The following is a 56,402-nucleotide window of genomic DNA, read 5'->3' as shown; positions in this document are numbered from 1 at the left end:
AATCAGCCCCGTCCAACCGTCCCGCAAAATCGGCAACCCCGGAATAAATAAGGCCAAGGTGGCGATCGCCCAATGGACACCCATCAAATGAAGCAGAGGAATTTTGAGGCCCGTCAGATGATGCAAATGGCCCAGGCTCGACGCGAGGAGCAAGACAATCGCCGCCCCCAAACGCCAATATTGTTCTCGCTGGGATTGGGCGCGTTTTTCTTGGTATTGGTTAAAGGTTTCGACTTTCGCTATGCGGGGTTCGCTCGGAAAGCCAGCTTGGGATAAACGGTTGGCGATCGCCTCTGGTTGAATTTTCTCTGGTTCATAGGTGACCACCGCTACCTCCGTAATCAGATTCACCACCGCCGAGAGCACCCCAGGCTGTTGTGTTAACTGGCGTTCTACAGCTTTGACACAACCCGCACAGCGCATCCCCTGGACATCAAAGGTCGTCGTGGTTTGCGGCGCAAGGCGCGATTCGGGAGAAAGAGAACGGGAAGTCATATCAAAGGCCCCAACTGCAACAGGCTGTCCTCTGAGTATGACAAAAATTTTTTATCCCAGGGTCGATTATTACCGTTGTTTGCAACCCAGGGCCGCCATAATCGCCTGAAATCGCTCAGAATTGAGCCTTTGTTTATAGAGCCTCAGATGCAGCATTAATAGTTGTCGCTGGTTCGCCGGAAAATCAGGAGCAAAATAGTCTGCCAAAGCACTTCCCCACAGCAGTCCCTGGAGCGCACTGGTCAGGTTTTGGGGGCGACGGTTCAGGCTGGCGCCACTAAAATCCAAGAGCACGGGCTGGCCTTGTTCGTTAACAATCACATCCTGGGTCAAACGGCCCATGTCGCCACGATCTAACCCCAACTGATCGAGGGCAAAGGCTTGGGAGAGGATATTTTCCATCACCGTCCGTCTCAAAATTTGGTGTTCTTGACCTTGGTGAGTCTGTAACCAAGTCAGGAGCGATCGCCCCGGCACAAATTCCATTAAGAGAAAATCCGCTGATCCCTTGAGCAAACGGGGGCCAATGCCGATCTGATTGGCCTTTGCTAAACAATCAATTTCTGGCAACAAGCTATCGTGATTACTATCTAAGCGGCGAATTTTTAGGGCACAGGGCCGCCCTTCCCAAAGCACCAGCACAACCGCGCCAACATAACCAAGGCCGAGAATGGGTAAGGCCCCTAGATTTTTCGGCCCCACCGCAACCATGGCCTCAATGCCCCACTCTGCCAAATGCGATCGCCGCCGTGCGATCTCCGTTGTTGTCGCCTGGGGATAACCTAAAATCTCTGGAGACAGTGGCAGTAAAGAACCAGTCAAGACCATTCCAAAAAATTTCCTATAGCAGAAGGGAACCAATGTGGGAGAATATAGCCCTATCCCTTGCCCCCAGGAGTCGAGATTATGCAAGAAGCCGTGGGAGTCATTGAAACCCTAGGTTTTCCCGCCGTCCTTGCCGCCGCTGATGCCATGGTCAAAGCGGGCCGTGTCACCATTGTGTTTTTTGACAAAGCCGAAAGAGGTAATTTTATCGTTGTCATTCGGGGTCGTACCTCAGAAGTGCGCCCTGCCATGGAAGCCGGTTTACGGGCCGCCGAAGAAACTGTCGGTGGTCAAGTGATGAGCCATTACACCGTCCCCAACCCCCCCGATAATGTTGTCGGGATTTTACCCCTGGAATATACCCAGGCTTCCCTCGAATTTCGCTCTTAGTGCCGCGAAGATCTTGGTGTTTTGCCCAGTTTAGAGAATAATATGTGCTTGGGTGAAGAACCAAATATAAATAAGTTTTACTAATCACAAAGATAAAGGAGACCCCCTATGCCCGCTCAATCTGCGGTTGGATCACTTGAAACAAAAGGCTTTCCCGGAGTACTTGCCGCTGCAGATGCGATGGTGAAAGCCGGTCGTGTAACCCTAGTGGGCTACATTCGGGTGGGTAGTGCCCGCTTCAATATCAACATTCGTGGCGACGTCTCGGAAGTTAAAACCGCCATGGCTGCCGGGATCGAAGCCGTCGAGAAAGCCCATGGTGGTGTTTTAGAATCCTGGGTGATTATTCCCCGGCCCCACCCCAACGTTTGTGCGGTACTCCCCATCGACTACGGCGAAGATGTTGAACCCTACCGGGCTGCCGTAGAAGGTACTCGCGTTTAAATTAACCTTGTTAAAATCCGCAGATTCATCACAGAAAAGCCTATTTTGATGGGCTTTTTTCGTTGTTGGGTCAGGGCGATAGGTGATGTTAAATAGAACATAGGACTGAATAAATTTGGAGGGAATCATGGCGAATCTGATTGACTTGGCACAGCAAACTCGGGCCGCGGCCCAAAAACTCGGCACGTTAAGCTTGGCTCAGCGTAATGATGCTTTAGAAAAAGTGGCCCAAGCCCTCGCGGCAAATCAGGCGAAAATCGTCGCGGCAAACCAAGCAGATTGTGAAGCAGCCCAGCGAGATGGGATTGCACCAGCCCTCTATGCCCGTCTGAAGTTGGGAGAGAGCAAATTGCAAGGGGCGATCGCCGGTATCTATGATGTAATTAACCTCCCTGATCCCATTGGCCATCTCCAGTTACACCGAGAGTTAGATCAAGATTTAGTCCTCAAGCGAGTCACCTGTCCCCTGGGGGTTTTAGGGATTATTTTTGAAGCCCGCCCAGAAGCGCTGATTCAGATCACCAGCCTCGCAATTAAATCGGGTAATGGTGTGATTCTCAAAGGGGGTAAAGAAGCAATTCAATCCTGCACTGTGTTGACAGAAATTATCCAAACCGCCCTCCAGGACACTGCCGTTTCGCCCCAGGCTGTCACCCTTCTGACCACCCGCGAAGAAATTAAAACCCTCCTGTCCCTCGATGAATATGTGGATCTGATCATCCCGCGTGGTTCTAATGCCTTTGTGCAGTATGTGCAACAAAACACAAATATCCCCGTGCTGGGCCACGCCGACGGTATTTGTCACCTATACGTTGATATGGCGGCAGATTTAAGCAAAACCATTCCGATTGTTGTCGATGCGAAAACCCAGTATCCGGCGGCTTGTAATGCGGTTGAAACGCTGTTGATTCACGAAAAAATTGCCCCAGAATTTCTCCCCCAGATCGCCGCAGCTTTAACGGCGAAACAAGTGACTCTCATTGGCGATGAGACAACCCAAAAGATTATTCCTGTCCAACCCGCGACGACAGAAGATTGGCGCACAGAATATAGCGATTTAGTTCTGGCAATTAAAGTTGTAACCGATGTCGAAGCGGCGATCGCCCACATCAATACCTATGGCTCCAAACACACCGACGGGATCATCACAGAAGATGCAGCCACGGCCCAGATTTTCCTCAATGAAGTGAAGGCAGCGGGCGTTTACCATAATTGCTCGACCCGTTTTGCCGATGGTTTCCGCTACGGCTTTGGCGCAGAGGTGGGCATCAGCACCCAAACCTTACCGCCCCGTGGCCCCGTGGGTTTAGAAGGGCTTGTGACCTACAAATATCATCTGGTCGGCAATGGTCAAATTGCCGCAACCTACAGTGGTCCCGATGCCAAGCCTTTTACCCACCGAGATCTGTAGTGGCGATCGCCGGATAGATTCAATCCCCAAAATCCTCAGAATTAACTGACATTTCCATTCGTGTGGATTAAAAAACCGTTACTGACCTTCTTCTAGGCGTCGTTCCCAATCTTTGGCGAGGTCATCGCGCCCTTGCAGTTGTTGATCCAGGAGATCTTGGTCGGTGCCATAGGTGATGGTTTCGGCGGTGAGAATTTTCTGGGTCGCAAATTGCTGGGCATAGCTTAGTTTTTGTTGCAACTCAGGTTCGCCAGTGTTGAGTAAGACTACCCGTTCTTGTCGCTGGGCGTTGCGATTTTCGATGGTTTGGTTGCGGCGCTGGAGCCAAAAGTAGCGGCCGAGGGGAACGGCCAAAAAGGCGATCGCATAAGCAAAGAGAAGCGGATAAAGGGCCTGGGCAAGACCCACTAAGCCACCGAGTTCGGCCACCAGGGCTGAATCTTGCAATAAAACGCCTAGCATCAGGGCCAAGACTAAGTTGACACCCCCAAGGGCGATCGCCAAAAATTTTTGTCCCGTAGGAGCAAGGGTAAAGGTCCAGCGCTGTTCTTCTAAATATTCAGGAACAGATTTCTGGCGGCGTTCCTGGGCTTTGACCTGTAGTTCTGGAAAGTAATAAACCAAGTCTCCCGTGGGGGACACTTCCGGGTAGCCATTGAACCGGGCCAAGACCGGTAACATGTAACTTTCTTCCGTCTGTTCCGTGGGCGATAACTTGTCGAAATAGGGCGCAAGTTGCTCGGCGATCACAGCCCCATCGTTATTTTGGATCACTTGACCGATGGTTTGCCAGCGGCGTTCCTCCAGGTTCGGATTAGGATCACCATCACCAAACAAGAAAGAAAAAACGGCTTCGAGGAAATTCATTCCCCCTTTCTCTGTTTTGCCCGTCGTGTTCTTGCGGGGCGCAATTGAAGTGCCGTCGCGTCGGGAGCCGTAGTAATTGGGGCTAAAGACGCGGAACAGATCAGGGCCCCACCAAATAAGCCAGGGCATATTAAAAGAACTACGGCGACGAGAGGAGTTGTTATTATCCTGACTGCTGGCGGCGGCAACTAGAGCCAAGATAGCGATCGTCATCAAGAGAATCGACAGGATCAGGGCAATACCAAAAGAGATCCGAATGAGGAAAAAGACCACTTGCCAGGTTTTATCGAGCCATTCCTGGAGCCGAATTTTGAAATACTTATTACGGAGGATTGTTTGGAAATTTTTGGGAAATTCAAAGACAACATCACCCGTTTCTGCCACCTGGAGGTGCCCGCCGGCATCAGCAGCCAGATTATAAAGACCATTTTGGGCCACACTGAGTTCTAGGCCGGCCTGGGTCGCCACTTCCCCGACAGTCGCTCGATATTGGAGGGTTTCGACGGCGCGCATTAGTTGGGGCGAAAAGGTCATGGCTATACGGGTCGCTAGAAATAATCTGGGGGGCTTCTTCTACCAGTATAGAATTGGGTTGAAATTCTGGGGGAGAGAGACATGCTGGGAACGGGATTATTGATCACTTTGGTGGCGATCGCCTTAGGAGTGGGTCTAAATCGAGCGATTCGCGCGGATCAACGCTGGTTTTTCCAATTGCGCCGTCCTGCCTGGCTCACCTTTGAGGGCATTATCCCGGTGGTGTGGACGAGTATTTTTATCTGCGGCATTATTTCGGCGAATTATGTTTGGCATGCGGATCCCCAAGGATTTCGTACCTGGCTGTTGATGGCAGGTTATGGCCTGTTGGAGTTGGTAATCTTGGCCTATACCCCTGTGATGTGCAAAACCCGCAGCCTAACGGTGGGAACCATTATTGGGGCAGCGGGTTTTTTGGTGGGTTTATTGTTGGCGATCGCCGTTTTTCCCGTCTCGAAAATTAGTTTTTGGCTATTGTTTCCTTTTCTACTCTGGAGCCCAGTCGGCACCTACATTACCTGGGAAATGATCTGGCTCAATCCGGGCAAAGGTTAATTAGCGCACATACCACCAGTAAGTGGCCATAGGGATAATTGTCGCCAAGAGGAGCAGCACCACGACCCAAATCGTTGAACTGGTTGTTTTTGTGTCTTCGGCCTTGGTGAAAGTGCTTTCGATATTAATTTCGGCGATGTCTGGGGGGCCGGGATCTGCTTCACCGTTCAAAATGGTACCAATGCGGGCCTCAGCATCAAGGAAGGCTTGGTTATAGGAACTGCTGCGCAGGGGGTAACCGATGGTTTCCCCAGTAATACTCTCGGCTGTCTCCGGTGGGATCAAGTCCTGGACATTATCCCCCAGGGCGATCGCCACATTATTCGTCAGCACATCCATCGCCACGACCACCTCGTTAGCGCCGGCCTCCGGTGTCGGAAACCACTTCGCAAACACCTTATCGGTAAATTCTTCCATGGTCTGACCATAATCGAGACGACGAATCGCGATCAAATGAAGACCCTTGCCCGTTGTTTCCGCTAACTCACTGAGCTCTCGATTTAAACGCCCTTCATTGGCACGACTGATTGCTTCTGCTTGATCCACAATCCAGATCGGTTGATCCCCCGTGGCGTAGGGCACATCATAAACACCAGTGGCCTGGGCTGCCGAAACAAAACCCCCAAAGGTAAACAATACCGTTGCGAGCCACACCCCCAGTTTTTGCCACCATTGCAAGCTTTTGGGTTGAGATATCATTTTTAAAATTATTCCAAAAATTGTGCGTATCTTTTAGGCTCTAGGATAAACCAAGGGCGATCGCCACCGAAACTAACTTACCTTTAAACTGCGCCGATTAACCCCACCGAGCTTTTCCCTACAGCCCCCTAAATTTTAGGCACTGATTTCTCTTAGACACAAAAAAACCCAGTGAATTTTCACCGGGCTTTACAAACAACAAACTCAATTGACCAGATCTACCAATTTGTAATTTTTAAAGTCATATATTGTGGTGGCCGTCGGATAACTAAATCAAAACTCAGATCACCGCACAGAACACCCTGTATAAAAACTTATAAACCAATCCCTAGATGGTGTACATCATCGGTAAGGCAACACAAAGACCATAGGCAACCAGGGCACCACCACAGCCGCCAATTAAGAAGCCAGCCGCAAACTCGCTCCAGCCTTCCTTTGTCCCAAGATTCTCAGGAGGATTGGGCGTCGTCAAAGTTGCAGTGGGTGTGCTGACGCCGACGCTTCCATAAAGAGAAAGGGCAAGGGTCAATAGGGAAATCAAGCCAACGGTTCCTAATAGGCCAGCAACCCCAGCAAAGTCTGCATTCCGCAGTGGGCCGAGGAGAGCAAAGGGGCCATAGAGGAAATAACCATGGGCCATGCCAATTTCTAGACCACGCCGCTGTGCCGAAAGCCCTTGACGATAACCCGGTAGATTATTAATGAAAGCTTTACTAAATGCAGAAGCATTAATCGGAGTCGCGAGGTTTCCTACTTGAGGATCTCCACCATGTTGAATAATGTCCATTTAATGTTTAAGCTCCTCTCAAAACAAACTTACAATTTAAGTTCAGATAAACACTTGTTACGGATTATAAGAGATATTGCTAGATTTACTGGCTTTCTTAGTATTTGGCAACATTTAAGGCAAGTCCTGGGAATTTCGGTCATTTATGTTAAGAATCGTAATGTCTGTTCCCTCCCAAGACCTCTGGCAGTAATATCCAAGGTATTGTGAAAACCAGTTTGTTAATAGCATTTAGGAAAGATTTAATATGAACGGCGCCTACGCAGCTTCTTTTCTGCCTGTAATTCTTGTCCCCTTGGCGGGTGTTGTTTTCCCGGCTTTAGCGATGGGACTTTTGTTTAACTACATTGAATCTGACGCTTAAACAAAAAATTCGGGGCGATCGCCTCAGTAATTTACTTCACATTTAATGTGACTCTCAATTTCCCCATGCACCAAGATAGTGGTTGTGTGGGGAATTGTTTTTAGGGTATGGCACCCTGGGATCGGGGCAAGCTTGGCACGTTCTTGGCCGTTGTCGTTAAGAATAGACAAGAGCCGCTGGGCGTTCTCGCCCCGTCATCTCCTAGGAGGAAAAGCAATGGAATTATATTTTTTTCGCCACGGCATCGCCGCCGACCGGGCTGATTATGCAGAGGATGGCGATCGCCCTTTGACCGCCAAAGGTGAAGCCCGGACAAAACTGGTGGCCCAACGACTAAAGCAGCTTGGGCTGTACTTTGAGGGAATTTTAACGAGTCCCTTATTGCGGGCCAGACAAACCGCAGAAATTTTGGCCGCCGCAGAACTAGGCCCCCACCCCCAGGTCTTCCAGAGCCTAGCCCCCGGAGGTTCCCTGGGGTCATTTTTAGCTTGGCTAGAACGTTGGGAAGCAGCTCCGGATGCGAAATTAGTCCTTGTGGGCCATCAACCAGACTTGGGCGAATGGGCCGAGGCGATCGCCTTTGGTCAAACGGGGCACCACCTCAACCTCAAAAAAGCAGGCATCATTGGCCTTCGTTCGGGTGCCGCCCGGATCCAAGCCCACACCGATAATGAGCTATTTTTGTTGACCTCGCCAAAATGGCTACTGCCATAATCCCCGTGATAGGCTAAGTTAGCCACGGGCATCAAGAAAATTAGCCTCAATATTATTTTTAGGATCTAATCAAGGTACACAGTATGACGACTGGTTGCGAATTTAAACCCGGCTTAGAAGGAATTCCTGCAGCCCAATCCAGCATTAGCTTCGTCGATGGAAAAAATGGCATCCTCGAATACCGGGGGATTCCGATCCAAGAATTGGCCGAAAAAAGTTCTTTCCTCGAAGTTGCCTACCTCCTGATCTGGGGCGAACTGCCGACCTATCAGGAACTTGAAGATTTTAAAAACGATATTCTCTATCACCGTCGGATCAAATACCGCATCCGGGACATGATGAAATGTTTTCCCGAAACCGGTCACCCAATGGATGCTTTGCAAACCTCGGCAGCAGCCCTGGGGCTATTTTATTCCCGTCGTGCCTTGGATGATCCAGAGTACATTCGCCATGCCGTTGTCCGCTTGTTGGCCAAAATCCCTACCATGGTCGCGGCAGCCAATTCGATGCGCAAGGGGAATGATCCCGTCCAGCCCAACGATAGCCTTGATTACGCGGCGAACTTCCTCTATATGATGACTGAGCGTCGTCCCTACGATCTCCAGGCAAAGATTTTTGATATTTGCTTGATGCTCCACGCGGAACACACGATCAATGCTTCGACCTTCTCGGCGATGGTGACGGCTTCAACCTTGACAGATCCCTACGCGGTGATTGCGTCCGCTGTTGGCACCTTGGCTGGGCCGTTGCACGGGGGGGCGAACGAAGAAGTGCTCTTAATGCTCGAAGAAATTGGCTCCGTAGAAAATGTCCGTGGGTATGTCGAGACCTGTGTGGCGAATAAGCAAAAGATTATGGGCTTCGGCCACCGGGTTTATAAGGTTAAAGATCCCCGGGCGGTGATCCTCCAGGGGTTAGCAGAAGAACTCTTTGAACTCGAAGGGGAAGATCCCTACTACAAGATCGCCCTGGAATTAGAAAAAATTGTTGAGGAAAAATACGGCCACAAGGGTATTTTCGCCAATGTCGATTTCTATTCAGGTTTGGTCTATCGCAAGTTGGGGATTCCTAGTGACTTGTTTACACCTCTATTTGCGATCGCCAGGGTTGCGGGTTGGCTCGCCCACTGGAAAGAACAACTGGGTGTCAACCGGATTTTCCGGCCGACCCAGGTCTATACCGGTGTGCATCATCAAAGCTATATTCCAGTAGAAAAACGCGGCTAGAGGAACGGTGCTCACGATGAAATTACGCCGATGGTGCGGCTTGGGGCTTGGGATCTTGCTGCTCTTTCTTTGGGGGTGTGGGGCAAATCCCCCTGGGATGGAAACAGAAACGCTGACCCCCAGTGACCAGTGGCAAACCCTCACGACGGAACAGGTACAGTTGGCGATTCCGCCGGGCTATGTGGGAGGCAATCCAGGCTTGGATCTTCCCGCCATGGTAGCGACCTTGGAGGCCTGGGATAAAGGCGATCGCCTTGAGTGGCTTAATCAAAATGCCGAAACCCTAGAACTGCTCGCTTTTCAAGCAGAGGGCGATCGCCTAAACAGCATCACCATCGTCCAAGAAGAACGTCCAGAAACCCTGACCTTAGAAGATTATCTGCAACAACAGGTGGCCAAACTCCAGGCCGCTGGCATTACGGTGAACCTAACCCAAACGGCGGAGCAAGGGCGCTTAGAATTGAACCGTGGCGACCTCAAACAGGTGAGCTATGTGTATCCGCAAGCGACCACCTTTTGGGTAATTACCTATAGTAGTGATAGACCCACCGCTGCCTTTACGGCTGGGGTCGAGCAAAGCCAACAAAGTTTTCAGGTGCGCCCCGAGTCATCTTAGAAATGCCGTGAACCTTGATCAAGTCATCATTGCCTATAAAGCGGGCGATCCCTTTGCCAAGAAATGGGCCGAACGCTGTGCCCGCGAATTAGAAGCCCAGGGGAGTCGCATTCTGCTCGGCCCCAGCGGCTTTAAAGATAATCCCTATCCCGTATTTTTGGCCTCAGTTAGTGAGCCCATCGATCTCGCCATTGTCCTGGGGGGAGATGGCACCGTTTTGGCGGCAGCCCGCCACCTTTCCAAGGAAAATATTCCGATTCTGGCGGTGAATGTCGGCGGCCACCTGGGCTTTTTGACCGAACCCTTTGAGCAGCTTGAAAATAGCCAGGCCCTGTGGGAACGACTCCGTAACGACGCCTATGCAGTGGAAACCCGGATGATGTTAGAGGCCAAAATCTGTGAAGGCGATCGCCAAGATCCAGAAATTGTCAGCGAAACCTTCTATGCTCTCAATGAAATGTGCGTCAAACCCGCCGCCATTGACCGGATGCCCACCGCCGTCTTTGAAATGGAGGTCGATTGCACCATCGTGGATCAATACCATGGGGACGGATTATTGGTGGCCACTTCCACTGGGTCAACCTGTTACACCGCTTCTGCGAATGGGCCGATTATGCACCCTGGTTTAGAGGCGATCGTTGTGACGCCCATCTGTCCTTTGAGTCTGTCGAGTCGCCCGATTGTCTTGCCCGCTCGCTCTAATGTGGATATCTGGCCCCTCGGAGACTATGACCTGAATAACAAGCTCTGGATGGATGGGGCCTTGGCAACTTCCGTTTGGCCAGGCCAATGGGTCAATGTCCAAAAGGCCCATTGCGACTGCAAATTTATTATCCTGCGGGAAACCTATTCGTTTTATCAAACCATTCGCGATAAGCTCCAGTGGGCCGGATCACGGATCCGCTACCAGAATAACCACCGCAATTAAGCTTAGAGTCCATTTATGAAGCCCCCCTGCCCCCAATTTGGGGGAGATTTAGGGGACAAATTAAGAAATTCATTGACTTGATCATATAGCCGCTTGGGCCGAGGCAAAAAAGAGGCCAAAAGCTTTGGTAACGAAATAGCCTAGGGATTTTTAAAAGAAGAAACGCAACAGCACGGAGCTAATGGCGCTGAGGATGTTACCGGCAGTATTTCCAGAATCTTGTTTCGGGTTGAGGGCGAGGTCAATTTCGTCGAGTAACCTCTGGCTCGCATCCACACCAACGGTCGATCCTTGGCTGGTAAATAGGGTTTGGGCGAAGGTGGCATCCTGTTGGGCCTGGCCAAAGTCCCGCAGTTGATAGCGGGCGATCGCCCGGGAGAGATAAATGGCTCCATTGTCGGGTTCTCGGTTGGCGGCGGCATCATAGTAGGCGATCGCCATGCGGTGATTTTTATTTTCCCCTTCCACAAAGCCCCATTGATAAAGCTGCTCAGCCGAAACGGGAGCATCTAACAGGCCCACCGCCCGCGCAATGTAGAACGTCCGTAGGGAAGTATTGGTAAAATTTGCCCCGGCTAAATAGGCTTCCCGGAGATCGGCACCGTCTAAAATAGCTCCTTCGAGGTCAGCTCCAGCTAAATTGGCCCCCACCAGGGACGCCCCGGTTAAATTGGCCCCCCGCAAATCCGCAAGGCTCAGGTCGGCCCGGCTCAGGTTCGCTTGACGTAAATCCGCTCCCCGTAGGTCAGCCCCATCTAAACGGGCATTAGCGAGGCCGCTCCGGGTCAGTTGACAATTCTGACATTGACGACTCGAAAGCAGTTGGCTGAGGTGGGTCAGGTTTTCGGCTCGTACCTGGGGGGCGATCGCCAAAGGCAGCAAGCAACAGGCGGTAAAGAATAGCTTTTTCATCGGAAATGGGGGGGGAGAACTGGAACTGTAGACCATCAATCAGGGCAAAACGTTTCCGGCTACCACCGATTTTTCTGCGTCCATGGTAGCAGTCACTTCCTTGCGAGGTAACAGATCCATAAAATTCTTTGGGGTTGGGGAACGAAATAACGGGGATATGATGGGGATTAGTGTTTGTCGCCGACAGTCTATCCATGACGCCCCTAAAACTCACCCTGAAAAATTTCCTCAGTTACCGTGATGCCGTTTTAGATTTCACGGGCTTTCACACGGCCTGTATTTGTGGCCCAAATGGGGCCGGAAAATCATCCTTGTTAGAAGCAGTAACCTGGGTGATCTGGGGCAAAAGCCGCACCAGCAGTGCCGATGATGTGATCCACATGGGCGAAATGGATGTGCGGGTCGATTTTGAGTTGCTTTGTCACCAGCAGGTTTATCGAATTATTCGGATGCGATCACGGGGGCGAGGGGCGACTTTGCAATTCCAAGTGCGATCGCCGACGGGGGACTTTACCGCAATTACAGGTAAGGGGATCCGGGAAACCCAAGAACTCATCGATCAAGAGATCAAGCTAGACTACGACACCTTTATTAATTCCGCCTATCTACGTCAGGGCCATGCCGATGAATTTATGGTGGCCAAACCTGCGGATCGCAAAAAGATTTTGAGCGATCTCCTCAAGCTTGACCGCTACGAAAGCCTCGCCCAACTCGCGAAGGACAAAGCGAGATCTTTTAAACTCAAGGCCGATCTCCTCGAAGAAAGCCTCGCCCCCCAAACCGAGCAACTCCGGGCAAAACCCCAGCTAGAAGCAGACCTCGCTGCCATCGAACAGACCATTAGCGAGGGTAAGCAACAAGAAAATCAACTCCAGGATCAGCTCCAAAAAATTCAGGCGATCGCCCAACAACAGCAACTCCTGCAAAGCCAAGCTGAAACGCTCCAGCAACAGCACCAGCGCCGCCACCAAGACCTCACTCGCCTCAGTACCCAGGCCCAACAGCTCCAGCAAGAGTTAGCGCAAAATACAGCGATTCTGCACCAAGCCGACACCATCGAAGCCGAATACCAACGCTGGCAAACCCTCCAGCAGCAGGAAGAACAGCTCAACCAAAAATCCCAGCAATACCAAGACCTCCAGCAGGAGCAACAAACCATTCAGCAAAATATCCAAGCTGAAGAAAATGAGCAGCAACGGCAGATTCAGCAGCTAGAAGTGCAGATCCAGACCCTCATCCAGCAGCAAGCAGAAGTCCAAGAAACCTTGGCGATCGCCCCCGACCTGACCAGCGCCCTAGACCAATTAGAACGCACCCGTAACCAGATCAAGCACCTGGAAGCGGCCCACCACCAAGCCCAACCCCTACTCCAGCAACGGCAACAGTTAGAAAACCAAATCAGCCAGGCCGCCGAAAAACTAAAGTTGCAACTGGCCGCATCTCGACAACAACAGCAAAACCTCGCTGAAAAAATTGCCCAAATTCCCCAGCAGCGGGCGGAATTGCAGCGCCTCGATCAAACCATGGCCGATCTAGACCACCAGAAAAAACATCTAGACCAGATTCAGCAACAACACCTTGATATTTCCACCCAACAAGTCCGTCTCCAGGACGCCGAGCGCAACTGCCAAACACAACTCCAGGAGCTCCAACAAAAACTCGCCCTGCTGCAACAACCGGGGGCCACTTGTCCCCTCTGCGAACAAAACCTTGACCATGACCACCACCAAAATGTGATGGCCAAAACCCAGGCCCAGTACAGTGCCATTGAAGCAGAAATTCTGACGTTTCAAAATGAACTTAAGCGTTGTGGTCAATTGCTGCGTGACTACCACCAGGAACTGAAAGCTGTCGATCAAGTCCGGAGCCGCTATGAAAGCTATGACCAACAAATGATCCGCCTTGAGCAGGCCATTGAAACCAACCAAGCCCTCGAAAAAGAACTGAAACAGGTAGAGCAGGAATTATTAACCCTAGAGCGGGCCCTCCACCTAGAAGCCTACGCTGAGGATCTGCGGGCAGAATTGGCAGAAGTGCAACACCAGTTAGACACCCTGCAATACGATGAATCCCAGTTGGCGATCGCCAGAGAAACCGAAAAAAAATACCGTGGGGCAGAACTAAAAGAGGTGGAATTAAAACAAGCGCGCCAACGCCTGGAGGCCCTTCAACGGGAACTGCCCCAACGGGAAGCAGAACTGAAGGCCCAGCGCCATCAACTCGACCAAAATAGGCACACATCTCCCTGGCAAGTCCGTCTTGCGCAACTTCAGGAGCAGTTAAACGCCCTCAACTACGACCGCAGCACCCACCAACAACTCCGCCAGGCACTCCAACAGGGGCAAATTTGGCAACAACGTCACCTCGAACTGAGCCAAGCCCAACGGCAACAGACCAGCCTGGAAACTCAACTACAGGAGGTAAACCAGCGCCAAACGGTTGCCCAAACGGAACTAGCGCAACTCGAACAACAGATCGCGCAGTTACAAGAAAATTTAGATAATATCCACGCCGATCAAGGGGAGATCAACCACCTGGAAAGTCAATTGCAAACCTGTCGCCAAGCCTTGGAAACAGCAATCACCCAGCGCGGCCAACGACAGCAATCTTTAGAAAATCTCCGGGCGATCGCCCTTGCGCAAAAAAACAGCAAAACAGAACTCAAAGAACTACGGCGTCAATACCGCATCCACCACGAACTCGGTCAAGCCTTCGGGAAAAACGGCATTCAGGCCCTAATGATCGAAAATGCCCTGCCCCAACTAGAAGCCGAAACCAATCAAATCCTCGGTCGCCTCACCGAGCACCAATTCCATGTGCAATTTCTCACCCAAAAGGCTAAGAAAGGCAGCAAAAAAACTAGCGCCCAGATGATCGATACCCTCGATATTGTCATTGCCGATGCCCGGGGCACCCGCGCCTACGAAACCTATTCCGGGGGGGAAGCATTCCGGATCAACTTTTCAATCCGCCTCGCCCTCGCGAAACTCTTAGCCTACCGTTCCGGTACAACGCTCCAAATGCTGGTCATTGATGAAGGCTTTGGCACCCAGGATACCGAAGGCTGTAATCGCTTGATTGGAGCCATCAATGCGATCGCCGCTGACTTTGCCTGTATTCTCGCTGTGACTCACATTCCCCAGTTCAAGGAAGCCTTTCAAAGCCGCATCGAAGTCTATAAAGATCAGCAAGGCTCCCAACTCCAGGTCAACAACTAACCCCCCATATTTCCGACAACTGTGCCTAGAATAGAAACCGTAACAAATCGCAACAGTTGCCCCTGGTATGTCCTTTCACCTCTCTGCCTGGTCCATCAAAAATCCAGTGCCGACCCTCGTGGCCTTCATGATTATGACCATCGTGGGGATCTATTCATTTTTAAACCTTGGCATCGATAATACGCCAAACATCGATATTTCCGCCGTAACGGTGAGTGTGAGCCAGCCAGGGGCGGCCCCAGAAGAGATTGAAACGGAAATCACCAAAAAAATCGAAGATTCCGTCGCCAGCCTCGCCAATATTGACCAAATCACCTCCACCGTGACCGATGGCAATTCCCAGACGGTTGTGAATTTTGAGCTGGGCACCGACACCGACCAGGCGACCAATGATGTGCGCAATGCGATCGCCCAAATTCGCTCATCCTTGCCCCAGGACATCACCGATCCCATTGTCCAAAAACTCGATTTTGCTGGGGGAGCCGTGATGACCTATGCTCTCTCGTCTGGGGAGCGCACCGTCGAAGAACTCAGTGATCTCATTGACCGTCGCATTGGCCGAGAACTCACAAACGTAGAAGGGGTGGCCGAAATTCAGCGATTGGGGGGGGTTGACCGGGAGATTCGCGTCGATCTTGACCCTGATTTGTTACAAGGCTTGGGGATCACCGCAACCCAGGTGAATGACCAGATTGCCCAGTTTAATCTCAACCGTCCCGGGGGCCGCCTCGAACTGGGGGGCAATGAGCAAAATGTCCGCACCCTCGGCAGTGCAGAAAGTATTCAAGAGTTGCAACAATACCCGATCACCTTGCCCAATGGGGATCTCGTCCCCCTAGAAAATCTGGGCCGTGTAGAGGATAGCTTCCGGGAACCTCGGGTGGCAGCAACCCTCAATAATGAGCCGGTGGTGGCGTTCTCAGTACTCCGGAGTCCGGGTAGCACCGTCGTCGGGGTTGATCAAGGGATCCGAAAGGTGATCGCCGAGTTGCAAACCACCCTCCCAGAGGATCTCCGCTTTGATTTAATCTTTACCCGCGCCACAGAAATCCAAGCCTCCTATGACGGCACCATTATGGCTTTGTGGGCTGGCTGTATTTTAACCGTGATCACGGTGGGCTTTTTCCTCAAGGACTGGCGTGCTACCTTAATTACCGCCGCCGCCTTGCCCCTCTCCATTGTGCCGACTTTCTTTGTGATGCAGGCCCTCGACTATACCCTCAACGGGATGACCCTCCTCGCTTTGGCCCTGGCGATCGGGAACTTGGTCGATGATGCCATCTGCATGATTGAAAATATTGACCAACACCTGCAAATGGGCAAAAGACCTTTCCAGGCTGCCATTGACGGCGCCCGGGAAATTGGCCTCGCCGTGGTGGCAACAACTGCAACCATCGTGGCTGTCTTTCTGCCTGTAGCCTTTATGGGGGGCGTGCCGGGGCAATTTTTCCAGCCCTTTGGGGTCACCGTCGCCGTCTCAACGATGTTCTCGACCCTGGTGGCCACCACCATGACCCCGATGCTGAGTGCCTACCTATTGAAATCAAAATTGGGCGCTTTTAATGGCCAAAAACAACCGGGTTTTTATCGGAATCTGCTCGGTTGGGCGCTGCGTCATCGTCTAACAACTCTCCTCATTGCCCTGGTCTTTTTTATTTGCAGCCTCCAGTTGGTCCCTTTCATTCCGAAGGGCTTATTTGCCAGCGGCGATACGGGGATTAGTACGATCGCCTTTGATCTGCCCCCCGGTGCAACCCTGGCCGATAGTGAACAGGTAATGACTGAGGTGAGCGATCGCCTCCAGGCCAATGCCGCCGTGAGTAGTGTTTTGGCAACGGCGACTAGCGTCAACAGTGGCACCATTTATGTCAACCTTGTGCCCCAAGCAGAACGAGTTTCCCAGGCGGAGTTTGAACAAACCCTGCGGCGTGATTTCCAAACCATTCCGGGAGCAAGGGTGTCTTTCCGGAGTACGGGCGGGACAGGCAATTCTAAAGATCTCTCCATTGTGCTCAAAAGTGAAAATGCACCGCTACTCTTGGAAACAGCGACAACCTTAGAGCAACAAATGGGCAGTATACCTGGGTTAGTGGACATTTCCTCCAGTGCGAGCTTGGTTAAACCCGAACTGATTATTCAGCCTGATCCCCAACGGGCCGCCGATCTCGGTGTTTCTGTGGCGGCCATTTCCCGCACCGCTTCCCTGGCGTTAATTGGTGATAATGATTTCAATTTGCCCAAATTTAATTTGAGCGATCGCCAAATCCCGATCCGCGTTCAACTCGATCCCGATCAACGCAGCAACATTGAAACCCTCAAAAATCTCCAAGTACCAAGTAACACCGGTGAATTAGTTCCCCTAGCTGCCGTGGCTGAATTAAAACTTGGCAGTGGTTCGGCCCAGATCGACCGATTTAATCGCTTCCGTCAAGTGGAAGTGGGCGCCAACCTAGAAGGAACCTCTTTAGGAGATGCCTTTGCTGCCGTGAATGCCTTACCAGTGATGAGTCCTTTACCCCCTGGGGTAACCCTTGAACCCGCGGGCGACGCAGAAATTATGCGCGATATTTTTAGCCGTTTCCTCACAGCGTTGGGGGCGGCTGTCCTGTGCATCTATGCAATTCTGGTGCTGCTTTACAATAATTTTCTCTATCCCTTTGGCATTTTGACCGCCTTACCCCTCTCCATTGGGGGGGCTTTGTTGGGTCTGATGATTACCCAAAAGGAACTGGGGTTATTTGCCCTCATTGGCATTGTGCTGTTGATGGGTTTGGTGACAAAAAACGCCATTTTGTTGGTGGACTTTACCCTCTCTGGTCTGCGGGAAGGCAAAACTCTGAAAAAATCCCTCGTCGAAGCTGGGGTTTCTCGGTTACGGCCCATTTGTATGACCTCCCTCTCAACCATTGCCGGGATGTTGCCCATTGCCTTGGAGTTGGGGGCCGATGGTGCAACCCGGAGTCCGATGGCGATCGCCGTGATTGGGGGTTTTAGTACCTCCACCGTTTTAACTCTGATTGTGGTGCCTGTGATTTTTACCTACATTTATCGATTTGTCCGCTGGCTTGTTAAACCTTTTCAGAATGCTCAATCTGCGCCCCTGTGATTTCTTTCCACAAAATTACAGATTTTATCGGACTTGCTCGGATCACCGAAATTTTGTGTCACCATAGTACATCCGAGTAATTTTTTATCTATATTGCGGGCCTGACCCTTAAATCATTCCAGGCCAATCCGAATTAGCTCCTACAGAAGAAGAACACCCTATGACCACGACGACAACTCCCAAAACTTGGAAAGAGGTCCTTGGCGATCGCATTCCGCCCCAGATGGCCGAAGAAATTGACACCTTTGAAAACCAAATGGCCCTCCGCTGCCAGGACAAACTCGACGAAAAAGTTTTTGCCGAACTGCGTCTTCGTCGGGGAGCCTATGGTCAGCGTTACGATAACGGCTTCCGGAATGATGGGGTCAAAGCCAAAGCAATTCCTTTTCCAAAAACAGAACTCACCAAAGGCCCCGATACCAAATGGCAGGCCCCAGGGATGCAGCGGATCAAAATTCCCTACGGCGGGATGACTGCCGAACAGATGGATGTTCTCGCTGACATTTGCGAAGAATACTCCGACAACATTCTCCACATCACCACCCGCCAGGACATTCAACTCCACTTCATTTCCCTCGATAATGTCCCGGATATGCACCGTCGCTTAGCATCCGTAGGGATCACCGTACGGGAAGCCTGTGGTAACTCCGTGCGTAACGTTACCGCTTGTCCCCTTGCCGGTGTTTGCCACGACGAAGTCTTTGATGTCACCGGCCACGCCCAAGAACTCACGGATTTCTTCCTCGGCCACCGCGATATTCAAGATTTTGGCCGTAAATTAAAAATTGCCTTCTCTGGCTGCGAAGATCACCCCTGTGGTCTTACTTCCATGCATGACCTTGGCTTTATCGCTAAAACCAAAGAAATTAATGGTGAAATTGTCAAAGGATTCAAGGTTTATGTCGGTGGTGGCTTAGGTTCTGTACCGTTCCTCGCCAAGCTCTTTGAAGATTTTGTGCCCCTTGAGGAAATTTTTCCCCTCTCCCAGGCCATTTTCCGCGTCTTTGCCCGCCTTGGAGAAAAGAAAAACCGCAATAAAGCCCGGATTAAATTCCTTGTCCAAAAACTGGGCCTAGAAGAATTTAAGCGTCTGGTGACCGAAGAACGGGCCACCCTCGAACCCGATCCCGGTTGGACAGCTTGGGTTGATCGCCTGACGACCTACGAAGAAAAAGGCAAACCAGCCCCCGTCACTGCGGATCAAACCTTCGACCATGGTGAAGAATTCACCCAGTGGAAAACAACTAACCTCTATCCCCAACGGCAACCGGGCTTCTATACCGTTGCGGTTTCTTTGCCCCTAGGGGATGCCACTTCACCCCAGTTCCGGGGTTTGGCCGATATCGTCCGCAAATATACCAATGACACAGTACGGACGACCGTTGAGCAGAATATCTTGATCCGTTGGGTCCATGAAGCAGATTTGCCCGCCCTCTATGCGGATCTCAAGGCGATCAGCCTGCATGCTGGCGGTGCCCATTCGATCATTGACATCACTGCTTGCCCCGGTACAGATACCTGCAAACTAGGGATCGGGAGTTCCCGTGGTCTGGCTGGTGAGCTGCAACGGCGGATGGCGGTCAAGGGTTGGCAGTATGACCAAACCGTGAAAGATATCCGCATCAAAATTAGCGGCTGTTTCAACTCCTGCTCCCAACATATGGTGGCAGAAATCGGTTTCTATGGTTCAAGTCGTCAGGTACAGCGCCGCCGGGTGCCCCACTTTAACCTTGTGCTCGGTGGGGAATGGGCAAACAATGCGTCTACCTACGGTAAATCCATGGGCGTTTTGCCCTCGAAGCGAATTCCCGATGTGGTGGAATTTTTGATTGATACGTTCATGCAAGAGCGGCTCGAAAATGAGAAGTTTACGGACTTCTTTAACCGCATTGGCCGTAAGGAAATGAAAGACCGCCTGCAGCCCTTCACAGATGTTCCCAGCTACGAAGAAGATCCTTCTTTTTATTCTGACTGGGCGGATACCCGCGAATTTACCCTTGGGGATATTGGGGTCGGTGAATGTGCGGGGGAAGTAGTCACCCTCACGGACTTTAGTATGGCCGACGCGGAAAGTCTCCACTTTGATGCGACGGTGTTACTGGATAACCCGCAAAATGGGGACGTTCAACTGGCTGCGGATAAGGCGATCGCCGCCATGGTCAGTGCGGCCCAAGCCCTGTTGAAATTCCAAAATATCGACATTAGCGATGATCCCGAAGTGGTCAGTGCCGAATTCCGCAAGTATTTCTACGATACGGAACTGTTCTTTGATCCCTTTGCGAAGGGGAAATTTGCCCAGTTCTTCTTTTCGGCTCTGAAACACAAGGACAAAGCCGCAAGCCTTGAACAATCCCAACGCTTAGTGGAAGAATCTCGTCTCTTTATCGAAGCGGCCCATGCTTGCAACGGTCGAATGATCGAGGCGGGGATCACCAGTCCGGTGAGCTTTAAGCAATGGCTCCTGAAGCAAGGATTTGGAACCAACTAAACAGCAAAATGTTGCGTTAGGTTCTTCGGACAAAATCGGGTGGGCAGGGTTGCTCACCCCATTTATGTCAACCTTGATCTGTTTTAATGTTGCTCGAAACAGTTATTGTCTAAGTTTCTCAGTCGTCACTTAAAGTAAAAAAACTCGTGTATATTGAACGTTTTTGTGTAAAATTTCCGGCCCAAATGCCCTCTAGTTTTGATGAAGCATCGTTAATCGGGGTTTTTCAGGGATGGATCCGGGATGAAAAAATTGAAGGCACCCTGATCGATGTGGTGGACTATCGCCATGTGCCCGATGGCCCAGGAATTATGCTCGTCACCTACGAAATCAACTATATGATGGAGCACCAGGGGGGTTATGGTCTGTATGCCCAGCGCCGTTGGAGCAGTGTAGAAAATCAACCCCACCCTGAGGCGATCGCCGATTTAGTCCAGTCAGCAGCTAAATTTGGCAGCTTACTTGAACAAGAAACGGAGATCACCCTCAAGGGCAATGAATTTCTCTACATCAGCAATGATCGGCTCCATGGCCCGAATACCGACGAAGGGTTTGCCGCTGTAAAAGCAGATCTCAGCACTGCCTTAACTCAAATCTATGGTGGCAAAGCCTTCACCATTGAGCGGGTACAAAATAATCCCAAGGAGCGTTTAACCCTGGCTGTCAAGGTGGAAAGCCCAGTGGCGATCGCCGAACTTTGTGCAGTTGCGTAAACGCAAAATAATCCTTTAAGATAATTTTCAACAGGATCAAAGCCTACTGCGTTGGTGACTACCAATATTGTTTGTTGATCTATGCTTGAGCTAATTGGGAAGACTATTTAAGTTCTCGCGGTAGTAGACCGGGCTTGTACTCGGAAACGGAAGCTGAGTTCTGTCCTTCCCCCCTGGATTTTCCAGGTCATAAGCTGAGGTAAGACGGCGCGGCGGGTGTAAATCCTGTATTTTTTTGCCTATTTTTGGGGGTGTCAATGCTACGAGTTAGCATAACGGAGCTTCCAAATCAGGCTTGAGGTAAAGTTTGTGACAATGTGGGCAATCACGGGTACGAGTAAATTTCCCGTGGCGATCGCACTGTAGCCGAGAATAAAGCCGATTATCGTTGCCCAAACGGCATAGGGCCACTGCTGGGCGCCGCTGATGTGGAGTACCCCAAAAATTAGGCTCGATAAACAGAGGGCACCCCAACCTAGACCCAAGCCCGGTAACATGATCCCCCGAAATAAAAATTCTTCACTCAGTCCTGGTAATAATCCCAACCAAATGGAATCAGGTACTGCGAGGGGTTTGAGGACAAATTCGAGATAAGTATCGACACTGCGACGATATTCCGCCCAGACGGCATAGAGGACGCTGCTCGCGCCGATGATTCCCAAGGCGATCGCCACCCCCTGAATGAGAGCAAGACCAGAAAATTCCCAGGCCAAAAGTTCCACATTGCCAATTAACCGCCAGAGATTTCCCACAATAAAAAGTAAGAGCGCCGTAATCCCCATCAGGAGCAATACCTGTTGGCGGGATAGTGGTTCCATGGGCGGTTGGTTGGATTGATTCACAGTAATAAATAAAACCTAGATTGCATTGAGCGGCGGCACGGATGGGGTCAAGCTGGCAAACTCTAAACCCGCACGATGGGCAACCATCATCCCGACGGCCTCTAAATATGAGTCTACTCGACGGGCTTTAATCCCAACGGATTCTGGAAAAATGCTTAATGCAGTGTCATTTTCGTTTACAGCAATAATTAATGTTTCAGTTTGGGCCAGGCTCAAAACAGCACTCCCACCGCAGGCACTGGCGGGGATCACCAGGCTATCTACCTGATCGGCCCAGATTTCTCCGGATTGGCGATCGCCTTTGGTGACAAATTGGGGCGCATAGCTTAAACCCGCCAAAATACAGGGCAAGAATGTATAACCCAATTCCTCAGCGGCGGCCTTAGGAGAAAGTTCTGGTTCAATGGGCAACGGGGATAAGGCCGGGGCATGGGCGCAGGGAATTTGAAATTTTTTCACGAGCAGGTGGGAAATTACGGCTTCAGCACCCGCGAGGGCATCCACCCCGGACCCTTGACGATATTGGGCCAAAAGCTCGCTATCTTCATCATCGGGGAAACGGGCAATGACGGCGATCGCCTCTACCTTGGCTTGGGTAATCAACTTTTCCGCTGCCCGCAGCAAACTGCCGACATTTTCGATGGTGCCCCAACTGACCCCCGTTTCGGAAACCTTGAGGGTGACATTTAATGGCGCATCTGTCACAACATAATCCGTGATTGGTAAACCCAAAGTCGCACGACAGGCTTCGGCCCCCTGGATATGGCGAGTTTTTAATTCTGCTTCAATGCCTTGATCGAGAAGTAACCCTACTTTGTTTTGTCGCACCGGTTTTAAGCCCCAATTTCCTGCTGCAAATTGATCGAGGCCATAACCTTCTACATAGAACGTATTCGCCATGGGCCAAAACAGTTGCGCCCCGTTCAACACATTGGGATGGGTAATCAGGCGATCGCACACCTGGGCCATGAGCCGCGCCATGGGAATCCCGTCCCCCGCGTAGCCACCAATTTTCGCGCCGATCCCCGTGGGGATAATCAGCATTGAGGTATAGGGAGCCGTTTGGTTTGGGGTCGGGGTAAAGGACATAAAAATTTACTGGAAAGGAACGTTTGAGAAATTTAGCACTAATCCGGAAACAGCTTCAGCCCCCCAGCGTTTTTGAGTAAAAAAAGAATCTTCCAGCACACCGATGCCGGAAGGCCCAAACAATACGATATACTCCACACTGAAAATAATGTCAGTCAATCACACACAGCAAAGGCAATGGTAGCGGTAGCAATTTTGGCAGCAGGCAAAGGTACAAGAATGAAATCAGACCTCCCGAAGGTGCTGCATTCCCTGGGCGGGCGATCGCTCGTGGAACGGGTAATTGAAAGTTGTGACTTGATCCAACCGGAACGCATTTGTACCATTGTTGGCTACCGTGCCGCTGAGGTGAAAACGGCCCTGGCCCATTTGCCCCACTTAGAATTTGTCGAACAAACAGAACAACTCGGCACCGGTCACGCCGTCCAACAACTCCTCGAACCCCTCAAAGACTTTGCGGGTGATGTGGTCATTCTCAACGGCGATGTGCCCCTACTGCGTCCTGAAACCATTGCAGACCTCGTGAAAACCCACCAGGAGAATAACAATGACGCAACTTTATTAACGGCTCAGTTACCGAATCCCACAGGCTATGGGCGTGTTTTTTGCGATGGCGATAATCTCGTTACTCAAATCGTCGAACACCGCGACTGCAACGATGCCCAGCGGCAGAATAATCGGATCAATGCCGGTGTCTATTGCTTTAAGTGGGAAGTGTTGGCCGAGGCGCTGCCGAAATTAACCACGAACAACGATCAGCAGGAATATTACCTGACAGATGTTATTCTCCACTGCGATAAGGTGATGGCGATGGATGTGGCGGATTTCCAGGAAATTAGCGGCATCAATGACCGTTTTCAGCTTTCGGCTGCCTATGAAATTTTGCAGGATCGCATCAAGGAAAAATGGATGAAGGCTGGCGTGATGATTCATCAGCCCGATACCGTAACCATTGACGACACCGTACAGCTCGAACCAGATGTGATGATCGAACCCCAAACCCATCTGCGGGGCAATAGCGTGATCAAGACTGGTTGCCGTCTGGGGCCAGGCAGTTTGATTGAAAATAGCGTCATTGAAGCCAATACAGCCATTCTTTATAGCGTGGTGAGTGATAGCCAGGTAGGGGAAAATGCCCAAATTGGCCCCTATGCGCACATTCGGGGTCAGGCTAAGGTTGGGGAGCAATGTCGAGTTGGTAATTTTGTCGAAATCAAAAAATCCACCATCGGTAACAGCACTAACATGGCCCACCTCTCCTATATCGGTGATGCAACCCTAGGAGAAAAGGTGAATATCGGCGCGGGAACGATCACCGCTAATTATGACGGGGTAAATAAGCATCAAACGGTGATTGGCGATCGCAGTAAAACCGGAGCCAATAGCGTTCTGGTTGCACCAATAATCATCGGTGAGGATGTGACCATTGCAGCAGGTTCAACAATCACCAAGGATGTGGAGAATGATTGCCTAGTTGTCGCCCGCGCCCGCCAGAAGGAAATTAAAGGCTGGCGCTTGCAGTCTTAGGCGGAGAAGCCAACTTTTCTTAGGCTGTAAGCCCTTATGAAACTAGCCAATGTCACAATTGCTAAACGGGGAAGCGTTTCATTTTGGCGATCGCCTCTTTGGCTGTGCGCATGAGAACAGGTTTAATCTCCGGGATTTGGGGGATTTGCCAGAGGACATCCACCGTGCGCCGTAACATCCGCACAATGTCCCCTTCATCGAGGCTGGTATTTTCACAAAGTTCTGTCCACTCGACGCCCAAGGCCCATTGTTCCACGAGGCCAATAAATTTACTTTCAAGCCAAACAGGCATGGTCACACCACAATGCTTTTGCACTTGGTACAGTTGGCGGCGCAGTTCCCACAGACTAACGGGATTATGGCCCTGGTCTTTTTTACGGATACCGAGCACTTCTAAAACAGCATTGGGTTGAGGATAGTCCGTCCAACTATCGCCCCGGGGGGGTTCGCTGATGATTGCACAGATAGCGGCGGCCAAATGTTCTGGAGCAAGGTGGTCTAATTGGCCTGACAGCAGACACAGCGCCAACCATAGTTCGTTTTCCCCACGAATCGTTGCCGCAGTACGACCTAAGACCGTTGGCGTATAACCATCAAGAGCACGAAATTCCTGTAAGACTTCAATGAGGTTTAGAAAATCTTGCCAATAATAGGAACGTTTGTTGGCATGCTGACGGTAGAGGGTTTGGCGACGGTTTAATTCTTTGCGGAGGTCTTTGCGTCGCTGGTGACGCTTGAGCAGTTTGCCGGGTTTGTCCTGTTGGCTCAGGGGAGAAGCGGCAAATTTGGCCTGGACAGCGACGAGGCGTTGTTTTTGGGCTTCTACTTCGGGGGCTTCGGTGAGGGGTAACAGGTAATCGGCGATCGCCGCCACGAGGGGAAACGCCTCTTGATCCACTTTGCCATTTTTCCCAAGGGTGAGATTTTGATCAATGGGTAGCGGAATTTGCGCCAGTTGATCGGCTGGAAAAAGACCTTCATTGAGGGCGACCACATCCGTTTCTTTGATTAAGTACCAGCGTTTATCGGTGCCCAAACACAAAAACTGTTGTTCCTCAGTTTGCTCGACGAGGACAGCGGGAACAGCTTCTTTGACCCGCAAATTTTTCCCTTTAAGGTGCAAGATTGAGCCGAGGGGGAGCTGGTCTAATAACGGGGCCAACAGTTTGCGGTTTTCTAGTTCCGCCTGTTCCCGGAGGATGCCTAATAGCCGTTCTTCTTCTTTGAGCCGTTCTTTGAGTTTGCTGTAGCGTTCAAAGTTCCGTTCGTCAAAGGCTGCGAGGTCAATATCAAGATGGGCAATTTCCGTAGTCAGTTCGGCGATCGCCTCCTGTTCCGGACTGAGTTGTTGTTGCACCTGGTATTCCGCAAAACTCCGGGATAAGAGTTCCTTAGATTCTTCCAGGCTATGTTTTTGCAACAGGTTCAAGACCATGCCATAGGACGGCGTAAACCAACTGCGCAGGGGTTCTGCACTAGAAAGAGCAAGCCGAGACGCTTCCTTGGCCCCTTCAAAGGGGGTTTCCACAGTGACCACATAACCCACTTTATCCATGCCCCGCCGACCCGCTCGACCCGCCATCTGCAAAAATTCCGAGGGGGTGAGCATCCGATGGCCTTCATCGGTTCGTTTCGAGAGGGCAGAAATTACCGTGGTGCGGGCGGGCATATTGATCCCTGCGGCCAAAGTCGCCGTCGCAAAAACCAATTTCACGAGGCCCATTTCAAACAGCTTTTCGACGAGTTCCTTCCAGGCCGGCAGAATCCCCGCGTGGTGAGCCGCGATGCCCCGCAGTAGCGGTTCTACTTGTTCGGGACGGGCAAATTTTGACTGCTGGGCAAGGTATTGCCAGAGTTGCTCCCGCAGGGGGAGATTGGCCTGGAGATAGTCCACCAGTTTTTCGGTAGAAAAGGGATTTTTGGCGATGAAGTCCAGCACCAGGGCTTTAAATTCTGGGGTGCCATCATATTGATTAAGGAGCTTTTCCTGGAGCTTCCCTTGGTTATCCAAGAAAAAGTGGAGCAGGGTGGCTTCTAATAATTTGGCTTCTTCTGGGGAAACGAGGGTGATGTCATTGAGTTGGGTGACCGAGCGATCGCAGCCCCGTCGACTGAAAATGATGTAAATCGCTGGTAGCAGATCCTTTTGCCGGAGTTGCCGCACAATGGCGAATAAGCTGGGGCAGTCTTCCCGCTGGCGTTTCTTGCGCTTGCCTTGGGGGGCATTGGTGCGCGATCGCAAGCGCGTATTCATCTTTTCTCCTGCCTGATCGAGGAGCGGGTACAAGCCTTTTTTGTTGCTATAGAGAAACTCCAGGGGCACGGGGCGGTGGTCAGAATCAACTAATTCGCAGCGGTGTTCTTTGCTGTTGGGGTGGTCTTCGTGGGCCGCTTGACGAGTTCTATTAATCCAGGCGGTAAAAATCTCTGGGTTGCCAATGGTCGCCGATAGGCCAACAATTTGAATCTCGGAGGGGCAGTAAATAATGGATTCTTCCCAGACAGTGCCGCGACCGCGATCGCTAATGTAGTGGCATTCATCGAGCACCACTGTTAAGACATTTTCGAGGGACGTACCCACCTGACCAATGGGGGTTTCGTAGAGCATATTCCGGAAAATTTCCGTGGTCATCACGACGATGGTCGCCTGGGCATTGATGATGATATCGCCTGTGATCAAACCCACTTGTTTTTCGCCGAAGGTTTCGCCAAAATCCCGGAACTTTTGGTTGGAAAGGGCTTTGAGGGGAGTGGTATAAAAAACCCGTTGACCCATGGCGAGGGCACGGTGGATCGCATACTCACCAATGACGGTTTTACCGGAGCCAGTCGGCGCACAGACCACCACGGATCTGTCGGCATCAAGGGCGGCGATCGCCTGTTTTTGAAACTGATCTAACTGAAACGGAAAAACTTGATTTAAATCTACTTGCAACCTAACCCACCTTTGCTCCTGATTCGGTATTGTGGCCTAACGAATTCGGTCTACCGAAATCAAAAAACTGTTTATGCTATGAATGTTCTGTCCAAAATCCATTATAAAGGGGAGTCCCCCAGGCCCAGAGAATCCACGGGAAAATGCCAGCCTATCTTACAAAAAAAATGTGCTGTGGACAGGGTTTTTATGTTTGCACAAACTAGGAGCGTTAAAGTTCTATGCTTCCGGGGTGTGGTCTGGCGTTTGATTGTTGAGAGACCAATGGTATTCGTAGGGGATACGGAGCTGGTCACAACTACGCTCTAGTTGCTTTTGTTGAGAAAAAGCCTTGCGCAGGGTGAGGATCAATTGCTGGATTTGAGTCCGGGTCATGGGATCTTTGGTGGCGACCCGTTGGGCTTTGCGCTCCAAAATTTGCAGGATCGTTTCGTAGTGGATGTGGGAGGGCAGGGGTAAGGGTTCCATGGTCATAGAAGAATAATAGTTTGCCGAATTTTGTTGACTTTGAGGTCTCACTATATCAAAGGTTTGGGGGGAGCTTTTGGACAGGCGATCGCCAACCCCAAATCCCCAGGGGCAAAATTTCTGCCAGGATACTAACCCCCCGCATCAAGGCCACGATGGTTAAAAGACTGCCAACGCCGACATTTGTGTTCCCGACGGTTTCTAAAAGGGCCAAGGCCACCACCTCAAATACCCCTAATCCCCCCGGTGCCCCAGGAATAATAAATCCAGCCAACCAGGCCCCACTAAACACCCCCAGCAGTTGGGGAATCTGAGCACTACTCAGGGGGGCGATCGCCCACCACGTTAAAAGAAATCCTGTCCCCCGCAGGCCGATGAAAATCAATTCTCCCAGGAGAGGTTGCCAGGGGTAAATTTTCAAGCGTACTGGGTCATGATCCTGGGTTTTTCCCCGGGAAACCTTTTGGATTACGGGATTGAAAAAATAAGGATGGATTCCACCCAGAACACCGATCAAGCCCAAGGGCACCAATAATTTTAGTAGCGGCAATTGCTCCATCTGCACGAGGCTGCCCCCCAACCCCAAGACCAAGGCGATCGCCGCTGCCGCTGCCAATAGAAGGGGTTCCAGGAGCACCGCTAAGCTGGCCACCCCCCAGGGACTCCCCACCGCCACAATCCGGGTCATTCGCCCGTAGAAATGCCAAATATTTCCCGGCAGATACTTCGCCATGTTGGTGCGAAGATATAAGGCGATCGCCTCCCCATAACCAATGGGCACCCGAAACATCGCCAGAATCCGGCCCCACACCAAGGCCGACCACACATGGGATGCCGTTGTCACCAAGACACTCGCCCCCACCAAGAGCCACCCCCGTCGTTCCAGGCGAATTTGAGCCACCTCTTGCCAATGGTTCCGGAGGGTTACCAACAAAAAAAAGAGCGTCAGGCCAACAATAAACCAACGCAAATAGGGCTTGATCCGCGATAACTTTTCTTTCAAAATTCCTGCCAGATGCCTATGACTGACCCGATTCAACACTGCGGGCATTATAGATGCTCATAGCCTTCTCCACCCCTTCCCGGAGACTCAAGGCTAACGCTTCCTCCGCCAGCCCTAGCACATCATTTAAAACGGGCTTCTCTGCTGGCGCAAATTTCCCAAGCACATGGGCGATGGTGGGTCGATCGCCTTGGAGTTGGGTTTTGCCGATGCCAATGCGTAATCGAGGAAAACTTTGGGTCCCCAGATGGGAAATGATGGATTTAATCCCATTGTGCCCCCCTGCGGATCCTTGCAGGCGTAACCGCAGTCGCCCTAGGGGGAGATCCATATCGTCGTAAACCACCAGTACCGATTCCGGTGGAATTTTGTACCAATCAATCACGGCTCGTAACGACTGCCCAGAACGGTTCATATAGGTGGTGGGTTTGAGCAAACCGAGTTTTTGGCCATTGCGGCGCACCTCCGCCCAAACCCCTTGAAATTTCCGATTGTCCTGGAGGGTCGCACCCCAATCTGCGGCGAGGCGATCAACAAATTCAAAACCAATGTTATGGCGCGTGTGATCGTACTTCGGTTCTGGATTCCCCAGCCCCACAATCAACTGGGGAATGACGAGCGGTTTGTCTTGACCCATAACCTCACAAAATACTTAGTAGGACTTTGACTGCTCAAAGAGCGTTTCTAAGTATACTCTGGCGCAGGTACGGTAATTTTCGGCCTCTCGTGGGGTCTGCCCTTCTCCGGTTTGGAGCAGAAATTGGGACAACGCCGCCGCAAACACCCGGTCTTGATCCCAATTGGGATGGGTTTCTAGGTAGTCGGTTAGGGATTGGTGTAGGGCTTCGGGAATTTCGGCCAAAATGCTCACGGTGGGATTCATCATTAACTTTAGCTCTGTCGGAATCTGCGGGACTAAAAAATCAAACTAGCGAGGGACGAAGGAACGGATTTCAGAACTGCTGAAAAATGGTCTTGGCGTTTTGTTCGGTTTCGTCTGTCGTCGCCCTATTGTTGTCTATGGATGGGTGGGTTTGTCAATATTGCAAAATGTTACGGCAAGGCGATCGCCTTTTGGCTGTCCACGAAAAATCAGGGGTTTCAGGGGGATTTTGTTTACGGTTCTTCATATTTTTCCGCCTTTGTAGTGTGGATCTTGAGTTCAAAAGGAGAATTCCCCAAACCAATGCTAAGCCCCAAGAAAATCGTTTTGAGCTGTGGAAAACCTGGGGAAAGTTGTGGAAAAAATGAAACAGATTGGGGAAACCATGGGGAATCATTGGGGGAATTTTTGCGGGAAAAATAAGAATTGCAAATTTGTGAGGAAAGATGAATTTTGTCAGGATTTTTGTTTAAATTTTAGAATCAAAATATCTTCCGGTACGCCGCCTCCCCATGCACAATCGCCACCCCCAAGCCGTCGCTAGTTCGAGTCCTGCTATCCCCCAAAAGCTTGATGTGCGCGCCTGTGGCATCAACAAAAACCATTGGTATGTGACGGCTCGCAGTGCTGAATTAACGGACCAGCCCCTGGGGTTTACCCTCTGGAATGAAGATTTTGTGCTCTACCGGGATCACACAGGTCAAGTCCAAGCCCTCGAAGACCGCTGTCCCCACCGCCAGGTGAAGCTCAGTGCCGGTCAAGTGGTTGGGGATAACCTTGAATGTGCTTACCATGGTTGGCAGTTTGACACGTCTGGTACCTGCGCCCATGTGCCCTATCTCGCAGAAAATCAGAAGCGGCCCGCCTGTAAGATTCGTACCCTACCCGTGCGGGAACAGGATGGTTTTATTTGGGTTTTTCCAGGGAATCCTGAACGTTTAACTGATGGGACGATTCAACCCCTGCCGATCCCAGAATGGGATCATCTAAACTACATTGTCAGCGTCACGACCATTGACTGTGAGGGGCATTTTTCTTATCTCATTGAAAACTTGATGGATATGTACCACGGTCACCTCCATGACAATTATCAAGCGTGGGCTTCGGCAAAGTTAGAGGATATTCAGGTGACCGAGCAGCGGGTAGATGCCCACTACGAAGCCCAGAGCTATTATAAAATTGATAAGATTTGGTCGATCTCCCAATTGTTTTTTCCGGCCCTGCGCAAGCTCCACCCGGAACCGTTGGATGTCAGCTATGTTTACCCCAACTGGAGCGCGACCTTGGGGAATGATTTTAAAATTATGTGCTTGTTTTGTCCGACCCACAGCACCCGCACCCGCGCTTACTTGTTGCATTTCACTTCCCTTAATGCCTTTTGGCGACTCCACAAACTGCCGGTGCCGTTCCGCCGCTGGGTAAAGGATCTCTGTTTCAATGCGGCCAAAGGGTTATTGGATGGCTTGGTAGAGCAAGATGTGCTGATGATCGAGCAGGAGCAACGGGCTTATCTGGAAAATCCTCAGCGCCAAAATGTGGAACTCAACCGTGCGCTGATGGCGGTGCAACGTTTAATCAAACAGCAGGCGATCGCCCAGGGTGAGATAACTCAATAAAGGCAGAATTTGCGTTCAAATTTAGTTCAAAAGCTGGCGGCGTTTTTGCTCAAATTCATATTCCGTGATCAGTCCTTCTATCCGGAGTTTTTCCAGTTCCCGGAGCGCTTCGGCAATGGCAGCAGTTTGTTGGACAGCGGCGATCGCCTGGTCAGCAGCCGGGGCTTTTGTTAAACCAAACCGGGCTTGGAACGAGTCAAAATCTTGCAGTAGGTACCAGACGGCTTCGATGGCACAGGCAATTTGGGGGATCGGCGTTGACCAGAGGAGAATATACACAACCCCCCAAACCGGTTGCCCCACATAAAATTTGTGGACGCCTGAGAGGGGCGTTACCGAACCAAGGAGGGCGAGACCGACAGCAACTTTGCGGTCTTTGGGCTGGGTCAAAAATTTGGCGATCGCCTGTTTCATGGCATTTAGATGTGGAAAACCATACTTTGCGACGGGAAATGCCTCCACTAAAATTTAAGGAAGACACTCACCCCCTATGGTAGAGCAACTTATCCAAGCCGTAGCAGTGCATAGGAGTAATGATGGGATTTTTTGACTCAGAAATTGTCCAGCAGGAAGCCAAAACTTTATTTGAAGACTACCAAAACTTAGTCCAACTCGGCAGTGACTTTGGTAAGTTCGACCGGGAAGGCAAGAAAATGTACATCGACCAGATGGAAAGCGTTATGGATCGCTACAAAATTTTCATGAAACGCTTTGAACTCTCCGATGACTTTATGGCCCAAATGGCTGTTGAGCAGATGAAAACCCAGCTTGGTCAGTTTGGCATGACTCCCCAACAAATGTTTGACCAGATGAATCTGACCCTCGAACGCATGAAGGCCCAAATCCCTGACTAATGGCACCAAAAACAATTATTGCCTTTGACTTTGACGGGGTGATCTGTGACGGGCTGCCGGAATATTTCCATTCCGCTTGCCTTGCGTATCAAACGATTTGGCCCAGTACGCCGGAAGATTTGTTGACAGAATTACAGGCGGACTTCAACGAATTACGGCCTTTAATCGAAACGGGTTGGGAGATGATCATCCTCCTACGAGCTTTACAACAACACATTCCTAAAGCGCGACTCTGGGCAGCTTGGCAAATTGTTGTTCAGCAGATTCTCCAGCAGGAAAATCTGAATTCTGCCCAGTTAATAGAAGCCCTTGATCGAGTGCGCGATCGCCAACTGCAAACCCAGTTAGACCAATGGCGGGGACGACACCAATTTTATCCGGGAATGGTGAAATTACTGCAAAATTTACTGGATCAGGATGACGTAACGCCCTATATCATCACGACGAAAGAAGCCCGTTTTACGCGACAATTACTCCAGCATCAGAATGTCGATTTCCCGGCGGCCCAAATTTTTGGCAAAGAGCAAAAACAACCCAAAACTATCACCTTAAAGCAATTGCTTACACCGGAGGTAGAAACTTTTCTATTCATTGAAGATCGCCTCAAAACCCTGGAAAAAGTTCAACAGCAACCGGAATTAAACACCCTGCAACTGTTTCTTGCAGACTGGGGCTATAACACTGCCCCTGAGCGATCTACCGCCACAAAACAGGGGATCCCTGTCGTGAATTTGTCCCAATGGGTTCAAACGGTCACTGAAAAAACTCGCTAAAGTCTACAGTTGCCGTTCTACTTGGATCATCCGCCGATAGGATAGCCATCCCCCTGCGATCATCGCCAGGGCAAAAATTCCCAAAAACCATAAATGATTGGCGATCGCCCCAATGGTTTCCCCCTCAGCCCAAAGACCCACTAAGGCTTCATTCATGTGAAAAATCGGATTATATTGGGCCGCATTTAGCAGAGCTTCCGGGAAGAGGGAGGTCGGTAAAAAAGCGCCCCCAAGGATCAACAACGGTACGCCGAAGGTCGCCACCAACGCATTGACATCCTCTGTGCGTTTCGCCAATTGAGTTCCCAGAATAAAGCCGACTCCTACATAGGCGATGATGCTCAGGAAAATAATCCCAATGCCCACCACCACCGACCCCGTGAAGGTCGCGCCCACAAAAATGGCGATCGCAAAAACAAGCAAAGCCTGACCAATCCCAATCAAACAATGGGCGAGGAAAATCCCCAGAAAATAAGCCGTCCCACTCAAAGGGGAAATAAATAAACGCTTGAGGGTGTGCTGTTCCCGTTCCGAAACCACCGTCGCAATACTGCCCCCCAAGCAGCTAAAAAAGAGAGCTGCCCCCACCAACGTCGAAGGCGCCGCAAATTCCATCGCTTCAGCCAAGCTCAAACCTGCCCGTTCCGCCAAAATAAACCCATTGAGGAACAGGAGAGAAACGGGAAATAAAATCCAAAAAATTAAGCTCCGTCGCCGCCGCCACAACTCCAGTAAAATTCTCTGGCTAACGGCGATCGTTTCGTACCAATATTTCATCCGTAAAGGTGCCTAGAGATTATGCCCTACAGCGTTTCATCTAACTCCGCAATCAATTCGTCTAATTCTTCGAGGGCTTGGTTAACATCGAGTCGCAGAGTGCCAATATTGGGGTTTTCGAGCAGCTTGAGTAATACCGTCCGTTTACCTTTGATCGCGTCAATTTTTGTTTTGAGTACAGCCAGATCTGTCATAGCAATTCAAGATTTGTAGGAATAAATACCATCCGCTAAAGACCATACCCCAAAAAATGGGAGCTTGCCCAGATTTACTCGATATCCGCGAGGTTGATTCGAGAAGGGCGCTGTTCTGCGAGGCCCCCCGCTTCCTTGAGTTTGGCGATAAATTCTTCTGTTAGTTTCATAAATGCTTTGGCCCCCGCCGTGTTCGGCATCGAAACCACGACCGGCTGAAATGTATCAAGGGCCTTGGCAACATTCACATCCATCGGAATTTTGTACTTAAAAATTTGCGTACTGGTAAAGTCATCGCTGACCCGTTTCATCACTTGGTTATAGTAGCGATTCAGCAAGCTCCCACCAGAAAGAATGAAGACGATGCCCAATAGATCTAACTTAATCGGATCAATATTTCTAGGATCAGTGTCTTGGTGGCTATCCCGTAGGGCACGGATCCGCCGTTGCAGGAGTTGGATGCCCACCACAGATAAAGGTTCGGGACGGGCCGGCAAAATATAAAAATCGCTGGCGGCCAAACCACTCCGGGTGACCAAGTTATAGCCGGGGGCACAGTCCATAATGATGAAGTCGTATTTATCCATCACCGGCGCCAGAATCTTACGAATTAAGACCAGCTCAAAATTGTTCCAGATGGCTTGAAAGTCTAGGTTCGGATCTTTGTGGGCTTTTTGGTGAAGCATGTCCGAGACGAGATATTCGTCGTAAAGCTCGATGTCACCAGGAAGCAAATCTAGGCCCTGGACATTGGCAATGTAAGGACAAATGATGTCGTTGATATCTAGGCTTTGCTTGAGGGTCGGCTTGATGGCCGTTTCGATGAGGTGGCTAATGGTACGGCGGCCTTTGCGGATGCGGGCAAAATCCTGGGGGGGCATCAAACTGAGGGTGGCACTAATCTGGGAGTCGAGGTCAACAACAAGTACGCGTTTTTTGTGATGGCGGGCAAGGCAGGCGGCGAGGTTGACGGTGAGGGTGGTTTTACCAACGCCCCCTTTCATATTGACGGTACTAATGATGAGTGCCATAGAAACCTGGGAAATAGATGATTGGGTTAGTGGGTTGACAGGGAAGTTAAGGGGATTAGGTTAAGATTTTTAGTTATTGTACCGCCATCTTCTAGTTTCCTTTGGGAATTAGTGAAACCGAAAAATTTAGGGTGTTGATGGTCAGGGATTCTGTAAAAAAATAGGGTTAAATCATTTTTCATCAATGGGTCAGTTTGCCTGGGAAAATTTAGCAGAATATCTCCGTTTATCGATTGCGCCCCAGGCGGAAAAGCTGGATCAAGATCCCCTTGCTCTCAGTCAGGCCCTTGATGGTCTAGGCGATCGCCATCTCTTGGCACTCCGGGTACCCGAAAAATTAGGGGGTTCTGGGTTGAGCGCCGTTGAATATTACCAAGCCACGGTGGCCATGGCGGCGGCTTCGGGGGCCTTGGCTTTCCTCCAAACCTAACACCAGAGTGCGGCCAGTCGCATTGCCCGGTTTGGCAACTCTGAGCAACAGCGGTTATTACCCCAAATGGCCAGGGGAAATGTGCGGATCGGTGTGGGCTTTTCCCATCTCCGGCGGCGGGGCGAACCTGCGGTACGGGCAATCCCCCAGGGCGAGAGTTATTGCTTAACGGGTACTATCCCTTGGGTGACGGGCTATGGTTTTTTTCAACGGGCGATCGCCGGGGCCACTTTACCCGACGGTTCAGAATTGTATGGTTTGATTCCCCTCGAAACATCACAGCATTCAGGGCAGGGAGAAATTTTTTGTAGTCAACCCCTCCCCCTTGCTGCCATGGGGGTGAGTCAGACAGTGACGGTCAAACTCCAAAATTGGTTGGTTCCCGCTGCCGATGTTCTGGTGATCCAGCCCCCTGGCACGATCCACAAAGGCGATCGCCAGCAGATTTTGCACCATGGCTTTTTTGCGCTCGGCTGCGCCCGGGGTGTGCTTAATTGGTTAGCGACGACTGACTTTGACGATGTAACAGCCCTAGAAGACCACTGGCAGGCACTCCATGAGCAGTTGTTTTGCGCCATTAAGGAACCCCAAAAAGAAAGTTTCCAAACCAAACTGGCGTTGCGTCTCAGCGCAATCCAAACGGCCCAAACTTTTGCCCAAATTGCTCTTCATTGGTCAGGGGGAGCCGGGAATCTACTCACCAGTCCGGCCCAACGTTTCTATCGCGAAGCAATGATGTACAGCGTCTTTGGTCAAACCCAAACGATTCGCGCCGCCATGGTCAAAAGCTTGCTACCGGGAAAAACTTCAGGATATACTGTTAAATCGAATTATGCGGGTGTAGTTCAGTGGTAGAACGTCAGCTTCCCAAGCTGAATGTCGTCGGTTCGAGTCCGATCATCCGCTTTGACTTGGAAAATCAAAGTTGTTTCCCAGGATTAAAATTGAGTGGTTTTGCGCCATTCAGTTTGAAACAATTATCAGCCCCCCAAACACCCAAAAAGATTCCCAGCAGAGTGTTGAATCCACTGGGAACTGAAATTTTGAGACTATCTAAGGGTAAAAAATTCGCCTTTTAGTATTTACGCCAACGATTCAGATAAAATTCACCGATGCTGGCAACCCCTGTCGCTTGGTGAGTTTGGGCTTCTAAAGCTCGGAGGCGATCACCTTGCAATTTGTATTGTTGCTGCAAATCCGCATGGGCTTGTTTCAAAGTGGCGAGGGTCTGGCCTTGGTCGGTTTGGGCTGCTATTTGTGCTCGACTAGACTGTAGCGCCTGTTCGAGTTGAGCAATCGTCTGGCGCTGCTGGGTAATTTGGCTTTGCAATGTTGCCTCAGCAGTTGTGGCTGCCTGGAGTTGCTGTTGAAGTTTTTCTGTTTCTTGTTGCAGGGCTGCGAGACGTTTCTGAAGTTGGGTCTGTTCGGCTTGAGTTTTTTCTGCGGCTAATCCCTTTTGCTGCAGTTGAGCGATCTCTGCTTTCTGAGATTCAAGGGTTTGGACAAGGGTTTTGTTCTCCCCTTGAATTTTTTCAAACTTGGCCGTTCCTTGGTCAAGTTCTTGTTGTAATGTCTTGTTTTTTTCGTTGGTTGAATCGAGGTTTTTTTCTGATTCGTTTAATTGTTTCGTTAAGGCTTGAATCTGATTTTTTTGATCGGCAATTTGCTTTTCAAGGGTCGCAACTTGCTGGGATTGATTAGTCGTTGTCGAAGTCGATTTTTCGGCGGTATTGGGACGAGTCACTGGCCGTTTAAGGGAAGGAGAAGCCTCTGCTAATTTGGCTTCTAGATCGGCAATGATCTTCGCTTGGGAAGCAATTTTTGCTGCTAATTCTGTATCGGGGCTAGGGGTCGTTGGTGCGGTCTCGGCAGCAGCGGTTTCAGCTAAGTCTACTTGTACTTTTGCCGTGTCTTCGGCCTCTTTTTCGACAGACACCAAGAGTTTCTTTTCTGCTTCCGGTGCCGTGATTGCAACAGTGCCCGCCATCAGGTTTTCGATGAAGGCAGACCGGGAAAAGCCGGATTTTTGAGCCATTTCTGCAAGGCGATCGATGGCTTGGGACGTAAGGGATAGGGTAACAGCATTTTTGCCAGTGGTCTTACGTTTCTTTTTTGCCATGTAGATTGCCTCAAAATTCACTCTAGCCTTTAACTATAGGATAGGCATCTGCCCACTGTAAAGTCAGAAAAAGGCTTCATAATACTTCACAAAAGAAAATTATTGACCTTCTTTAAGGCTCTGGGGATCAGCGAGTTTTTTAGTGGCTAAAGGAGGCATTGGCCAGCCTAAACGGGTTGGTTGTTGGTAGATTTTGCGGAGGGTATTGATATCAGCAGCGGAGATCCTTGCTTGGGTGCCCATTTGTCTTGGGAAAAGCGCATCTTCAGCATTGGGGCTATGACCCCAAATACCAAGGGCGTGACCCAATTCATGGCAAGCGGTATTTTGGGTGGCGATCGCCCCTTGGTGATCATTCAGCAGAATGGTCATGCGGTGGCGGAGAATGTTTCGGTCGTCGATGTAGAATTCGTAGCGAGTTTCGGCATTGCGGCCCAAAGAATAGCGAATTTTGCCTGTTTCTGGGTCGATCTCCCTTTGGGCTGGGGGAGCTTGGCGCTGAATCACGATATCGGCGGTATCTGCTGTCTCGAGAATTAACAACGGTAGATAAGTTTGCCACTGGGCGATCGCCGCGATGGTGGCCCATTGCCATTGTTGCTGACGTTGTTGGGCCGCAGGACTGGCAGCGGGATCAAGGGGGGCCACGTAAACGTTCACCGGAAACTCCGACCAGATCAAATGGCCCAGGGGAGAGGGGGTAACCGCCCCGAAGTAATCTTCTGCCGCAGTTATCGGGTCTGACGTCCCTTGGAGCGTTTCTGGCAGAGGATGGGTCTGGGATTGGGGTAAACGCGTGAGCAATTCTGGGCCTAAACCATAGCTGCCCCACTGGAGACCCAAGGCGATCGCTAAACCCCCAAGGAGACCAAACCAAAAACGCCACCCCCAAGGATGACGCCGCCAAGTCCGAAAAATACCGTCTAACCCAGCCAAAAGAATCCTATTGACCAACGACTGGTGTTAACCAACCCGCACTCAGGATGACCGTTAAGCTCATAAAGGTAATACACAAAATCCAAGTAGCACGGTTAAGAGCCGTTTCGGCACTTTTTGTACTGGTAAACATCTGTGCCTGACCGCCAATTCCCCCTAAACCGTCTCCCTTGGGGCTATGGAGTAAGACCAGCAGAATAAGGCCAACGGCGGAGACCATCCACACAATTTGCAAAATAGATTCCAACATAGATCAATGACGAACGAATAAATGTTTGATTTCAGCGGGGAAACTTTAGGATAACCGATTTATCGACGTCGGGTCACGGCATAGGGGGCCGGGGCAATGAGAGATTGGCCAGTCATTTCTTGCGGTTTGTCAATGCCGAGAATATCGAGGATCGTCGGTGCGACATCTGCTAAGCAGCCATTTTCCCGTAACACCACATCACCACCATGGCCCACCACCTTACGGCGTTCCCCTTCAATCAAGATAAAGGGCACAGGGTTGGTTGTGTGTGCTGTCCAAGATTTGCCTTTTTCATCGGCCATATATTCAGCATTGCCGTGGTCAGCGGTAATTAATGTGGTGCCGCCCATTTTGCCGATAGTTGCCACTAAACGACCTAAACAATTATCAACGGTTTCAATGGCCTTTACCGCCGCTTCAAGTTTTCCAGTGTGGCCGACCATGTCGGCGTTCGCGTAATTAATCACCACCAGGCTATAAATACCTTTTTCAATGGCTCGGCAAGCCGCATCCGTCACTGCCTCGGCAGACATTTCTGGCTTTTGGTCGTAGGTGGCAACCTGGGGGCTAGAAATCAGTTCTCGGTCTTCTCCTTCGAAGGCAACCTCTAAACCACCATTGAAAAAATAAGTAACATGGGGATATTTTTCGGTTTCTGCGGTGCGGAATTGCTTCAGGCCATTGTCCGCGATCACTTCCCCAAGGATTTTCGTCAGATTTTGGGGCGCAAAGGCGACGTGCACAGGAAGATTGGCATCGTATTGGGTAAAAGTGACGAAATTAAGATCCGGAATTAATTCCCGTTCAAACCCTTGGAAGTTTTTGTCTACTAGGGCATAGGAAAGTTGTCGGGCGCGGTCGGGTCGGAAATTGTAGAAAATTACGCCATCGCCTGGTTCAATGGCTCCTTCCTTGAGGCGCACAGGCGGGATGAATTCGTCGGTCACGCCGTTGTCGTAGTGGTCTTGGAGAATTTCTGCAAAAGAACGTTGGTCGAAGTTCTCGTTTTGGGTCATTACGTCGTAGGCTTGCTTGACGCGGTCCCAGCGGCGATCGCGATCCATGGCGAAGTAGCGACCACTGATCGTCGAGATCGAGCCGACCCCAAATTTATCGATGTGGGCTTGGATCTGTTGGAGATAGTTAATGCCTTCGGTGGTATTGGTGTCGCGCCCATCGGTAATGGCGTGGATATGAACATCAGCGATGCCGTTAACCTTGGCTAGATCTAATAAACCCAGGAGGTGGTTGATATGGGAGTGGACACCACCGTCTGAACAAAGACCAATGAGGTGTAATTTTTTCCCAGCTTGGCGCGTTTCTCGACAAACTTTAACGAGGACGTCGTTACGGAGAAAGGAGCCGTCTTCAATGGCATCGGAAATACGCACCAGTTCCTGGGGGACGACACGTCCTGCCCCAAGATTTAAGTGACCGACTTCAGAATTCCCCATTTGGCCGTCTGGCAGCCCCACCCTTTTTCCAGAGGTGTGGATTAATGTCGAAGGATATGTAGCGAAAAAGGCATCGACATTTGGTGTATTGGCAGCCGCAATGGCATTTGCGTTAGCTTCTTGACGGTAGCCCCAGCCATCTAAGATTACGAGCACCACTGGGGATACAGGTGCGTTCGCCATGATGAATTCTTTCCTCTATTGTGGGTGTCTGTACGGGGGAATGCAAATCGATAATATCACTTTCTGCAATTTAGACTATCATTCCCAAAAATTAATAATGTTTTAATGTAGTTTTCTCAAAGTTTACTGAAATTTATCAGTCATCTCACATATTTTTCTAACGACGTCGCCAAAGACAAAAGATTGCACCGCCTAACCCCCCTAGGGGAAAGAGGATTGGCGCTAACCAGGCGAGGGTTGCAATTTGCCAACGGCGGAGATTTAGGCGTCGCTCTTGGGGCGTTCTCGGTTGGATTGCCAGGGGAGCGTCTTTCGTCTGGGCAAGCCAATTTACGGTATTGAGTAAGAGGTCACTATTTAGATATTGTTCTAGCCAACCATTGGTCACGAAGGTCATGTTCCCAATTGCCACAAGGCGAGTTGCCTCCATTGTAACTTGGGGATTTATTTTTTCCAGGGCCCAGCCAAAGCTAAGGGGGCCGGGGCGATCGCCTGGGGGGTCAAAGGTGGGATTGGCAATTTCGGGCTGGCTTTCGGCCCAGGTTTGATCATCGGTACTGAGAATTGCGGTGGCGGCGATCGCCTCTTTTGTGTCGATGGAGATGGGGCGCACCGCTTGATAAATGGAGTTCTGGCCAGCGAGAGCAGTGGTGATGGGGTGGTCGCCATATTGATCGAGGACGAGGGTCGTTTGCCCTAAACCGAGGAAATCAGCCCGGTTCACTTGGTCGAGGATCAGCCGTTGGTCGAGGCTGAGGCCCCACTGACCCAGGAGCGAATCTAGCTGGGGATCCGTTTGGGGATCAAGGAGAAGAAGGAGACCATGGTTATTGGCGAGGGCGGTTTCCAAGAGGGTGACTTCCCCTGGGAGAAATGGCGTTTGGGGGCCAATCACGGCAATCAGATCGGCGTCTGGGGGGACTGCGGGGGTTTGGGTGAGATTCAGAGGCGAGACTACATAACCTTGGGTGGTCAACAGTTGGGTCATTTGCCCCAGCCCTCCTGGGATTTGGTCAAGGGGCGGTTCACCGTGGCCTTGGAGGATATATAAATGGGGTTGGCGATCGCCTTGGATTTGCAGAATGCCATTGGTCAGTTGACTTTCTGTGAGGGGTTCCCCCTGGGCTAGGACTTTCAGCAGTTGGGTTTTATCGCCATACTCAAGGTGAACTTCGCCGCGACTCTTGACCTGAAATCGCTGTACTGCCTCAAGATTACGGTCTGGATCAACAAAAACGTAGCGAAAATTATTGGGATTGAGCCGTTGATAATTGTCTAAAAAAGGCTTTAAATTCGCATCGTCTGTTTCCTGGAAAAGCCAAAGGGTTAGAGGTTGAGATAAATTTTGCAGTACCCCTTGGGTTTGGCTAGAGAGGGTGTGGATTTGGTTTTCTGTGAGGTCAATGCGGAGGGGGAGCTGGACAGCTAAAAAATTCGTCAGACAAAAAATCAGCAAAATGGCGATCGCCCCCACAATCCCATTTGTGCCCATCCGGGTAGATCGCCTACTCCAGAACTGTTGCAGCCCCATTCCCAGACCCGAAAAATTTCTGATCCCCCATCCTAATAGCAATAAACCAATAAAAATCAAGCCATAGGCGAAGCCTTCTCCAGTAGCCCCCAGGACGACAGCGCCCGCGACCACCAGGGCCAGTCCCAACCAGATGAAATATCGTGAAAACCGTTGCTGTGGAAACATGATGCTCTGTTGAAAATATCAAGAAACCATTAACGCCGTGCCCAGCGCAAAGCTTCAATGGATTGGGCCGTGAGGACAACCCCCAAAACGCTATAGCTGAGGAGCAAGACAAGACTACTGCTATCGAAAATGCCCTCGAGGAAATTGTTGTAATGTTTCAGTAAAGAGAGGTGTTTGAGACCATCTCCCAATGGCCCCGACAGGCGATCGCCCAGTATATCTACCAGCCACAACATTAGAACCAGGGTAAAGGTCAAGACCGCCGCAATCAGAGAACTATCCGTTAAAGACGACACAAACATCCCCAAAGACAAAATAGCGGCTACCAGTAGCAATAAGCCCAGATGCGCTAAGAGAAAGAGACTGAGGGGAAAGGTCGGGGCCGCATTGGCTAAGACAATCAGTTCCCACAGCACCATAGGCAGGAATAACACCGAAAAAAACGTTACGACTCCCAACAATTTGCCCACTGCCACCGCCCAGTTCGTCACGGGGGAAGTCGCTAAAAGTTCTAGGGTGCCCTGTTTACGTTCTTCGGCATAGAGGCCCATGGAGAGTAATGGCAAAAGAAACAACACTAAAATACCCAAAATTCCCCAAAAAGCCTGGAGAAATTCCGTCGCTACATCAATGGGGGGTAAGGCAACGCCCATCTGTTCTTGGGTAGAGACAAAGGTGACAATCCCCTGGGGGCCAATTAGGAGTGTCAAGAAAAAAAATCCTCCCAAAAACCACAACAACGTCGCAAAAATGTAGGCGAGGGGTGCCGTGAAGTAGCTCTGTAATTCCCGACGAAAAATCGCCACAATATTATTCAGCATTAGCATGGAGTTGTTCAGACAGGGGATCGTTCGCCTCGGCATTCAATAATTCTAAAAAAACATCCTCAAGGCTGGGGCGTAGTCGCTGCATTTCATAGAGGCCCACCCCCGCGTTGACAAGGATTTTTGCAATTTCTTTGCCCCATTCGGGATTATCTTCAGTGGTGAGTCGAAAGCGGGGACGGCGGGGATTTGTTGGTGCTAAAGATTCAATGTGTATGACGCCCGCTAAGGGATCAAGGAGGCGTTGGATTTGCGCCAGTTCGCCGTCGGTCTCTAGTTCATAGCCGTGGTAATTCAGGAAATGGTTTTGGAGGTTCTGGGGGGTATCGGTGGCGACGAGGTGGCCTTGGTTAATCATCACTACCCGGTCACAGGTGAGGCTAACTTCTGAGAGGAGATGGGTTGATAGCAAAATAGTGCGATCGCCGCCTAAAGATTTAATCAGGTGGCGCACTTCGATCATCTGGGCAGGATCTAAACCAACGGTGGGCTCATCGAGAATAATCACCGGGGGATCATGGACGATCGCCTGGGCAATGCCGACCCGTTGCCGATAGCCCTTAGACAGGTTACGAATGTAATGTTTGGCTTTGGGTTGTAACTGGCACTGGGTGAGGGCGGCTCGGATTTTGTGGGGGAGATCGCCAGCGCTGACCCCCTTGAGTTGTGCCACAAAATTGAGGTAGCCAGCCACGGTCATATTGGGATAGAGGGGCGGATTTTCCGGGAGATATCCCAGGTGCCGCCGCACCGCCATGGATTCTGTGTGAACATCATAGCCAGCAATTTTCGCCGTTCCCGTCGTCGCGGGCAGATAGGCACTGAGGATGCGGAGGGTCGTGGTTTTCCCCGCACCGTTTGGCCCCAAGAAACCGACAATTTCCCCTGTTTCTACCCGAAAACTGAGATCGGCGATCGCCTCTGTCTGGCCGTAGGTTTTGCCAAGCTGCTCAACTTCAATCATGGTGAACTAAAAAATTTCGCCAACCCCAAGTAACCGAATCTAACGTTGATCGGAGTCAAGATAATCATCTTCCGTCTCCGGAGTCTCCATTTCCTCTTTAAAGCCCCGCAGGGTTTTCCCCAAGGCACTGCCCACTTCCGGGATTTTCTTGGGGCCAAAAATCAATACCACCACCCCTAAAATAATCAACACTTCAGGCCAACCTAAGCCGAACATGGGCGTACCCCTCACAAACATTAATTTATGGGACAATTGTGCCGCATTTGCGGCGGTTCCAGTATATCTTTGGTTCTAAATTCTGGGTCTGGGTCATCCACTCGCGTTACCTAAGGGACCTAGAAAATTGTTTTAAACCCCTTTTTAAAGATTTCTTTTTCGCCCATGACTGCCCCTGCAACCAAGCCAAAATTTTATCCCCTCATCGAACAGCTCGCTGGTGTCATCCTCGAAACCTGGCATCAACACTTAGATCTAGAACCCTTTACCCTGCCGGAGGGCCTGGGTTATATCGAAGGCAAATTAGAGGGGGAACGGCTCACCATCGAAAATACCTGCTACCAGAGCCAGCACTTCCGCAAAATGCACCTGGAAATGGCTAAAGTGGGCGAAAACCTCGATATTCTCCATTGTGTGATGTTTCCCCGTGCTGAGTATGCCCTACCGATGTTTGGCTGTGATTTAGTCGGTAATCCTCGCGGCGTGAGTGCGGCGATCGCCGATTTATCCCCGACCAGTGCCGATAAAACCTTGTCTGCGGCTTACCAAACACGCCTACGCCAGAACCAAGGAAATCTCAACTTTTCCCAGCCCCGTGATCTCCCAGAATGGGGCGCAATTTTTTCGGAATTTTGCCTCTTTATTCGCCCCACCAATCCCAGCGAAGAACAGCAGTTTTTGGAACGGGTGCGAGAATTTTTAACAATTCATTGTCAGTTGGCCCTGGGTTTAGAAAAGCTTTCTCCCGCTGAGCAGGCTATTTATCTGGCAGGACAACGGCACTATTGCCAAGAACAGCAGCGTAATGACAAAACGCGCCGTGTTTTAGAAAAAGCCTTTAATCCCGACTGGGCCGAGCGCTACATGAGCCAAGTGCTGTTTGATATCCCAGCTTAGATTCGCTGAAGCTTTAGTTACCACAGCAGCGGTCAATGCCTAGGCTATCGAGGATCAAATCACTCACGGCATTGGCCACCGCAAATTCGCCGTAAAACGATTCTTTAAAGTTAAATGATCGCATTTCTGTGACGATGGCAATCACGAGGGAACCAAGGTCATTTTCCCCTTCGAGGCGTTGACGCACATAAATTTCCCGGGCGCGATTGGCAATTTTTTCGTTGGCTGGTTCCGGTAAAAACTCCGTATCAAGCCAATGCTGCAGAGATTTTTCTAACCATTGTCCTTCAATGGCCGGATCGGTAATCGGTGGTAAGGTGATCGGCGGAATTGGTTCAGCCATACAAATTGAAAAAAAAGGTGCACAGTAGCGGATTGACCCTCAGTATATCAATTTCCCCCAGACCTGGGAGGCCTAAAAAAAACGACCTGTACCTTACGGAAGACAAGTCGTTGGGATTTTTTCTTTTTTTTCACGAGCACGGAGGGATTCGAACCCCCGACCCTCAGAACCGGAATCTGATGCTCTATCCACTGAGCCACGTGCCCATACAGGAATACAAGAATAACATGTTTTAGATCATTCGGTAGGGGTCGGCTGAAAAGTTTTCAGGTCGGATTGTCCGAGGCGTTGGATCTGTTGTTGCAGTCCCCAAAGACAGCCGAGAATCACCCCCCACTGGGCGATCGCACTCCAGATCACCATACTGGGCACCGCCATGGCAACGGCACCGAGGGGAAACGCCGAAAAGAGGCCGAGGGTAATGGGCAAGGTAAAGCGACCATGGAAGACCATAAACAGGATAAAAGGAACAATACTAGGCCCGATGATGGCAACACCAAACCAAATGGCGCGTTTTTGACGACGGAGAAAAATCCATTGGGTCAAAATTCCGAGGAGGAAAAGGCAACTTCCCTGGAGTCCTAAAGCCGTGATCACCAGCAGTTTTTGACTGGGCATCGGGGACAAGAGAACAATGGCCATTTGATAGCCCGTGGTAAGGAGCAACATCAAGGCGATCGCCCCTAGGGCCGGAGAGCGATCATCCTTGAAAAAGGCCCATTTAAACCGTCGGCGAGCAACATCCTGGTGCCGAAATCTCGCCCAATCTTGTACCCGCTGCCGGGTCGGCGTTAACAACAGAATTAACCCCAACATCACCACCCAATAGAAGCCTTGTAGGGTTTGAAAATTGGCAAAAAGACGTTCGGGGCGATCGCCAGCCCAAACAAACCCCGTCATGAAAATCGTGCTGCTAATGGCAACGCCACAACCCATGGTTTTCGTGATAATCGTGGCCTGGGGATCATAAAAACGCCGCCGAATACCTTGCCAAGCCAAGGCTTCTAGGAGGACATAATGGATCGCCATAAACCCAAGGCTGCCCAGCCCGATCACCCAAAGGGAAGAGCCATACCATTGGGTCAGAAACCAGTTGTGGGGCAAAAAATAACCAATGGTTTCCGGGGCGAGGGAATTCTGATCGACGAGATAATAGAAAATATTGCCCGGATAGAATACCCGCACCCAATCAAAGGGAGTATCGCTGGGAAAATTATCCTCAAAACAAGCCACAGACATTCCAAAAAGATAGAGACCGAGGCCACCACTATAGAGCCAGGTGTGAAAGCCCCCCAACAGTTCACTGCCCACCAAACTCCATAGAACCGCCCCCATAAAGATGGTTAAACTAGAGGCGATCGCCACCCCATAAAGCAGCATTAGCCAACCTAGAGAAATACCACCTTGAAAACCCAACCACAGGTGCCAGGGCAGGACAAAAGCTAGGCCAATGTAAATGAGGCTGGGCACTCCCAACAGCTTCCCCAGCAAAATTTTTGAGACGGGTTGGGGGCTGAGACGCACAAAGCCCAGGGTTCCCCGTTGTTCTTCCTTCGCGATATCGGCCCCAATTAAATGGGTACCAACCACTAAGAGAATTCCCAAGCCCACCAGGGTCAGAGCCACAAACACATCAAAATGCCACAGTTGCCAGTTGAGCAGCCAGTCGTTGCCATCCCTTAAACATTGATAGGTAGACCGCCAATAGTCATCTTGGGGGCCAGTGCAGTAACGGTTGTAGGGCTCATTAACCAAAGTATTGGGCAATTCCCCCAGGTAAAAGAGGTACAACAGGAATTGGCTAAAGCAAGCAACACTAAAGGCGATCGCCACATTTTTGCGGCTGAAGCGGCCTTTTAATTCCCGAAAGAGTTGGGGATTCCAATCACCGAGGGCGTTAAGGATTTTATCCATGGTTGATACCTGGGATTACGGATCTATAAAGATGGGGAGCCATTGCCGACTGACGAGATTTAGGGGACTTCAGGGGTTAACTGGCTGGGGTCAGGGTCTGCTTTAGCTCTGAGGCGCCAAGCTGCTGAATCCGGCGACCCACAACCCGATGCAGCACGGCGATCGCCCCCATTTGGCCCAAAATAGTGAGCAAAATGCTCGCTAAACTGGCGTTTTCCGTGGCGACCATCGGGAGAATTGTCCAGAACCAAGGGGCCGACTGCAATTCTGGGTTAACGCCATTAATGCCGAGGAAAATGAAGGGCAAGATCACGCCACTGGTGACGAAAATCGTTGCACCGACGCCTTGCCGCCTGCCTTTTTTCAGGAGTATCCGCTGGGCCGCAACACAGAGCAGGAGAACCATTAAACCCTGCATCACTACCCCAAGCGCAAAGGAGATTTTGTAGGGGGAGGCCACAACGACAACCACAGCCAAGGCGATCGTCCCGGTGACAATGCCCACATTGACCATCACTGCGCCAATGGCGGGGCTGCGTTCCCCAAACAGCCAATCCTGCCATTGCCCTTTTTGGTAGCGGCTCCAATCTTGGAGGGACTGGAATGACGGCGAAAGCACGGCCATCAGAGCGAATAAGTAGCAACTACCGGCCAGGGAAAGCAGCAGAAAATTAAACAGCCAGTCGTTGTGGTCGGCGATCGCCCCCAGGGGAAGTTGCACTGTGAAACCAAGACCGAAAATAGTGAGCAATGCCGTTAGGCCATAGCTTTGTTTCTTGCTGAGGAGGGTGCCATTGAGATAATGAAATTTCCGGCGAAACGCTTGGAGAAACCAGTAGATCCCCACCCCGTAAAGCAGCAGATAAATCAAACCGGCGATCGCCCCATGCTGCCAAAGATAAACCCGAAAAAAAGAAACATCGGCGAGGCTGTCATAGTTAAAGGTGGGCAATTGCTCCGAAGCGGCACTGGCTTGACCCAAGTACACCAACATATGCAACGGATTAAATAGATTAATACCGTCCATGAGATTGCCGACATGGCTATTTTCCTGGAGGAGAAACGTCGTGCTCCCCATCATTAAGTAAAAAAGTCCCCCCGTTGCTAACCAAGCTTTCAGGGCCGGTTGGGTCGGATTCACCAGACTATACAGCGCCGCACCACTATAGAAAAAGCCGTAACTGGCCGTGATCACCCCGTAGAAGAGAAAAATCAACGGTAAAGGAATGCCTCCCCTGAGCCCAGCCCAAAAGTGTAAGGGGAAAACCAACGCCAAGCCGACATAAATTAAACTCGGCACACCTAAAATCTTGCCAATGGCGATCGCCTGGGCTGATTGAGGGCTGAGTTTGACAAAGTTCAAAGTGCCCGCCTTTTGCTCTTTGCCTAAATCTTGAATCAACAGGTAAACGCCCCCCAACAAGGCGACAAAAAATCCCACCACACTGAGGGTCATAAACAGGTTCGTCCACCACAGGGGCCAGTTTAGGTTCAAATTTCCCGCCGCATCAATCACACAGAAGTTTTGGTTGTGGATCAAATGGCTATTGGGATCAAAGTCCGCCGGTGCCTGACCAATACAATAATCGTTGGTGGTGGTAATCCCAGCACTGGGGAGGGTCATTCTCAGGCTGAGGTAAAACGTTCCTTGGGCGAGAAAAGCGGCGATCGCCACCAAGCTGAGAGCTTTTTTAGACAGTCGGCCTTTCAACTCTCGAAAAAGTTGTGGATTCCAGTCACCGATGCGGTCTAGCCATTGATGAAAAACCATGATGTTTTGGGGATGGGGATCAATAAACAACAATTAAAAAATGTGGGCAAATATAAATTCAAGCAACCACTGCTAGGTTGTTTGCTGGTGACCCAGTTTCAGGAAAATGCTTTCTAGATCCTCTGTTTTGCCATAAAACTCAGACACTGCAATGCCCGCCGCAATCAGATCCTTTAACAGAGCCGTGCTCTCTGCGGGGGTTCCCGCAAATTCTACTTGCAAACGATTGGGGGCGCAGGTTTCCCAAGCGCGAACGAGGGGCTGCTGTTTCAGTTCTGCCACCAGTCCGTCCAAGTTATCCAAGGTGCTGACCACTAGGTATTGCCGGGAGAGCCGCTGGTACAAATCCTCTAGGGAGGTACTTTCGACGAGATAGCCCAATTCCATAATGCCCACAGAAGAACAGAGTTCTGCCAAATCACTGAGGACATGGGAAGAGATAAGGATCGTCATGCCAGCTTCCTGGAGCACCTTAATAATTTCGCGAAACTGCATCCGCGCAATGGGGTCTAAACCGGAAACCGGCTCATCCAGGAGTAATAACAGGGGTTCGTGAATAATGGTACGGGCAAGGCTGAGGCGTTGTTTCATCCCCCGGGAAAGGGTGGCGATTTTGTCATTCCGTTTGTGGGTGAGTTGCACCAGCTCTAGGACTTCACTCAAACGACGTCGGCGACGGGGCTGATGGAGGTTATAAAGACGCGCAAAGTAGTCTAAATAATCCCAAACATTGAGGTCATCATAGAGGGGAAAATCATCGGGTAGATAGCCAAGGCGCTGCTTGAGGTGGGGGTTACTGTCGTCCCGCAGGAGGCGATCGCCATGGATATAAATTTCGCCGAGGGTGGGTTCCTCCGCCGTAGCCAACATGCGAATTAATGTGGTTTTCCCGGCACCATTAGGGCCGATCAAGCCATACACTTCCCCCGGCTGTACCTGGAGTTCCACATCACTCACAGCCACCTGTCGGTCAAACTGTTTTGTCAAATTAAAGGTGGCGATCGCCATTTGGTCAACGGGTGGCGACGATGTCGATTGCGCAGTAAGCATAGGCTCTGAAATTCTCAACCCAATTTGCCCCTAGCTTAACCACAGTTAACCGCCGCTGCCCTGGGCCGTTACAAAATTGAAACAGCGGTCCCTCCAGAATCCGCGCTACTAAAAAGCAGGCCCCATTATTCCGAGAACCTGTACCAAGCACCATCCGTTGCGATTGTGTCGAGCCAATAATCGAGCTTTAAGTTCTTTTAGGCTGTCTCAAGCCATTCATAAATGCGGTCTAACTGCTCCAGGGTCACCAGGCCATACTGCCACAGCACCATGGGTAGGGGATGATGGGCAGATGTATTACTCCGATGGCGTTCCATCACAGAAATGGATTCCCCAGGAATAGCCAGTTCTTCTTGCAGAAAGTGAATAAATTTTGAGTAGGTGATCGGCGTCATATAGGGTTTTGCGCTCCATAACTTATGGAAATTTCACTAGATACTTAGCGGTAAGGGAGAGGAGGATATGCGTTTACTGGGGTGAGGAGAAAATCGAAACTATCCTAAAGGGCTTTGAGACAAACAAACATTATCCTAAGGGTGGATTTTTGATCAGTCTGTAGTAGAGATCACAAGGAGGGGGGCTACCGAGAGATCTAGGAGTTCAATCAAGAAACGTGATCCACGATCTGCATTATCAATACTCCAGACTTTATAAATAAGTTTCCCCGATTATAGGGAGTGTTTTTCTCTCGTGGTGTGCTGTTTCTGTTTTTGCAACCCCAGATTGGTTAGGATACGAAAGGAGTGCATTTCATCGGTTAATCTAGGGGGTCTACTAAGATTGGTGGTGAACGAAAAAGTAAAATAGATCAGGTTAAGGCCCATATCCTACTGTGCTTTTTCGCATTAAGCAAGAATCTTAATATCTTTTTCGGTTTGTTTGCAGTAGCGGGGATTTGCTTCACTGAACTTAATACTCAAGCGTCCCAGGCGAGCAACCCGATAAAATAACTCCCCAGAGACTTTCACTAGGCTATAGCCCATGAGCGATACGATTTTTGGCAAAATTATTCGGCGAGAGATTCCGGCGGATATTGTCTATGAGGACGACCTAGTCCTGGCTTTCCGTGATGTCAACCCCCAAGCCCCTGTGCATATCTTGGTGATTCCCAAAAAGCCAATTTCAATGCTGACAGCGGCTGATGATACAGATCAAGCGCTTTTGGGTCATTTATTATTAACGGTTAAAAAGATTGCCCACCAGGAAAACCTCGACAAAGGCTATCGTGTCGTCATTAATACGGGTGAGGATGGGGGCCAAACGGTGTTCCATCTCCATCTGCATCTCCTCGGCGATCGCCCCCTGGCTTGGCCTCCCGGCTAAACCCCTGTAGCGTAAACCCCAGGCTTTTATTCCCTTGAGGTAGCGGCCCATGTCCTTTGACCCTTCTGCGCCCCCTTTCCAAACCCACACAGCTTCCCAGCCCCGCACCATCACCCACACAGACAGGGCTTTTTATTATTTCGCCTATGGGTCTTGTATGTGTCCTGTGGATTTAGCTCGTACCATCGAGGAAGATGCCCACCAATTTGTTGTTGGCCGGGGTATTCTGCAGGATTATCGGTTGGCGTTTAATCGTCTTTCGCCCAAACGCAAGAGCTGCGGTGTTTTGGATGTGGTGCCCCACGAAGGCAGTCATGTAGAAGGCGTCCTTTACCATTTGCCCTGGCGAGTCAGTGAAAAGCTCGATCTGCGGGAGGAAGTCCCCACCAACGGTTATCGCCAAACCCAGGTTACCGTTGAATGCCAAGGCCAGCGGTTCCAGTCGGTGCGCACCTATGTCGTTGTGAATAAAACGCCCCAGGAAGTCCCGCCAGACGATTGGTATTTTTATATTGTGATGCGGGGCGCAATGACCGCCGGCCTTTCCCGTGACTATTCCTGGCGATTGTTTAACCATATGAAACGTCTCCAACGGGGTCAGACCCTTTGAAATTTTTGATGCTGTGTGCTTAGGAAGAAGGATTGATATTTTATGGTTGCCCCTAAACAAGAAGAACTCCCCACAACGGCGATCGCCCGTTCCCCAGCTTTACATGCTACCAGTGAACCCTGGTTTGACTATCCAATTACGGTTTATCCCCATCACACCGACTATGCTGGCGTCGTTTGGCACGGCACTTACATTAAGTGGCTAGAGGAAGCCCGGATCGCCTGCCTCCAATCCATTGGCCTCGATTACGCCGACTTGGTTCAATTGGGGTGTGAATTACCCGTGATCGCCCTATCAACCCGTTACCATAGCTTTCTCAAAATGGGGATGAGCGCGATCATTAAAACCCGCATGCAAGAAATGAAAGGCGTCCGCATGGAGTGGGACTATCGCATTGAATCCCCAGACGGACAGGAACTTTACTTTACAGGTCAAGTGACCCTGGTTAGTGTTGACCGAGAAAAAGGCAAAATTATGCGCCAACTGCCCCCAGCAGTGGAAGAAGTCTTCAAGAAAATTCGTGGGATTTAAGGCCATTTCTGCCGATAATAGACAGTCTATGCTGGACTATACAGACAAAATTTTGACGTTTATCGAAAATCACTATGAGTAATATTATTCGCGTGGGTGTCCTGGGCTTTGGCGGTCTCGGTCAAGCTGCAGCTCGATTACTGGCTCCAAAATCAGAAATGCGCCTCGTGGCCGCTGCCGACCATAAAGGCTATATCTATAATCCTGAGGGTCTCGATACCCAAGCCTGCATCAGCACCTATAACCAGCAGGGTTCCGTGGGTCATGTGCCAGAATATGGCATTTTGAGTCAAAACAGCATTGCCGATCTGATCGCCAATGCCCAAGTGGATGGTTTTTTCCTCGCTCTGCCGAACTTGCCCAATACTTTTATGGCCGATGTAACCCGGCAATTTATTGCTTCTGGTTGGCAAGGGGTTTTAGTGGATGCCCTAAAGCGCACCAGTGCCATGGAACAAATCCTCTCCCTTAAGGACGACGTGAAAAATGCAGGTATTACCTACATGACGGGTTGTGGCGCGACGCCTGGTTTGTTGACGGCAGCCGCGGCAGTGGCGGCCCAAAGCTATGCAGAAGTGCACAGCGTTAAAATTACCTTTGGGGTAGGCATTGCCAATTGGGAAGCTTATCGGGCGACCATCCGGGAAGATATTGCCCATATGCCTGGCTATGATGTAGAAAAAGCGCGAGCCATGAGCGATGCAGAAGTGGAAGCTCTGTTAGATGAAACTAATGGCATTATTTCCCTCGAAAATATGGAACATGCCGATGATCTTATGCTGGAATTGGCTGGAATTTGTTCCCGTGATCAGGTCAGTGTCGGCGGGGTAGTCGATACGCGCAATCCGAAAAAACCCCTCAGCACCAATGTGCAATTAACGGGCCGTACCTTTGAAGGCAAGATTGCCACCCATACTTTTACCCTTGGGGATGAAACCAGCATGGCTGCCAATGTTTGTGGCCCTGCCTTTGGGTATCTCAAAACAGGCGTTTGGCTGCAAAAGCAAGGTTTAACAGGCATTTTCACGGCGGCAGAGATGATGCCCCAATTTGTGAAGTAGTTTCTCCTGAAGGATGACATTTCTCCAAATCCTCCTTATTTAGGGGGATTTTTTCTTGGGAAAATAAACAAGTCAAAAATTGTTGTCCTGCTGTAGCACTCACATCATTTAAGACAAACGGAATGGTTTGTACGCGGATATTTTCACTGAGTTGATCAACGGCATAGGGTAAAGCTTCGGGATAGATAAGGATGGCGCGTTTGGTTTGTTTCAGTAAAGCGTAGTGGATGATCTGATTTAAATCTGCATGACTAGGTTTTTCTGGGGTTTTATATTTAGTATCAAGGACGGCGATCGCCTGTTTAGTTTCCCGTTCATACAGCACAAGATCGATCTGATAATTAATTTTGTCAGTAAATTGATATTTTTCTTGAGCTTTGATGAAATATTTATTTTCTAAGTTTTTCTTGAGCCAAGCATGCACAAATTTTTCGTATAAAACAGCAGTATTAATCAGAAAAGGTAGAGTTTTTCTTGTGCCAGTTTGATGACTTGGGGTAAGGTTTTCAAGAAAAAAATTACAAAGCTGGTGAATGATTTTGTAGTCTTGGTTAAGACGATGATAGGTGAAATTCTGACAATCTTGAGCGGTAAATGGGGTTAAAGAAATAGTTCCTTGTAAAGCATGGTGTGCTTGGCGGAGTTGGGTTTTGGTTTTTGCTTTTAAAAGGTTTTGCGTGCGTCCGAGTTGGTGTAATGTCCAGAGCAAAATTTGATTTTCAGGAATGTCAGAAGTGTGGGTATTGTAACGACAGGGTAGGCGAATTTCCCACGGACTTCGAGCAGCTTGATGCCATTGAATTTTTCCACGGGACGCAATAAGACGGTCATTTTCGGATAGATAGCTGCGATAAAGTCCTTGTTTAGCACGACTAAGAACTTTTTGGGCTAATTTTTGGGCTAAATAGTCACAAATATCTTCGAGACGGTCGCAATGGGTGAGTTGCTCAAATATTGTTAAACTGTTGAGATTTTCGACATAATCTAACATTTGCCAAACATATTTTATTTCTGTTTTGGGCAGAATGCGAATCGTAAAGTCTGGTGTAACGGGAATTGTGCCGATATAACCTTTCGGTGTTAATTGCCAAGGTTTATTACTGAGGAAAGATGGTTCCTTTATTTCAAGATATTGACTATAGTTTTGATGAATAGTTTTGCCGATACTTGTAGGAATTTCTTCGGGCTGAAAATCTTGGGTTTTATATTCAGTCAGGGTGATTTCTGTCATATTTAACCCATGATTTCGGCTTGAACTTTCTTCCATTGAAATTCCGCACATTGTTCGGGGTTGTCGTAAAAATATTTTTCGAGGTAAGGATAAATTTCGAGTTCCCAAATGTCTGGAAGGTTTTCATTTAAGTTTTGATCTAAGAAGAAAGAAATCCCTAAATGATAGTGGTGATCGCCGATAGCTATATTTACTTTTTCAATGACGTTAATTAAAGGCTCGACATTGAACTCTGTTTCGTTTTGCTCATGCCATTTACGTAAGACATTATAGTCAGGAAACAATTCAATAAAAGCGAAACGGCGACGTAGGGCATGATCTACAAGAGCAATGGATCGATCCGCCGTATTCATCGTGCCAATAATATAAACGTTCTCTGGAATGCTAAAAAGTTCATTACTACCTGATAGTCTAATTGCTTGATTACGATATTCTAGCAGGTACATTAATTCGCCGAAAACTGCGGACAAGTTGCTACGATTAATTTCGTCAATAATTAATATACATTTACCTGTTCGTTGTCTGGCTTTTTTACAAAATTCAAGGAAGCGACCTGCGACAATTTTATAAACTAAATTACCACTTTCATCAACTTTAGGGCGTAATCCCTGTATAAAATCCTCATAGGTATAGGCAGGATGAAATTGAAGTATTTCAACAAAGCCATCGCTTTTAGTAACTAAATATTGGGCAAATTTAGTAGCAATGAAAGTTTTCCCAGTTCCTGGTGCTCCATGAAGAACAATATTTTTTTTGCGATTAATTGATCTACAGAGTAAATTCAATAAAAAAACATTAGAGTTGGTATTTGTTATAAAATTATCTCTCGAACAAGTATTATTAACCATGTCTTCTTTGTCTGTATCTAAGTGGCGCTTACAATCGTCGAGAAAGATGCCGATATTATATGTGTCCATTTCTCGAAATTCTGGAAGATCTTTAAAAGAAAGACACAACTTATGATTCATTGTCATGGAGTAAAAAAGGGCATGACGTAAATCTTCAAAATAAATTTTCAAATTGAAATTCTCAAATATTTCTTGAGGATCACAAAATGAGGAAAAAGATTTCATTAATTGTTTATCTAAAAATAAATCTAATGCATATGTCTCTTGGGGAAAAAATAAATTGGGAAAATAAATGTATAGTATTTTGAGTGGGATTCGATTAAATCCTGTTCCAAAATGCTCAAATGCAATAGCATCTAATTCTTCTAGTCGATCTTCTTCGACTGCATTGATCAAAGATAAAATTCCAGTCTTTACAATGTAAAATGCGTCTTTTTGTGTTTGGGCTTTGATTTTTCTATGCC

Annotated in this window: 57 protein-coding genes, 2 tRNA genes and 1 other RNA gene (2 of these 60 running past the window's edge); 26 read left to right on the top strand and 34 right to left on the bottom strand. The window is 49.9% G+C overall.

The window, feature by feature from the left end; all coding sequences use genetic code 11:
- Positions 1–495, bottom strand: partial view of a cation-translocating P-type ATPase gene (locus AWQ21_RS11495; protein ID WP_065714649.1) — the 5' end (the start) only. The gene continues 1,818 nt to the left of window position 1, outside the view; 495 of the gene's 2,313 nt are visible here — the first part of the coding sequence; the start codon lies at positions 493–495; its stop codon lies off the left edge, out of view.
- A gap of 69 nt (positions 496–564) precedes the next feature.
- Positions 565–1,317, bottom strand: coding sequence for a serine/threonine protein kinase (locus tag AWQ21_RS11490; protein ID WP_157094751.1), 753 nt, complete (start codon positions 1,315–1,317; stop codon positions 565–567).
- Between the two features lie 84 nt (positions 1,318–1,401).
- On the opposite strand from AWQ21_RS11490, the gene AWQ21_RS11485 reads away from it, so the two are divergent.
- The 3 genes from AWQ21_RS11485 (at position 1,402) to proA (ending at position 3,565) form a co-directional block, all read left to right on the top strand.
- The gene (locus AWQ21_RS11485) at positions 1,402–1,710 is read left to right on the top strand and encodes a carbon dioxide-concentrating mechanism protein CcmK (protein ID WP_062436057.1); all 309 of its coding nucleotides are present in this window, start codon (positions 1,402–1,404) and stop codon (positions 1,708–1,710) included.
- A gap of 108 nt (positions 1,711–1,818) precedes the next feature.
- Positions 1,819–2,154 carry a carbon dioxide-concentrating mechanism protein CcmK gene (locus tag AWQ21_RS11480; RefSeq protein WP_065714647.1) on the top strand — a complete coding sequence of 112 codons (336 nt, stop codon included), beginning with the start codon at positions 1,819–1,821 and terminating at the stop codon, positions 2,152–2,154.
- 127 nt (positions 2,155–2,281) lie between these two features.
- The gene (gene proA, locus AWQ21_RS11475) at positions 2,282–3,565 is read left to right on the top strand and encodes a glutamate-5-semialdehyde dehydrogenase (RefSeq protein ID WP_065714646.1); all 1,284 of its coding nucleotides are present in this window, start codon (positions 2,282–2,284) and stop codon (positions 3,563–3,565) included.
- A gap of 78 nt (positions 3,566–3,643) precedes the next feature.
- On the opposite strand, the gene AWQ21_RS11470 is transcribed toward proA, so the two are convergent.
- The gene (locus tag AWQ21_RS11470) at positions 3,644–4,966 is read right to left on the bottom strand and encodes a hypothetical protein (protein WP_065714645.1); all 1,323 of its coding nucleotides are present in this window, start codon (positions 4,964–4,966) and stop codon (positions 3,644–3,646) included.
- A gap of 81 nt (positions 4,967–5,047) precedes the next feature.
- Between AWQ21_RS11470 and AWQ21_RS11465 the strand changes: the two genes are divergently transcribed.
- The gene (locus tag AWQ21_RS11465; protein WP_065714644.1) at positions 5,048–5,521 is read left to right on the top strand and encodes a TspO/MBR family protein; all 474 of its coding nucleotides are present in this window, start codon (positions 5,048–5,050) and stop codon (positions 5,519–5,521) included.
- Here the strand turns inward: AWQ21_RS11465 and psb32 are convergent, their stop codons facing one another.
- Positions 5,522–6,220 (bottom strand): photosystem II repair protein Psb32, encoded by a 699-nt coding sequence (gene psb32 / locus AWQ21_RS11460; RefSeq protein WP_065714643.1) that lies wholly within the window; start codon positions 6,218–6,220, stop codon positions 5,522–5,524.
- Between the two features lie 328 nt (positions 6,221–6,548).
- Positions 6,549–7,007, bottom strand: a complete 459-nt coding sequence (locus AWQ21_RS11455; RefSeq protein ID WP_065714642.1) for a photosystem I reaction center subunit XI — start codon at positions 7,005–7,007, stop codon at positions 6,549–6,551.
- Between the two features lie 247 nt (positions 7,008–7,254).
- On the opposite strand from AWQ21_RS11455, the gene AWQ21_RS11450 reads away from it, so the two are divergent.
- The 5 genes from AWQ21_RS11450 (at position 7,255) to AWQ21_RS11430 (ending at position 10,855) form a co-directional block, all read left to right on the top strand.
- On the top strand, positions 7,255–7,371 hold the full coding sequence (locus AWQ21_RS11450) for a photosystem I reaction center subunit VIII (RefSeq protein ID WP_012308216.1): 117 nt from the start codon (positions 7,255–7,257) through the stop codon (positions 7,369–7,371).
- A 216-nt stretch (positions 7,372–7,587) separates the two neighbouring features.
- A complete protein-coding gene (gene sixA / locus AWQ21_RS11445; RefSeq protein ID WP_065714641.1) occupies positions 7,588–8,085 on the top strand; it encodes a phosphohistidine phosphatase SixA in 498 nt (165 codons plus the stop codon).
- Between the two features lie 83 nt (positions 8,086–8,168).
- Entirely contained in the window at positions 8,169–9,311 is a 1,143-nt protein-coding gene (locus AWQ21_RS11440; protein ID WP_065714640.1) for a citrate synthase, read from the top strand.
- Positions 9,312–9,327: 16 nt separating this feature from the next.
- Positions 9,328–9,927 (top strand): hypothetical protein, encoded by a 600-nt coding sequence (locus AWQ21_RS11435; RefSeq protein WP_065714639.1) that lies wholly within the window; start codon positions 9,328–9,330, stop codon positions 9,925–9,927.
- Between the two features lie 7 nt (positions 9,928–9,934).
- Positions 9,935–10,855: an NAD(+) kinase gene (locus AWQ21_RS11430; protein WP_065714638.1), complete on the top strand. Its 921-nt coding sequence runs from the start codon at positions 9,935–9,937 to the stop codon at positions 10,853–10,855.
- A gap of 150 nt (positions 10,856–11,005) precedes the next feature.
- On the opposite strand, the gene AWQ21_RS11425 is transcribed toward AWQ21_RS11430, so the two are convergent.
- Positions 11,006–11,767 (bottom strand): pentapeptide repeat-containing protein, encoded by a 762-nt coding sequence (locus tag AWQ21_RS11425; protein WP_065715328.1) that lies wholly within the window; start codon positions 11,765–11,767, stop codon positions 11,006–11,008.
- Positions 11,768–11,937: 170 nt separating this feature from the next.
- On the opposite strand from AWQ21_RS11425, the gene sbcC reads away from it, so the two are divergent.
- The 5 genes from sbcC to ssrS all read left to right on the top strand — a co-directional run bounded on the left by sbcC (position 11,938) and on the right by ssrS (position 21,515).
- Complete coding sequence (gene sbcC, locus AWQ21_RS11420) at positions 11,938–14,985, top strand: exonuclease subunit SbcC (protein WP_232314965.1); 3,048 nt, start codon at positions 11,938–11,940, stop codon at positions 14,983–14,985.
- Between the two features lie 67 nt (positions 14,986–15,052).
- The gene (locus AWQ21_RS11415; RefSeq protein ID WP_065714636.1) at positions 15,053–18,091 is read left to right on the top strand and encodes an efflux RND transporter permease subunit; all 3,039 of its coding nucleotides are present in this window, start codon (positions 15,053–15,055) and stop codon (positions 18,089–18,091) included.
- A 160-nt stretch (positions 18,092–18,251) separates the two neighbouring features.
- Positions 18,252–20,579: a nitrite/sulfite reductase gene (locus tag AWQ21_RS11410; protein ID WP_065714635.1), complete on the top strand. Its 2,328-nt coding sequence runs from the start codon at positions 18,252–18,254 to the stop codon at positions 20,577–20,579.
- A gap of 185 nt (positions 20,580–20,764) precedes the next feature.
- On the top strand, positions 20,765–21,292 hold the full coding sequence (locus tag AWQ21_RS11405; RefSeq protein WP_232314964.1) for a hypothetical protein: 528 nt from the start codon (positions 20,765–20,767) through the stop codon (positions 21,290–21,292).
- A gap of 37 nt (positions 21,293–21,329) precedes the next feature.
- Positions 21,330–21,515: non-coding RNA, 6S RNA (gene ssrS / locus AWQ21_RS11400), on the top strand.
- A 37-nt stretch (positions 21,516–21,552) separates the two neighbouring features.
- Here the strand turns inward: ssrS and AWQ21_RS11395 are convergent.
- Together AWQ21_RS11395 and AWQ21_RS11390 are read right to left on the bottom strand one after the other, a co-directional pair.
- A complete protein-coding gene (locus AWQ21_RS11395) occupies positions 21,553–22,110 on the bottom strand; it encodes a CPBP family intramembrane glutamic endopeptidase (RefSeq protein WP_065715327.1) in 558 nt (185 codons plus the stop codon).
- Positions 22,111–22,149: 39 nt separating this feature from the next.
- On the bottom strand, positions 22,150–23,223 hold the full coding sequence (locus AWQ21_RS11390) for a DUF3326 domain-containing protein (protein ID WP_065714633.1): 1,074 nt from the start codon (positions 23,221–23,223) through the stop codon (positions 22,150–22,152).
- Between the two features lie 177 nt (positions 23,224–23,400).
- Between AWQ21_RS11390 and glmU the strand changes: the two genes are divergently transcribed.
- A complete protein-coding gene (glmU, locus tag AWQ21_RS11385; protein WP_065714632.1) occupies positions 23,401–24,750 on the top strand; it encodes a bifunctional UDP-N-acetylglucosamine diphosphorylase/glucosamine-1-phosphate N-acetyltransferase GlmU in 1,350 nt (449 codons plus the stop codon).
- Between the two features lie 61 nt (positions 24,751–24,811).
- Here the strand turns inward: glmU and AWQ21_RS11380 are convergent, their stop codons facing one another.
- From AWQ21_RS11380 to AWQ21_RS11360, 5 genes are all read right to left on the bottom strand, one after another.
- Positions 24,812–27,685 (bottom strand): RNA helicase, encoded by a 2,874-nt coding sequence (locus AWQ21_RS11380; RefSeq protein ID WP_083998013.1) that lies wholly within the window; start codon positions 27,683–27,685, stop codon positions 24,812–24,814.
- A gap of 219 nt (positions 27,686–27,904) precedes the next feature.
- Complete coding sequence (locus AWQ21_RS11375; protein ID WP_232314963.1) at positions 27,905–28,159, bottom strand: DUF5340 domain-containing protein; 255 nt, start codon at positions 28,157–28,159, stop codon at positions 27,905–27,907.
- Between the two features lie 49 nt (positions 28,160–28,208).
- Positions 28,209–29,156, bottom strand: a complete 948-nt coding sequence (locus AWQ21_RS11370) for a hypothetical protein (RefSeq protein ID WP_232314962.1) — start codon at positions 29,154–29,156, stop codon at positions 28,209–28,211.
- A 16-nt stretch (positions 29,157–29,172) separates the two neighbouring features.
- A complete protein-coding gene (pth, locus tag AWQ21_RS11365; protein ID WP_065714629.1) occupies positions 29,173–29,793 on the bottom strand; it encodes an aminoacyl-tRNA hydrolase in 621 nt (206 codons plus the stop codon).
- A 15-nt stretch (positions 29,794–29,808) separates the two neighbouring features.
- Positions 29,809–30,039, bottom strand: coding sequence for a DUF2811 domain-containing protein (locus tag AWQ21_RS11360; RefSeq protein WP_030007319.1), 231 nt, complete (start codon positions 30,037–30,039; stop codon positions 29,809–29,811).
- A 512-nt stretch (positions 30,040–30,551) separates the two neighbouring features.
- On the opposite strand from AWQ21_RS11360, the gene AWQ21_RS11350 reads away from it, so the two are divergent.
- Positions 30,552–31,655: an aromatic ring-hydroxylating dioxygenase subunit alpha gene (locus AWQ21_RS11350; RefSeq protein WP_065714627.1), complete on the top strand. Its 1,104-nt coding sequence runs from the start codon at positions 30,552–30,554 to the stop codon at positions 31,653–31,655.
- A 21-nt stretch (positions 31,656–31,676) separates the two neighbouring features.
- On the opposite strand, the gene AWQ21_RS11345 is transcribed toward AWQ21_RS11350, so the two are convergent.
- Entirely contained in the window at positions 31,677–32,069 is a 393-nt protein-coding gene (locus AWQ21_RS11345; RefSeq protein WP_065714626.1) for an SHOCT domain-containing protein, read from the bottom strand.
- A gap of 122 nt (positions 32,070–32,191) precedes the next feature.
- Here AWQ21_RS11345 and AWQ21_RS11340 point away from each other — a divergent pair, with 122 nt between their 5' ends.
- Complete coding sequence (locus tag AWQ21_RS11340) at positions 32,192–32,509, top strand: DUF1825 family protein (RefSeq protein WP_012307841.1); 318 nt, start codon at positions 32,192–32,194, stop codon at positions 32,507–32,509.
- Positions 32,509–33,282, top strand: a complete 774-nt coding sequence (locus tag AWQ21_RS11335) for an HAD family hydrolase (RefSeq protein WP_065714625.1) — start codon at positions 32,509–32,511, stop codon at positions 33,280–33,282. The genes AWQ21_RS11340 and AWQ21_RS11335 overlap by 1 nt, the downstream gene beginning before the upstream one ends.
- Before the next feature lie 3 nt (positions 33,283–33,285).
- Here AWQ21_RS11335 and AWQ21_RS11330 read toward each other — a convergent pair whose 3' ends face one another.
- The 3 genes from AWQ21_RS11330 to AWQ21_RS11325 form a co-directional block, all read right to left on the bottom strand.
- Complete coding sequence (locus AWQ21_RS11330) at positions 33,286–34,059, bottom strand: ABC transporter permease (RefSeq protein ID WP_062435427.1); 774 nt, start codon at positions 34,057–34,059, stop codon at positions 33,286–33,288.
- Between the two features lie 26 nt (positions 34,060–34,085).
- The gene (locus AWQ21_RS16410; RefSeq protein ID WP_198159644.1) at positions 34,086–34,253 is read right to left on the bottom strand and encodes a hypothetical protein; all 168 of its coding nucleotides are present in this window, start codon (positions 34,251–34,253) and stop codon (positions 34,086–34,088) included.
- Between the two features lie 74 nt (positions 34,254–34,327).
- The gene (locus AWQ21_RS11325; RefSeq protein ID WP_065714624.1) at positions 34,328–35,284 is read right to left on the bottom strand and encodes a ParA family protein; all 957 of its coding nucleotides are present in this window, start codon (positions 35,282–35,284) and stop codon (positions 34,328–34,330) included.
- 184 nt (positions 35,285–35,468) lie between these two features.
- Between AWQ21_RS11325 and AWQ21_RS16255 the strand changes: the two genes are divergently transcribed.
- The 3 genes from AWQ21_RS16255 (at position 35,469) to AWQ21_RS11315 (ending at position 36,620) form a co-directional block, all read left to right on the top strand.
- Positions 35,469–35,714 carry an acyl-CoA dehydrogenase family protein gene (locus AWQ21_RS16255; RefSeq protein ID WP_157094750.1) on the top strand — a complete coding sequence of 82 codons (246 nt, stop codon included), beginning with the start codon at positions 35,469–35,471 and terminating at the stop codon, positions 35,712–35,714.
- Positions 35,715–35,795: 81 nt separating this feature from the next.
- Positions 35,796–36,569 carry an acyl-CoA/acyl-ACP dehydrogenase gene (locus tag AWQ21_RS11320; RefSeq protein WP_198159643.1) on the top strand — a complete coding sequence of 258 codons (774 nt, stop codon included), beginning with the start codon at positions 35,796–35,798 and terminating at the stop codon, positions 36,567–36,569.
- Positions 36,549–36,620, top strand: a tRNA-Gly gene (locus AWQ21_RS11315). The genes AWQ21_RS11320 and AWQ21_RS11315 overlap by 21 nt, the downstream gene beginning before the upstream one ends.
- Before the next feature lie 169 nt (positions 36,621–36,789).
- On the opposite strand, the gene AWQ21_RS11310 is transcribed toward AWQ21_RS11315, so the two are convergent.
- From AWQ21_RS11310 to AWQ21_RS11275, 8 genes are all read right to left on the bottom strand, one after another.
- Positions 36,790–37,833 carry a hypothetical protein gene (locus AWQ21_RS11310; RefSeq protein ID WP_065714623.1) on the bottom strand — a complete coding sequence of 348 codons (1,044 nt, stop codon included), beginning with the start codon at positions 37,831–37,833 and terminating at the stop codon, positions 36,790–36,792.
- Between the two features lie 99 nt (positions 37,834–37,932).
- Positions 37,933–38,769 (bottom strand): matrixin family metalloprotease, encoded by an 837-nt coding sequence (locus AWQ21_RS11305; RefSeq protein WP_083998012.1) that lies wholly within the window; start codon positions 38,767–38,769, stop codon positions 37,933–37,935.
- Positions 38,770–38,776: 7 nt separating this feature from the next.
- Entirely contained in the window at positions 38,777–39,019 is a 243-nt protein-coding gene (gene secG / locus AWQ21_RS11300) for a preprotein translocase subunit SecG (RefSeq protein WP_012307832.1), read from the bottom strand.
- Between the two features lie 59 nt (positions 39,020–39,078).
- Complete coding sequence (gpmI, locus tag AWQ21_RS11295; RefSeq protein ID WP_065714622.1) at positions 39,079–40,656, bottom strand: 2,3-bisphosphoglycerate-independent phosphoglycerate mutase; 1,578 nt, start codon at positions 40,654–40,656, stop codon at positions 39,079–39,081.
- Between the two features lie 157 nt (positions 40,657–40,813).
- The gene (locus tag AWQ21_RS11290) at positions 40,814–42,355 is read right to left on the bottom strand and encodes a Gldg family protein (RefSeq protein WP_065714621.1); all 1,542 of its coding nucleotides are present in this window, start codon (positions 42,353–42,355) and stop codon (positions 40,814–40,816) included.
- Positions 42,356–42,384: 29 nt separating this feature from the next.
- Positions 42,385–43,176 (bottom strand): ABC transporter permease, encoded by a 792-nt coding sequence (locus tag AWQ21_RS11285; RefSeq protein ID WP_198159728.1) that lies wholly within the window; start codon positions 43,174–43,176, stop codon positions 42,385–42,387.
- Positions 43,166–44,143, bottom strand: a complete 978-nt coding sequence (locus AWQ21_RS11280) for an ABC transporter ATP-binding protein (protein ID WP_065714619.1) — start codon at positions 44,141–44,143, stop codon at positions 43,166–43,168. The genes AWQ21_RS11285 and AWQ21_RS11280 overlap by 11 nt, the downstream gene beginning before the upstream one ends.
- 39 nt (positions 44,144–44,182) lie before the next feature.
- Entirely contained in the window at positions 44,183–44,359 is a 177-nt protein-coding gene (locus AWQ21_RS11275) for a twin-arginine translocase TatA/TatE family subunit (protein ID WP_065715324.1), read from the bottom strand.
- 165 nt (positions 44,360–44,524) lie between these two features.
- Here AWQ21_RS11275 and AWQ21_RS11270 point away from each other — a divergent pair, with 165 nt between their 5' ends.
- Positions 44,525–45,256 carry a phycocyanobilin:ferredoxin oxidoreductase gene (locus tag AWQ21_RS11270; protein WP_065714618.1) on the top strand — a complete coding sequence of 244 codons (732 nt, stop codon included), beginning with the start codon at positions 44,525–44,527 and terminating at the stop codon, positions 45,254–45,256.
- A gap of 13 nt (positions 45,257–45,269) precedes the next feature.
- Here the strand turns inward: AWQ21_RS11270 and AWQ21_RS11265 are convergent, their stop codons facing one another.
- The 7 genes from AWQ21_RS11265 to AWQ21_RS16250 all read right to left on the bottom strand — a co-directional run bounded on the left by AWQ21_RS11265 (position 45,270) and on the right by AWQ21_RS16250 (position 51,317).
- A complete protein-coding gene (locus AWQ21_RS11265; protein ID WP_012307825.1) occupies positions 45,270–45,599 on the bottom strand; it encodes a hypothetical protein in 330 nt (109 codons plus the stop codon).
- A 133-nt stretch (positions 45,600–45,732) separates the two neighbouring features.
- Positions 45,733–45,805 (bottom strand) — tRNA-Arg (locus AWQ21_RS11260).
- A gap of 31 nt (positions 45,806–45,836) precedes the next feature.
- Positions 45,837–47,513, bottom strand: coding sequence for a hypothetical protein (locus AWQ21_RS11255; RefSeq protein ID WP_065714617.1), 1,677 nt, complete (start codon positions 47,511–47,513; stop codon positions 45,837–45,839).
- A gap of 76 nt (positions 47,514–47,589) precedes the next feature.
- Entirely contained in the window at positions 47,590–49,284 is a 1,695-nt protein-coding gene (locus tag AWQ21_RS11250; RefSeq protein ID WP_065715323.1) for a hypothetical protein, read from the bottom strand.
- A gap of 72 nt (positions 49,285–49,356) precedes the next feature.
- Positions 49,357–50,334, bottom strand: a complete 978-nt coding sequence (locus AWQ21_RS11245; RefSeq protein ID WP_065714616.1) for an ABC transporter ATP-binding protein — start codon at positions 50,332–50,334, stop codon at positions 49,357–49,359.
- A gap of 197 nt (positions 50,335–50,531) precedes the next feature.
- On the bottom strand, positions 50,532–50,729 hold the full coding sequence (locus AWQ21_RS11240) for a DUF2949 domain-containing protein (protein WP_012307821.1): 198 nt from the start codon (positions 50,727–50,729) through the stop codon (positions 50,532–50,534).
- Positions 50,730–51,179: 450 nt separating this feature from the next.
- Positions 51,180–51,317 carry a hypothetical protein gene (locus tag AWQ21_RS16250; RefSeq protein ID WP_157094748.1) on the bottom strand — a complete coding sequence of 46 codons (138 nt, stop codon included), beginning with the start codon at positions 51,315–51,317 and terminating at the stop codon, positions 51,180–51,182.
- Here AWQ21_RS16250 and AWQ21_RS11235 point away from each other — a divergent pair.
- The 4 genes from AWQ21_RS11235 to AWQ21_RS11220 all read left to right on the top strand — a co-directional run bounded on the left by AWQ21_RS11235 (position 51,316) and on the right by AWQ21_RS11220 (position 53,859).
- Positions 51,316–51,657, top strand: coding sequence for a histidine triad nucleotide-binding protein (locus tag AWQ21_RS11235; protein WP_065714615.1), 342 nt, complete (start codon positions 51,316–51,318; stop codon positions 51,655–51,657). The genes AWQ21_RS16250 and AWQ21_RS11235 overlap by 2 nt on opposite strands.
- 49 nt (positions 51,658–51,706) lie before the next feature.
- Positions 51,707–52,267 (top strand): gamma-glutamylcyclotransferase family protein, encoded by a 561-nt coding sequence (locus AWQ21_RS11230; RefSeq protein WP_071932286.1) that lies wholly within the window; start codon positions 51,707–51,709, stop codon positions 52,265–52,267.
- Between the two features lie 42 nt (positions 52,268–52,309).
- Positions 52,310–52,798 (top strand): thioesterase family protein, encoded by a 489-nt coding sequence (locus AWQ21_RS11225; protein ID WP_065714614.1) that lies wholly within the window; start codon positions 52,310–52,312, stop codon positions 52,796–52,798.
- Between the two features lie 74 nt (positions 52,799–52,872).
- Positions 52,873–53,859, top strand: a complete 987-nt coding sequence (locus tag AWQ21_RS11220) for a saccharopine dehydrogenase-like oxidoreductase (RefSeq protein ID WP_065714613.1) — start codon at positions 52,873–52,875, stop codon at positions 53,857–53,859.
- Here AWQ21_RS11220 and AWQ21_RS11215 read toward each other — a convergent pair.
- Together AWQ21_RS11215 and AWQ21_RS11210 are read right to left on the bottom strand one after the other, a co-directional pair.
- On the bottom strand, positions 53,822–55,090 hold the full coding sequence (locus tag AWQ21_RS11215; RefSeq protein ID WP_065714612.1) for an McrC family protein: 1,269 nt from the start codon (positions 55,088–55,090) through the stop codon (positions 53,822–53,824). The genes AWQ21_RS11220 and AWQ21_RS11215 overlap by 38 nt on opposite strands.
- 2 nt (positions 55,091–55,092) lie before the next feature.
- Positions 55,093–56,402, bottom strand: partial view of an McrB family protein gene (locus tag AWQ21_RS11210; protein WP_065714611.1) — the 3' portion only. It continues 274 nt past the right edge of the window; only the last 1,310 of its 1,584 coding nucleotides appear in the window; the start codon falls outside the window, past its right edge; it ends in the stop codon at positions 55,093–55,095.

Origin of the sequence: Picosynechococcus sp. PCC 7003 (assembly GCF_001693255.1) — a bacterium.
GTDB lineage: Bacteria > Cyanobacteriota > Cyanobacteriia > Cyanobacteriales > MRBY01 > MRBY01.
The sequence above is the reverse complement of the archived record's forward strand: the minus strand, read 5'-3'. Positions and strand labels throughout refer to the sequence as shown.

Coding starts and splice junctions, on each gene's coding strand:
- AWQ21_RS11485 (WP_062436057.1), top strand. CDS start 1,402: ATGCAAGAAGCCGTGGGAGTCATTGAAACCCTAGGTTTTCCCGCCGTC.
- AWQ21_RS11480 (WP_065714647.1), top strand. CDS start 1,819: ATGCCCGCTCAATCTGCGGTTGGATCACTTGAAACAAAAGGCTTTCCC.
- proA (WP_065714646.1), top strand. CDS start 2,282: ATGGCGAATCTGATTGACTTGGCACAGCAAACTCGGGCCGCGGCCCAA.
- AWQ21_RS11470 (WP_065714645.1), bottom strand. CDS start 4,966: ATGACCTTTTCGCCCCAACTAATGCGCGCCGTCGAAACCCTCCAATAT.
- AWQ21_RS11465 (WP_065714644.1), top strand. CDS start 5,048: ATGCTGGGAACGGGATTATTGATCACTTTGGTGGCGATCGCCTTAGGA.
- psb32 (WP_065714643.1), bottom strand. CDS start 6,220: ATGATATCTCAACCCAAAAGCTTGCAATGGTGGCAAAAACTGGGGGTG.
- AWQ21_RS11455 (WP_065714642.1), bottom strand. CDS start 7,007: ATGGACATTATTCAACATGGTGGAGATCCTCAAGTAGGAAACCTCGCG.
- AWQ21_RS11450 (WP_012308216.1), top strand. CDS start 7,255: ATGAACGGCGCCTACGCAGCTTCTTTTCTGCCTGTAATTCTTGTCCCC.
- sixA (WP_065714641.1), top strand. CDS start 7,588: ATGGAATTATATTTTTTTCGCCACGGCATCGCCGCCGACCGGGCTGAT.
- AWQ21_RS11440 (WP_065714640.1), top strand. CDS start 8,169: ATGACGACTGGTTGCGAATTTAAACCCGGCTTAGAAGGAATTCCTGCA.
- AWQ21_RS11435 (WP_065714639.1), top strand. CDS start 9,328: ATGAAATTACGCCGATGGTGCGGCTTGGGGCTTGGGATCTTGCTGCTC.
- AWQ21_RS11425 (WP_065715328.1), bottom strand. CDS start 11,767: ATGAAAAAGCTATTCTTTACCGCCTGTTGCTTGCTGCCTTTGGCGATC.
- AWQ21_RS11415 (WP_065714636.1), top strand. CDS start 15,053: ATGTCCTTTCACCTCTCTGCCTGGTCCATCAAAAATCCAGTGCCGACC.
- AWQ21_RS11410 (WP_065714635.1), top strand. CDS start 18,252: ATGACCACGACGACAACTCCCAAAACTTGGAAAGAGGTCCTTGGCGAT.
- AWQ21_RS11405 (WP_232314964.1), top strand. CDS start 20,765: ATGCCCTCTAGTTTTGATGAAGCATCGTTAATCGGGGTTTTTCAGGGA.
- AWQ21_RS11395 (WP_065715327.1), bottom strand. CDS start 22,110: ATGGAACCACTATCCCGCCAACAGGTATTGCTCCTGATGGGGATTACG.
- AWQ21_RS11390 (WP_065714633.1), bottom strand. CDS start 23,223: ATGTCCTTTACCCCGACCCCAAACCAAACGGCTCCCTATACCTCAATG.
- glmU (WP_065714632.1), top strand. CDS start 23,401: ATGGTAGCGGTAGCAATTTTGGCAGCAGGCAAAGGTACAAGAATGAAA.
- AWQ21_RS11375 (WP_232314963.1), bottom strand. CDS start 28,159: ATGACCATGGAACCCTTACCCCTGCCCTCCCACATCCACTACGAAACG.
- pth (WP_065714629.1), bottom strand. CDS start 29,793: ATGGGTCAAGACAAACCGCTCGTCATTCCCCAGTTGATTGTGGGGCTG.
- AWQ21_RS11360 (WP_030007319.1), bottom strand. CDS start 30,039: ATGAATCCCACCGTGAGCATTTTGGCCGAAATTCCCGAAGCCCTACAC.
- AWQ21_RS11350 (WP_065714627.1), top strand. CDS start 30,552: ATGCACAATCGCCACCCCCAAGCCGTCGCTAGTTCGAGTCCTGCTATC.
- AWQ21_RS11345 (WP_065714626.1), bottom strand. CDS start 32,069: ATGAAACAGGCGATCGCCAAATTTTTGACCCAGCCCAAAGACCGCAAA.
- AWQ21_RS11340 (WP_012307841.1), top strand. CDS start 32,192: ATGGGATTTTTTGACTCAGAAATTGTCCAGCAGGAAGCCAAAACTTTA.
- AWQ21_RS11335 (WP_065714625.1), top strand. CDS start 32,509: ATGGCACCAAAAACAATTATTGCCTTTGACTTTGACGGGGTGATCTGT.
- AWQ21_RS11330 (WP_062435427.1), bottom strand. CDS start 34,059: ATGAAATATTGGTACGAAACGATCGCCGTTAGCCAGAGAATTTTACTG.
- AWQ21_RS16410 (WP_198159644.1), bottom strand. CDS start 34,253: ATGACAGATCTGGCTGTACTCAAAACAAAAATTGACGCGATCAAAGGT.
- AWQ21_RS11325 (WP_065714624.1), bottom strand. CDS start 35,284: ATGGCACTCATCATTAGTACCGTCAATATGAAAGGGGGCGTTGGTAAA.
- AWQ21_RS16255 (WP_157094750.1), top strand. CDS start 35,469: ATGGGTCAGTTTGCCTGGGAAAATTTAGCAGAATATCTCCGTTTATCG.
- AWQ21_RS11310 (WP_065714623.1), bottom strand. CDS start 37,833: ATGGCAAAAAAGAAACGTAAGACCACTGGCAAAAATGCTGTTACCCTA.
- secG (WP_012307832.1), bottom strand. CDS start 39,019: ATGTTGGAATCTATTTTGCAAATTGTGTGGATGGTCTCCGCCGTTGGC.
- gpmI (WP_065714622.1), bottom strand. CDS start 40,656: ATGGCGAACGCACCTGTATCCCCAGTGGTGCTCGTAATCTTAGATGGC.
- AWQ21_RS11290 (WP_065714621.1), bottom strand. CDS start 42,355: ATGTTTCCACAGCAACGGTTTTCACGATATTTCATCTGGTTGGGACTG.
- AWQ21_RS11285 (WP_198159728.1), bottom strand. CDS start 43,176: ATGCTGAATAATATTGTGGCGATTTTTCGTCGGGAATTACAGAGCTAC.
- AWQ21_RS11280 (WP_065714619.1), bottom strand. CDS start 44,143: ATGATTGAAGTTGAGCAGCTTGGCAAAACCTACGGCCAGACAGAGGCG.
- AWQ21_RS11275 (WP_065715324.1), bottom strand. CDS start 44,359: ATGTTCGGCTTAGGTTGGCCTGAAGTGTTGATTATTTTAGGGGTGGTG.
- AWQ21_RS11270 (WP_065714618.1), top strand. CDS start 44,525: ATGACTGCCCCTGCAACCAAGCCAAAATTTTATCCCCTCATCGAACAG.
- AWQ21_RS11265 (WP_012307825.1), bottom strand. CDS start 45,599: ATGGCTGAACCAATTCCGCCGATCACCTTACCACCGATTACCGATCCG.
- AWQ21_RS11255 (WP_065714617.1), bottom strand. CDS start 47,513: ATGGATAAAATCCTTAACGCCCTCGGTGATTGGAATCCCCAACTCTTT.
- AWQ21_RS11250 (WP_065715323.1), bottom strand. CDS start 49,284: ATGGTTTTTCATCAATGGCTAGACCGCATCGGTGACTGGAATCCACAA.
- AWQ21_RS11245 (WP_065714616.1), bottom strand. CDS start 50,334: ATGCTTACTGCGCAATCGACATCGTCGCCACCCGTTGACCAAATGGCG.
- AWQ21_RS11240 (WP_012307821.1), bottom strand. CDS start 50,729: ATGACGCCGATCACCTACTCAAAATTTATTCACTTTCTGCAAGAAGAA.
- AWQ21_RS11235 (WP_065714615.1), top strand. CDS start 51,316: ATGAGCGATACGATTTTTGGCAAAATTATTCGGCGAGAGATTCCGGCG.
- AWQ21_RS16250 (WP_157094748.1), bottom strand. CDS start 51,317: ATGGGCTATAGCCTAGTGAAAGTCTCTGGGGAGTTATTTTATCGGGTT.
- AWQ21_RS11230 (WP_071932286.1), top strand. CDS start 51,707: ATGTCCTTTGACCCTTCTGCGCCCCCTTTCCAAACCCACACAGCTTCC.
- AWQ21_RS11225 (WP_065714614.1), top strand. CDS start 52,310: ATGGTTGCCCCTAAACAAGAAGAACTCCCCACAACGGCGATCGCCCGT.
- AWQ21_RS11220 (WP_065714613.1), top strand. CDS start 52,873: ATGAGTAATATTATTCGCGTGGGTGTCCTGGGCTTTGGCGGTCTCGGT.
- AWQ21_RS11215 (WP_065714612.1), bottom strand. CDS start 55,090: ATGACAGAAATCACCCTGACTGAATATAAAACCCAAGATTTTCAGCCC.